This is a genomic window from Bradyrhizobium sp. AUGA SZCCT0182 (assembly GCF_018130185.1).
In the GTDB taxonomy this organism is placed as follows: Bacteria; Pseudomonadota; Alphaproteobacteria; order Rhizobiales; family Xanthobacteraceae; genus Bradyrhizobium.
In genome coordinates, this window is sequence record NZ_JAFCLY010000013.1 from 1 (window position 1) to 57,671 (window position 57,671).

Below are 57,671 nucleotides of genomic sequence, written 5' to 3' on the forward strand. Positions count from 1 at the left end.
TCTCGCGTGCGGTTTGCACAAAACAAAGTGCACACGAGCATACAGGGCAGCGGAGAACACCCGGCCTTCCCTGCGCAATGGCTTTACGGCTTATGCCGTGCTCTCCCCGGAGACGAGTTCTGGGTTGACTCCGTCGCTGCCATTTCCGCTTGCGCTTCTCCGACAGCTTGACGCCTGCAACGGGCGCCAGGACCACACGGTTTTGCCGTACGCTAGGTCCACGCCATCGTCAGACGTAGACCAGCGTCCACCGCAACCCGCCCAACGTCCGTGACGACGGCCGACGCCCTCTGAGTGGGACGGGATGGCGATAGATGCGCACTGATTTGGGTCGGCCGACAACGGAAATATTTTTGATTTACAGAAATTTTGCACACTTGACACGATTTCTGTAAGTCAGAAGTGATTTGCCCGTCGGGCTAGATGTTGTGGTCCGTAGCCCGGATGGGCAACGCGATATCCGGGTCTTGTGTCGCACTGCCCCGCCGCTCCGCCGTTTCCAGTCCTGCGTCATCATGAAGCTGCCGTAGCCGCAGACTGCGAGCACCCGCCGGTTCGGATGAATCAATCCCGCCATGATCGCATACGGCGCTGCGAAAGACGCGATTTTGGCGGCAGGCCTGCGAACCTTTGACAAAGTCGGGTTCGACCAGGCCACTGTGATGTCGGTCTGTGAATTGGCCGGCGCCTCAAACGGCAGCTTCTTCCATTTCTTCGGATCGAAGCGTGGTCTCGCAGCGGAACTGTTCCTGCGGGCGCTTCGCTCCTACCACGCAGCAATGCTCGCGCCTTTGAGCCAGGATCCGGACGCCGCCACCGGGGTTGCTGAACTGGTCGCAGCCCATCTTCGATGGGTCGTGGAAAGTCGCCGCGAAGCCAATTTCCTGTTCGAGCAATCGCGAGCAGAATGGCTGACCGAAATTCGGAAGGATCAGCAGGAAGTCAATTCTGCTTTCCGGGCCGGCATGGCGCGCTGGTTCGATCCGCATGTCGCATCCGGCGCGATACGCGGTATGCCGATCTCGATTTTCACCAGCCAGATCATCGGCCCCGCCCAGATACATTGTCGCGCCTGGTTATCCGGACGCGAGCGCAGCGATCCGCGCGAGCACACAGCTTTTCTTGCGGAATGCGCGATCCGATCCGTCGTAAACCTGGAGAGTTAGTATGATTGTCGATGCGTGGATGCAGCATCCAACCGAACGCCATTCCGCCAACGAAATGTTCGCCTCGCTTCGCCGCTGGACACGCGCGACACCCCGGCCTGCGGTGATCACGCCGGAAATGACTATCTCGGCCATGGACGAAGGCCATGTTACCGCGGGGCTCGCTGCAGCATGGTGTGCCCCCGACGGATGGATGATTTCCAACGACGAGGTTGCCGCCGTTGCAGCCGCGTATCCCGACCGCATCATCGGCGTTGCAAGCGCATCCCTGCACAAACCGATGGACGCGGTCCGCGAACTGCGCAGGGCCGTGAAGCAGCTTGGCTTTCGGGCTTTGCGGGTCGTGCCGTGGCTTTGGAATCTTCCTCCGACCGACCGGCGCTACTATCCGCTCTACGCCGAATGCATCGAACTCGATATTCCGTTTTGCACGCAGGTCGGCCATACCGGCCCGCTGCGGCCGTCGGAAACGGGGCGCCCGATTCCCTACATCGACGAGGTCGCGCTCGAATTTCCGGAGCTTCGGATCGTCGCCGGTCACATCGGCTATCCCTGGACTCAGGAGATGATCGCGGTCGCGACCAAGCACGAAAACGTCTTCATCGACACATCGGCCTATACCACGAAGCGATATCCGGCGGAGCTGGTGCAGTACATGCGTGGCCACGGCCGGGAGAAGGTCCTGTTCGGCACCAACTATCCGATGATCAGGGCCGCCAAGGCGCTGGAGGGACTGGGCGAACTCGCACTTGACGACGAAGCAAAAGCTCTCTTCCTCGGCGGCAATGCCGTGCGGGTGTTCAAGCTGGAACAATTCATTGCCCAACGGAGGGCCGCGTGAGCGACTGGGAACCGTTCGTCAAACCCAGTCCATTTCTCGACAGCATTGGCCCATTTTGGCAACGCGAACGCGACGGGGTGATTGAGATCGGGCTTGCCATCGAGGAACGACATTGCAATGCGCGCGGCCGCGCCCATGGCGGCCTGATCGCAACGCTTTGTGACATGGCGCTTGGCCACAATGTGGCTAGCCGCCCTGAGGCGACCTCGCGCTACCTGACCACGTCGCTCAACATCGATTACCTGGCCGCGGCAGTCGCCGGTCAACACGTCACGGTCGTCGTGGATCGCGTACGGGCCGGCAATACGCTCGGCTTCGCACAGGCGGCGGTGATGGCCGACGACCGGTGGATCGCACGCGCCAGCGGAATCTTCACGGCTCAAAACAAAGCGCCAAAAGGCTGATGCGGAGGGCGGCGGCGCAGGTTGCGTCGACCATGTCGTGAATCAACCGGGAAACTCAAAATGCAGCATGGCCTGACGACGTTGCTGTCCACACTCCGTCGCGAGAATCGCCAGCAAAGCGGGCTTGATCCCTCCCTCGTCCCTCCGGATGTGGGCACGGCCTACACGATCGCGGCAGACATCGGCCGGGAACTCGGTTGGAGCGTCGGCGGCTGGAAAATCGCCGCGATGAAAGCGGAGATGCAACGGGCGCTGCGCACCGACCGCCCCATCTACGGTCGCGTCTTCAAACAGTTCATTCTCGCCAGTCGGACGAATTTTGCAGGGCGCAGGCTGCTGCATCCGCTTTCGGAGATCGAATACGCAGCTTTGCTGGGAAAGGATATGCCGCCGCGCGAGCAGCCCTATTCTGAAAGCGAAGTTGCCGACGCGATTTTGTCGCTTCACCCCGGGCTCGAGCTTGCCGAATGCCGTTTCGTGCACGACGCGTCGTTCCCGCCCCTGACGGCCATTCTGGCCGATGGCAGCGGATCAGGCTTCATCATCTACGGGGAGCCAATCGCAGATTGGCGCAGCAAGGACATCGCCGGGCAGGAAGCCGTGCTGTGGGTGAACGGCGTCGTGAAACGCCGTGGGCGCGCGGCGGACGCCATCGACCATCCGCTGGTGCCACTCACATGGCTCGCCAACGAACTCTCGCGTACCGGTATCGGCCTCAAAGCCGGAGCGATGGTCAGCACCGGCACGTTGACCGGCATGGCACTGGCGCGGCCAGGCGATGAGCATGTGGCCGATTATGGTCCTCTCGGCGAGGTTCGCATTAAATTTTCCGCCTAGGGCAGTTTGAGATGCACCGGGCGAACCAGGGCAGGAATGCTTTGCGCGGAGACGATCTGCGTCGCCATTTGGTGAGTGGTCACAAGCCCGGCGCTGAAATTTTCAACCACCCGGGACGCCGGCGTGCAGCTCCTCGACCAGCACGCGCATGTTCTCGCTGTAGTCGACGGGCACCACGACGAGATGCACGCCGCCTGCACTGAAAGCGGCCTCCAGCATCGTCGAGAGTTCCGAGACCTTGCCGACGCGCGCGCCCTTGGCGCCATATGATTTGGCATAAGCGACGAAATCAGGGTTGCCGAACTCCAGGCCGAAGTCGGGAAACTCGTCGACTTCCTGTTTCCAGCGGATCATGCCGTAGGCGCGATCCTCCAGTATCAGCACGACGAGGTTCAGCTTGAGCCGCACCGCCGTTTCCAGCTCCTGCGAATTCATCATGAAGCCGCCGTCGCCGCAGACCGCGAGCACGCGCCGCTTGGGATGGAGCAGCGCCGCTGCGATCGCCGAAGGCAGCCCCGCCCCCATGGTCGCCAGCGCGTTGTCGAGCAGCAGCGTGTTGGCGACGCTGGTGCGATAGTTGCGGGCGAACCAGATCTTGTACATGCCGTTGTCGAGGGCCACGATGCCGTCAGGCGGGATGACGGCGCGGACGTCGTGCACGATGCGCTGCGGCGTCAGCGGAAACCGGTCCTCGGTCGAGCGCTCGGCGAGATGGGCGAGAATGCCTTCGCGCAGGCCCAGCAATGCCTGACCGTTGGGGAGCTTGCCTTCGAGGCGATCGGCGAGCGCGGCAAGGCCCGCGCCGACGTCGCCGACGATCTCGGCCTGCGGGAAGTAGACCTGCTCCACCGTCGCCGGCGTGACGCCGACATGGATCACCTGCGGGCCGTCATGGCCCATCAGGAACGGCGGCTTCTCGACGGTGTCATGGCCGATCGAAATGATCAGGTCGGCCTGGTCGATGGCCTCGTGCACCCAATCCCGTTCCGACAGCGCCGCCGTGCCCATGTAGAGATTGGAGCCGGCATTGACGGCCCCCTTGCCCATCTGGGTATTGAAGAACGGAATCTTGCATCGCCGCACGAACGCCGACAGCGGCTCGGCGAGCAGCGTCCGGCTCGCCGCGGCGCCCAGCATCACGAGCGGCTTTTTGGCGGCCATGATCATGGCAGCGGCGCGATCGATCGCCGCTGATGGCGCCACCGGCAGCTCGACGGTGTGCGGCGGAATCATATCGGCGGTGGCTTCATCGGCCGCGATGTCCTCGGGAAGTTCGAGATGCACCGGACCCGGCCGCTCCTGCTGCGCCACGCGGAAGGCGTCGCGAACCAGGGTCGGAATACTCTGCGCTGACACGATCTGCGTCGCCATCTTGGTCAGCGGCCGCATGGTCGCGACGATGTCGACGATCTGGAAGCGCGCCTGACGGCTGCTCCGGATCGCCTTCTGTCCTGTGATCATCACCATCGGCATCGCGCCGAGATGCGCGTAGGCCGCTGATGTCGTCAGGTTGAGCGCGCCGGGCCCCAGCGTCGTCAGGCAGACGCCGGCGCGTCCGGTAAGCCGCCCGTAAGTGGCCGCCATGAAGCCGGCGGCCTGCTCGTGCCGCGTCAGCACGAGCTTGATCTTCGAGCGCCGCAGCGACTCCAGCACGTCGAGGTTCTCCTCGCCGGGAATGGCGAAGATGTATTCGACGCCCTCGTTTTCGAGGGCCGCCACCAGGAGATCGGAGGCTTTGGTCACGCGGCTCCCCTCACACCCGGCTCCGCTTTCTCCGCCCGGTGCGGCAGCGTCCAGTCCGGCCGGATGAAGTGGCAGGTGTAACCGTCAGGATATTTCTCAAGGTAATCCTGATGCTCGGGCTCCGCCTCCCAGAACGGCCCGACGGGCGCCACCTCGGTAACGACCTTGCCGGGCCACAAGCCGGAGGCATCGACGTCGGCGATGGTGTCTTCCGCGACCCGCTTCTGCTCATCATTGGTATAGAAGATGGCCGACCGGTAGCTCGGGCCCAGATCGTTGCCCTGGCGGTTCAAGGTCGAGGGATCATGGATCTGGAAAAAGAACTCCAGCAGCTTGCGATAACTGATCACTTTCGGATCGAAGATGATCTCGATGCCTTCGGCGTGATTGCCGTGATTGCGATAAGTCGCATTCGGCACCTCGCCGCCGGTATAGCCCACCCGCGTTGAAATCACGCCGGGATAGCGGCGCAGCAAATCCTGCACACCCCAGAAGCAGCCACCGGCAAGGACTGCGCGTTCCGTCGAAACCGTCATGTCGGTCCTCCCTTCGCTTCGCTGCGGGCGTCATTCCCCGCAAGCCATCAAGCGCGCATAATGCGGCCGAACGATGCCAAATTGCAAACAGCAACAAGCGGCTGCTTGCGTCGGAAACGGCCGTTCGCTCGAGTTGCATTAGCGATCCGGCAGCCCACGCTCGGCTGACGAAGCAGCAGCGGGCACGCCTATTGCCCACGACCCTGCTGGCTCCGTCATGTCGGCGGCAGCGCAGATCCCGGAATTTGGCATTCAAGCCTCGCCGATCTCACGGCCCGAATCGATCCCTACTCCGTAGTAATCAGCACGGCCCGCCGATCTGAATTTCAGAGTAAGCTCGCCTGCCCGCTGGAAGGCCTTTGCCGTATCACTCGCCGTGAGCGCCACGGTAGTGGTTATGTCTGAAAGGCTTCCACCCGCCGCGGCTGCAAGCACCGCTGAAATCATCGTGGGTTCATCCGGCGCTTCCGCTATGATCAGCCAATCGTAGGGTCCCAAAGTCAGATACCAACTGATCAGTCGAGCACCGGCGGCGGCGAACAACTCCGCGACCGCCTCGGAACGGTCCTCCGGCTTCGCAGTCATCCCCTTGATGGCCGCTGCGGTGTAACGACCTTGAGAAATGTAAATCGTCATGCTGGCCTCCTCTGCATTCGCTAGTGGTCCATTTCCGAAGTAACGTCGTGTCGCGGTGATGTTCGCATTAGCATTGCAATCGAATGTCCGAAATGGGGGGTGGGCTCAATTGGTCAGCGCAACACTCTAATCTTTTAGCAAAGATGGAGTGTGGACATGAAGCAGCGACGTCGCCTTTACTACTCGGCGGCCCAGCGATCCGAGATCTGGGATCGCTGGCAGGCCGGCGGCATTCGTCCTCCGGATCGGCACCGTGCCAAACAGGCGCTCAGCCTTTCTGAACGAGAGGAGATCTCTCGATGGCTCAGCATGCGCTGCTCGTTGCGGTCGCTTGCGCGTCAAAAAACCGGACGTTTCCTGAAAATCAGGTGTCGGACCCAATCCCGATGCCTGACCGCATTCTGACCCCGATTGGCTGATTCCCCCTCGCCTCTTCGCCGCAAAGTGCTAGAATTTAGATATGTCCTGAATGACCGAATGACACTGCGCGAGCTCATCGCTTTCGTCGGCGCCTCGGCTTCAGTTCGCCGGAACGAGAAAAGAGCGCAGCTCTGCCATCGGCACAAGGGAGGACATCATGCTCGACAAGGCCCCGGACGGAAAAATGTCTGATCTGCTCAACGCGCTCGACAAAGCGCTGTCCGCTGGCGAGGTGGAACGCGCCGTCGATCTCTTTCAGGCTGACTGCTACTGGCGCGACCTCGTTACCTTCACCTGGAATATCAAGACAATGGAGGGCAAGGAACAGGTTCACGACATGCTCAAGGCGCGGCTCGCCGATACGAAGCCGTCGAACTGGAAAATTGCGGACGGAGAGGACGCTTCCGAAACAGACGGAATAATAGAAAGCTGGATACAATTCGAAACGGAGGTCGCGCGTGGCTTTGGCCACATCCGCCTGAAAGACGGCCGGATCTGGACGTTGCTGACGACCATGAGCGAACTCAAGGGACACGAAGAGGCCGTGGGCTTCGACCGTCCGATGGGGGCAAAACACGGCGCCGAACGCAACCGAAAAACGTGGAAGGAAGAACGCGAGGCCGAAGCGGCCGAACTCGGCTACACGCGCCAACCCTATTGCGTCATTGTTGGTGGCGGTCAGGGCGGCATCGCACTCGGAGCCCGGCTGCGCCAGCTCAATGTGCCGACAATCATCATCGAAAAGAACGAACGACCTGGCGACAGCTGGCGCAAACGCTACAAGTCACTCTGCCTGCATGATCCTGTTTGGTATGATCATCTGCCCTATCTGCCGTTTCCCCGGAACTGGCCGGTCTTCTCACCGAAGGACAAGATCGGGGACTGGCTCGAAATGTATGCAAAGGTGATGGAGCTCAATTACTGGGGCTCAACCGAATGCAAGAAGGCATCCTACGACGAGAAGAGCCGCGAGTGGACCGTCATCGTGCAGCGCGACGGCAAGGAAATCGTCCTCAAGCCAAAACAGCTCGTACTAGCGACGGGAATGTCAGCCAAGCCCAACACGCCGAAATTCGAAGGCATGGAGATTTTCAAGGGCGATCACCACCATTCGTCGCAGCATCCGGGGCCGGACAAGTACAAGAACAAGAAAGCCGTGGTGATCGGCTCGAACAATTCCGCCCACGATATTTGTGCCGCGCTTTGGGAAGCCGGAGCGGACGTTACCATGGTTCAGCGCTCGACGACCCACGTTGTGAAGTCGGACTCGCTGATGGAACTCGGATTGGCCTCGCTTTACTCCGAACAGGCGGTCCAGTCTGGAATGACGACGGCCAAGGCCGACCTGATCTTTGCGTCACTGCCCTACAAGATTCTGCACGAGTTCCAGATCCCGGTTTATAACGCGATCAGGGAACGCGATGCCGATTACTACAAACGCCTCGAGAAGGCAGGCTTCCTGCTCGATTATGGTGACGACGATTCCGGTTTGTTCATGAAATACCTGCGGCGTGGATCCGGATACTACATCGACGTCGGCGCTTCGGAATTGGTAGCCAATGGCAGCATCAAGCTGAAGAGCGGCGTCGATGTCAAAAAGCTCACGGAACATTTCGTCATCTTGACCGACGGGACCGAGCTGCCGGCTGATCTCGTCGTTTACGCCACCGGCTACGGTTCGATGAACGGCTTCGCCGCGGACCTGATCTCCAGGGAAGTTGCCGACAAGGTCGGTAAGGTCTGGGGACTAGGCTCGAATACGACCAAAGACCCCGGCCCATGGGAAGGCGAACAGCGAAATATGTGGAAGCCGACGCAGCAGGAGGGGCTTTGGTTCCATGGCGGTAACCTGCACCAGTCACGTCACTACTCCCAGTTTCTGTCCCTCCAGTTGAAGGCACGAATGGAAGGCATTCCAACATCGGTTTACGGCCTCCAGAAGGCCCACCATCTGAGCTGATTGCCTGTTTCGATTGCTTTGAGCAGGCCTGGAGACGACACCTATAGGCCGGCCCGGCTGGTCTGCTGATGTCCGACCAGCATAGGAGCATTCTCTCCATCATGCGGCCATTCTTTGAACAAGACTGAACGCAGTGTCGGCGGCTGGTCGACCCGACGAATAGTCGACCTCAACCTTGGGATGACGTTGGACGGAAAAGGGAAGCGCCAATGAACTCCACACCCACTTCGAAGGCAAATGCCTCCCCCGATGCCCCGGTCCCGCGCACCGATGAACGACTCGCGCACGCCTACGGACAGATCACACGCGCGAGTGAAGAGCTTGCGCGCGTGAGTGAACAGGTTGCAAAAATGGAGCACGATGCCGAGCGCCCACCTTCGGCCGGACCTCCTTCGGCCGGACCTCGCCCGCAATCACCGCCTGGAAAGCCGGCGCGCCGGGCGCTCGTCGGCCTGGTGCTGGCGGCGTGCATCGTTGTCGCTGCCCTGGTTTTGCAGTCCTCCTATGGAGCCGGGGCCAAGCTGGTTGTCGCCCGTTGGGCCCCCCAGCTGGTTTCAACATTGCCGTCGGAAAATCCGCCGGTACCCGCCCTGCAGGCGCCATCTACCGTTCAAGTGGCCGCGGCGGAGCCAGCACCACCGCAAGCATCGCCCTTGCCTCAGACCGCACCGCAAGACGCCGCGCCGACAACCACTGCAGCGCTTCCTGATCACACAGAGTTGCTGCAAACGATGGCGCGCGATCTCGCGAATCTCGAGCGAAACATCGAACAGCTCAAGGCGAACCAGCAACAAATAGTCCGCGACAGTTCAAAGGCCATTGAGGAGCTCAAGGCGAACCAGGAAGAGATGAAACGCGTACTGGCGAGAGTTTCCGAGCAGAACCCGCCCAAGACGTCACCGCCTCCGGCGCAGCCGACTCCGACCTTGCGCAAGCCCGAGCGCACGCTTCAGTCGCCGCACGTAAGGGCGCGGCCTCGAATCCAAAGAGAGTGGATCTATGACGAGGACTGGTAACCTTCGATGCAACGTCCATCAAAGTCTTGTGCTGAAACAGCGCTTTGATCCGATACAGCGCGCTATGCGTCGCGCGATGTCGTCGTCGTTTGTAGCCACCGATCGATTCGCGTTTGACGTAAGGCACTGACATCTGCATTTGGCCGAATGACCGCTTCGCGCCAGAAGCGGCCGTTTGCGCCCGATGGTCCGTTGCACTTTGCTATCAGGCTACCAACTCCATTTGGCGCGACGAACATTCGTGCCGAGCCGCCAAAGTTCCACTGATCGTTCATTTTGCATGCTCTTGTGATCTCGTTCACACGAGCGTTTTCAGGGCTCTGCTAATCGTTCCAAGCCACTAGCCGCTGGATGCCGGACCTGCTGCATTTGGGGATCTTTATGGACGACGCGTTTTATAAAGACCGAGCCCGGTATATCAGGCAACTTGCCAACGAAGCCGACCCCTTCATCAAGAAACGACTGTTGCGTCTTGCGAGCAACTACGACGCCATGACGACGCCCTTCGCGAGGGGGCCTGCTCCGTCCAACGTGACCGAAGGCCCCGAAGATAACCTAGCAGAAACCGGAAGAGGTCACGGGGAGTGAAGTCCACCACCTCATAGCGCTTCAATCCCTTTCCGCCCTTTACAGCGCCAGATCCCGGATCAGACAGTCGCGCCTGATGCTCATTGGAGCCAGTCGGCAATATTTGAAGTACGCCATCGCGCGATTTCGTCAAATCTTGAGAGAGGCGTTTCAAACCCTGCGCATCGATGCATCGGCATGCACAACGACATTGGTCCTCTTCATTCGCAATCAGCCACAAGCTCAAATGCATTTGTTTGCGCATTAACGTCTCCTTTGCGGCCAGAAGCGGCCGTTCGAAAGAGGGCGGCGGCTATTTCCGGTAAGTAACGGTGAGATGCCCGCCATGGCCGCACGCGCTCGAACAAGACGACAGAATGCACATGGGCATGGACGAGCGTTTCATCTTCGCCTTGCGCAATCGCGCGAGCGGCCTCATTCTCGTCGCAGGCTATGCTGGCCATACCCGGGGGGCGATCCACGCCGTGACGACAATATGCGCCGCGCCGCCTCCCCCTACGCGCTTTGGATGGAGTACGAGATGTTTCGGCGTTGCCTTTTCCTAACCCTTTTCCTTGCTCCGGCGCTCCTGCCCCTGCTCGCGTCGCCAGCCCGCGCGGCGGACAAGGCGTGGGAGGATTGCGGTCAAATCGCCGATCAGGAACGCAAGATCGCCGGATGCACGGAGGTGTTGGGACGCGGCGCGGCCGAGAGCGAGACAAGCCGCGCCAACGCCTATGTCAATCGCGGCTATGCCTACGGCACCGTCGATAACGACCGCGCCATCAAGGACTACGACGAGGCGATCCGCCTCGATCCGAAAGTTGAACGTGCCTATAACGCCCGCGGTCGAGCCTACTTCTTGAAAGGCGATTACGACCGCGCCATCAAGGATTACGACGAGGCGATCCGCCTCAATCCGAAATATGCGCTTGCTTATACCGGTCGCGGCAAGGCCTACCACAGCAAGGGCGATAACGATCGTGCCATCAGGGATCACGACGAGGCGATCCGCCTCGATCCGAAATATGCGCTTGCCTATGAGATCCGCGGGCGGGCCCATGAAAACAGGGGAGACGCCGCCCGGGCCAGGAAGGATTTCGACGAGGCGGCGCGGCTGCGGCCGAGAGCGGGACAAACGGCGTTGGTCCCAAAGAATGCCGACGACTATAATGATCGCGGACACGCCTACTCCGAAAAGGGCGATCACGACCGCGCCATCAAGGATTTCGCCGAGGCGATCCGCCTCGATCCGAAAAATGCGACGTCCTACAGCAATCGGGGCGGCGCCTACTCCAACAAGGGCGACAACGAACGTGCCATCAAGGATCTCAACGAGGCGATCCGCCTCGATCCGAAATTTGTGGTTGCCTATTTCAATCGCGGCAGCGCCTACAGGGACAAGGGCGATCACGACCTCGCCATCAAGGACTACAACGAGGCGATCCGCCTCGACCCGAAATATGCGGCGGCCTATTTCAATCGCGGGGTGGTTTACGTCACCAAGGGCGATTACGACAGCGCCATCAAGGAATACGACGAGGCGATCAGTCTCGATCCGAAAGATGCGAAGGCCTATTACAATCGCGGCGTCGTCTACACCAGCAAACGCGATAACGATCGCGCCATCAAGGATTTCGACGAGGCCATCCGCCTCGATCCGAAATATGTGATTGCCTATTACAATCGCGGCAATCTCCACAGGGAGAAGGGCGATAACGACCGCGCCATCGCTGACTACAGCGAGGCGATCCGCCTCGACCCGACATATGTGTCCGCCTATTTCAATCGCGCGGCTGTTTTCGTCGCCAAGGGCGATTCTGACCGCGCCATCAAGGAGTACGACGAGGCGATCCGCCTCAGGCCGAAAGATACGGCGGCCTATTCCAATCGCGGCAGCGTCTACGCCAGCAAGGGCGACAACGACCGCGCCATCAAGGATTACAGCGAGGCGATCCGCCTCGATCCGAAAAATCTGCGGGCGTATAGCGGTCGCGGCGATGCCTGGCGCGGCAAGAGCGATTTCGATCGCGCCGCCAGGGATTACGGCAAGGTGATCGAACTGGCCGGCAAGCCGGAGAAGGCGCACTGGACCTACTGGCTTTATCGCGGCGTGAGCTTTGAGCGGCTCGGCAAATGGCCTCAGGCCGAGGTGAATTTTCTCAAGGCGATGGAGCTCGATCCCGATCAACCCGACGTGCTCAATCAACTCGGCTATAACTGGGTCGAGCGGAGCCTCAAGCTCAGGGAAGGCCTGGCGCTGCTCGAGAAGGCCGTCAAGCTCAGGCCGGACGACGGCAATATGCTCGACAGTCTCGGCTGGGCGCACTACCGCCTCGGCGACTACCCGGAGGCGATCAAGGTCCTGGAGCGCGCGGCCGCTCTAGAACCAACGTATAGCGAAATAAGAGACCATCTCGGCGATGTGCACTGGCGGGCGGGACGCCAGGACGAGGCACGCAAATCCTGGGAACAGGCGTTGTCGCTCAAGCCCGATCCAGCCGAAGCGAAGAAGATCAAGGGCAAGATCGCCCGAGGGCTGGAAAAATGAGGCGCCCGGCGGCGCAAGCGGCGACACGACCGTCCGTGTCCGCGCCTGCACTGCTTTGAAGCAGTGCCTTCGGGAACCTAAAAAGAAAGATAAAACGGAGCGAAATCCAAAACGGTTCGCAACCTATTTAAATTGAGTGTTCCTCAACTTCGCGGGCTGATGCTGGGTGCAATCGATGGGGCGCATCAGGAGCCGATCATGCCGACCAAAGCTCGAGCAACCGCATCCGCCGGCCCCGCGCAAGCGCGCGAAGATATCATCAGCGCGCAAGCCCTCAGTACTCTGAGCGCGGGTGCGGTAAGTGCGATGAGCGCCGTTGGGGCCGCAGTCCTCAAGAGGCATAAGCATGCGATGGCTAAAAAGCCGGAATGGTTTTGGCACATTTTCGCGAAGTGCGAGGCGAAGGCCGCTCGCATCGCCGAGCAGGCCGCCCGCGCCCCTCAAGCGTGCGGCGATGCGGCATTCATTGAGTCCTATGCCAGGAGCCTGCCGAAGCTGATGGCTGCCGCGCTAAAAGCTCACGAGAAAGCTCTAAGAGACTGAGCCTGAGGCATCAGAGACTGAGCCTGAGGCATCAGAGACTGAGCCCGAGGCATCAGAGACTGAGCCTGAGGGCATCGCCTGGAGCAGCCTACGGAGACCGACCTCTCGTTGTGGGTTCGACCAGCACGCTGCGAAGTTCGTCGATCCGTTGCGCAAGATCTATCGCATTTGCCTTCAACACGTTCATCGCATGACCGCGGTGGCCTTCATCTTCCAATTCTGCGATCCGGTCGTTGAAGGCATTCAGTTCTTCTTCCAGTTTCTGAATTCCATGTTGGATTGGAAATCGCCGGGCAGGATATTTATCGACGGTTGGTCGCTTCGCTGGACCCGCACCCTGCAAGCCTCGCCGGCGCTGTGTTGACATGGCTCCTCCGAATCGCGAGCACGTGGCGACTTCAATCTAGCGTGTTTTTCGTCGGAGGCACCATGTTGTTTGCTGCGGTGCAGGGTCTGCTTTGGCACCCAACCGACGTCGATAGTTGCGTCTGCTTCGCGCTATCTTAGCGTGCTTCTGCAATTCCGTTGCAGCACAATCTGGATTACCTCGCCCGGATGGCAGATCGTCTCAGGCACGTTGTCATGCCTTGAACCGCTCGGACGGGACCCGCATACTCTCTATCCTGGGGTGCCGTTTTCCAGAGCACCCGCTCTTGGGAGGAATAGGGATGAAAGCATTCACTTTGGGTGCGGCGATCACGCTTGCGTTTTCCGCCGCCGCCTATGCGCAAGCACCAAGCTGGACCGTTCCGGCGGAAAGCCAGCGCTGCCCTTCGAAATGGGGCGCCGCCGACGAGCGCGGTTCGGCCAATCACCAGAAACCCGCGGCCGTGATGAACGCCGCGAAGCTGATCAAGAGCGGCGAGGTCATCGAGCTCGCATACGTGCTCGGTCCCAGCATGCCGTTTTTCGGGACACGGCGCTTCGACGTGCACACCAAGCGCACCTTCATGAACCAGTTCTCCAACATGCGCGGTTCGAACGAAGAGCTCGTCGTCACCGAACTCGGCCAGGTCGGCACGCAGTTCGACGGCTTTGCACACCAGACCCATCTCAACAGCTGGTACAATTGCCAGAAGGTCGACGAGAACGCCGAGCGCAACGGCTTCAAGAAGTTCGGCATCCACAATGTCGGCACGCTGTTCACCCGCGGCGTCCTGATCGACGTCGCGGGCTTCAAGGGCGTCGAGATGCTGGGTGACAATTACGAAATCACCGTGGAGGATCTCGAAGGCGCGCTGAAGAAGCAGAACCTGACGCTGCAGCCCGGCGACGCGGTGCTCATCCACACCGGCTGGGGCAAGATCTATGGCAAGGACAATCCGCGCTACGTGAAATCCTGCCCCGGCATCGGCGTGCCGGCCGCGCTCTGGCTCGCCACCAAAGACCCGATGCTGCTCGGCGCCGACAACTGGCCAGTCGAAGTCTCGCCCAACCCCGACAAGCAATTGTCGCTTCCGGTGCACCAGATCGCCCTCGTGGTGAACGGCATCCACCTGCTGGAGAACCTCAAGCTTGACGAACTCGCGCAAAAGGGCGTCGGAGAATTCGCCCTTCGTGATGCAGCCGCTCAAGATTCAGGGCGGCTCCGGCTCGACGGTGTCACCGGTCGCGGTGAGGTAGCGGCGGTTCTCGATATCCGAGAGCCTCGGTGCTTCGACGATCGTAAACCATGATCACGTCCAAGTGCCGTGCGATGTCTGCTCTGGAAGTGGAGCGGACGTCGCACGACCGGACCTCAAGGATTCCACCCGCCGCTGCCATACGGGCGGGTGATAAGTTCAAGCAGGTGGCCGTTCGGGTCCTGGAAATAGACACCGCGTCCGCCGTCGTGACGATTGATCTCCCCTGATTGGCTCCGCCCGGGATCGGCCCAGTAGGACAGCTTTCGATCCGTAACCCGGCCGAGAATCTCGTCGAATTCGGCTTCGCTAACCAGGAAGGCGTAGTGCTGCGGCGTGATTTCGCCGTCGGTGTCCATGTAATCGAGATTGGCTCCGTTTTCGGTGGCGACCATCTGAAATGGCCCCCACCGCGTCGGGGCCGGAAGATTCAGCATCTCGGCCAGGAAATTAGCCGAGGCCTTGCTGTCGCGGGTCGACAAGATCGTGTGGTTGAAATGGATGGCCATCTCGCTCCTCCTGAAAGCAGCCGGGGCTTTTTGCCGCTCCGTTGCAAGCATCGGGTGCCAATCGCCGACCGTGCTGCATCTCTAAGATGCTCGTGATCTCATAAACAGCTGATATGGCCGATCGTTCCCGCAACGCCGACCGCTATCCCAACTCAAAGGTCGTAACGCCGAATACCCGCTCCAGCCGCAACGGCGGAATTGCCAGCATCGCGGCGTCAGGACCACACGACTTCCCGGTCCGCTTCAGCCACGCTCGTCAGTCGCAACATCAGCGGCCACCGCATCCCACCGCACGTGCGATTGCCAAAGTATTGCCCGCGCTAGCCCGCATTTGCGTTGTTGGTCTGCACACGTCAGTTGCGGCCACCCGTAAACGGAACTGCTCAATCTGGAGCAATTCTAGTAACCACCCATCGCGCTGCGAAGGTGCCTGCGTTAGAGCGAGGCCTCAAAAAATCGTACCGGCCAAGCCGGCAGGCTTCAGGATACACGCAGCGTGAGACCAAAAGAGTTCCACTCGCCTTCCGCCACTCGACTTCAGCTGACACGGATGATCTGCCTCGGGGCAGTCAGCGGATTTGCCCTCGTCCTGCCGACCGGCGCCGCGCTGGCGCAGTCGTCACTCCCGGCAATCACAGTGGAATCGCCGCAGCAGCGCGCGCGCCCGGCCGCGGCCCAACCATCCCGCCGCGCGGCAACCACGCGCGGCGCACGCGCCAATCGCGCAGCCCGGGCGCCGCAAGCGGTGCCGGCTGCGATCCCATCCGGCCCCGGCGCCGGCGAGCGCGCCAATGGTCCGGTGCAGGGCTTCGTCGCGACTCGCTCCGGCACCGCGACCAAGACCGACACGCCGCTCATCGAAACGCCACAGTCGATTTCCGTCGTCACCACCGATCAGGTCAGAAACCAGGGTGCGGTGTCGATCGGTGAGGCGTTGCGCTACACCGCCGGCGTCAGCGGCGATGTCAACGGCGGTTCAGACACGCGCTTCGGTGGCCTGCAGATCCGCGGCTTCGACATGACCATGCCGGGACTCTACATCGACGGCCTGCGGGTGCCATCCAGCAACTACGTACATTTCAACGGTCTCGATCCATACGGTGCCGAGCGCCTGGAGGTCCTCAAGGGGCCGTCGTCGGCGATGTATGGCGGTAGCGGCACCGGCGGCATCCTCAATTACGTTACCAAGCTGCCGACCGCGCAGCAGTTCGGTGAAGCCTCGATCTCGGGCGGCAGCTTCAACCGCTATCAGGGCCAGTTCGACATGGGCGGCCCCGCCAACAAGGAAGGCAGCGTGCTGTGGCGGCTGACCGGCGTCGTTCGCGATGGCGAGACCCAGGTCGACTTCACCAAGGACAACCGCGTCTTTATCGCGCCGGCCGTCACCTTCAAGCCGAACGAGGATACGACCATCACCTTCCTGGCCAACTATCAGAGGGACAGGGCAGGATGGGGACTGCAGTTCCTGCCGGCTTCGGGCACGGTGTGGCCCAATAACGGCCGTACCATCCCGGTCTCGTTTTTCGCGGGCGTGCCCAGTTTCGACGCTTTCAACACCGAGATCGCGACCGTCGGCTACCAGCTCTCGCACGACTTCAGCGACGCCGTCACCTTCCGGCAGAATCTGCGCTACGCCTACCAGCACAACGAAGAAAAAGTGTTCTATGGCGGCGGCTACACCAACGAGGCTGCGGGTCTGCTTGCGCGTTACGGCAGCACCAGCAACTCGTACATCAATTCCTTCGCGGTCGACAATCAGCTGCAGGGCAGGTTCACCACCGGCTTCCTCAGCCACACGACGCTGGTGGGCATAGACTACCGCAACACCTCATTCCGCGACACCGCCTATAGCGTGACGACCTCGGCCCCCGAGATCAACGTGTTCACCCCGGTCTACAGCTACGACTGGACCATTGGGGCCATGAGCGACAACACCGGCATCAAGCAATCGCAGGTCGGTCTCTACGCGCAGGACCAGATCAAGCTCGGCCGGCTCTCGTTCCAGCTCGGCGGCCGCCAGGATTTCGTCACCACGAAGGTCGACAGCGGTCTCTTCAACACCTCGGCCACGACCGACGCCTCGGCGTTCACCGGCCGCGCAGCGGTCATGTACAATTTCGACAATGGAATCGCGCCATATTTCAGCTATTCCGAATCTTTCCTGCCGGTGCTGGCGACCAACGCGGCGGGCCAGTTGCTCAACCCGGAGACCGGCGTTCAGTATGAGGTAGGCGTCAAGTACCAGCCGGTCGGCCTGAACGCCCTGTTCACGTTCGCGGCGTTCGACCTGACGCGCTCCAACGTCGTTACATACCCGCCACCGCTCTATACCGCTGAACAGACCGGCCAGGTGAAGTCCCGCGGCATCGAGCTCGAAGGCACGGTGTCGCTGGCCGACGGCTGGAACCTGCGCGCGGCCTACGCCTATGTCGACGCCGTGATCACGCAGGACCCGGTAAATGTCGGCAAGGCGCCCCCCACGGTGCCGCTCAACCGCACCTCGCTGTGGAGCGACTACACGCTGCGGAGCGGGCCGCTTGCCGGGGTCCAGTTCGGCGGCGGCATCCGCTATGTCGGCGCGACCTGGGGCGATAACGAAAACACCTTCAAGGTCGAAGCGGCCACCGTGCTGGATGCGCTGCTCGCCTACAACAAGGACAATTGGCGCCTGTCGCTGAACGTCACCAATCTCGCCGACACGCGCTATGTCGCTGCCTGCTACAGCCTCTCGGGATGCTTCTACGCGGAGGGGCGCAAGGCGATCGGCAAGGTAACCTATCGATGGTGAGGCAACCCCAACAGAACGGGCGAACGCCATGAGATCGATCTTCGGGCGACTACATCGCTGGGCCGGCCTTCTCACGGCCGGCTTTCTGTTTTTTTCGGGCATTACCGGCGCGATCATCTCGTGGGATCACGAGATCGACGACGCGCTCAACAAGCATCTGTTCGACGTGACCAGCAGCGGTCCGGCGATTCCCTCCATCGATCTCGTCAAGCTGATCGAGCAGCGCGATCCCCGCGCGCGCGTCATCCACATGTTCATGACGCCGGAAAAGGACCACTCGCTGTGGTTCTTCGTGTTGCCTCGGATCGATCCCGCCACCGGCAAGCGATTCAGCCTCGACTACAACCAGATATTCCTCGATCCCAACACCGGCGCAGAGCTCGGCCGGCGCTACTGGGGCGCGGTGTGGCCGGTGACGCGCGAGAACTTCGTCTCGTTCCTCTACAAGCTGCACTACACCATGCACATTCCGGAGTTCTGGGGCAGTGACCGCTGGGGCATGCGCGTGCTCGGCGTCATTGCCATCATATGGACCATCGATTGCTTCGTCGGTTTCTATCTGACGCTGCCGTCGCGTCGCCGCGCCCGGGCGGGCCGCGCACCTGCCGTCGAGCGCGAGCTCGGCCGTGGCTTTTGGGTGCGCTGGGCGCCGGCCTGGAAGATCAAAACCTCGGGCAACACCTACCGGATCAATTTCGACATCCACCGCGCCTTCAGCCTGTGGACCTGGGCGCTGCTGTTCGTGATCGCCTTCACGGCGTTCTCGCTCAATTTGTATTTCGAGGTGTTCTCGCCGTTGATGAAGACGGTGTCGGATTATACCCCGACGCCCTATGAGCAGCGTCCGTACCGGCATCTCGACGATCCGATCGAACCCAAGGTCAGCTTTGCCGACATCGCCGCACGTGCGGCGGCCGACGGCAAGAGCCGCGGCTGGACCACGCCGGTCGGCTCGATCAATTACGGTCCGGCGCACGGCGTGTATGCCGCGGGCTTCTTCCACCCCGGCGACGATCACGGCAGCGGCGGCGTCGGACCGGCGCAGCTTTACTACGACAGCGAGGACGGACGCCCGATCGGCGCGCGGCTGCCGTGGGTCGGCACCGCCGCCGACATCTTCGTGCAGGCGCAGTTCCCCCTGCATTCCGGCCGTATCGTCGGGCTGCCCGGCCGCATCCTGATCTCAATCATGGGGCTGGTGGTTGCGGCGCTGTCGGTGACCGGCGTCGTGATCTGGTGGCGCAAGCGCCGTGCCCGGGTCCGGGTGCGCGAGACCGCGGCGACACGACCTGGCGGACAGCTCGCGCCCGCAGAATAGCGCCGCTACCCGAGCTCAAACGTCGTAACGCCGAACACCCGTTCCAGCCGCAACGGCGGGATCGTGCCGGTATACATCCGCGCCGTCTCGAACACCGGCGCCAGCCCCAGATCCTGCGCCAACGCGACGGCGTCGCGGCTGATGCCGGGAACGTCGAGGAATATCTCGCCGCCGCCCACGCTGGCCAGCAAAGCCGATAGAACGACCTCGGCCGTGGCGCGATCGTCGGCCACCAGCGGGCCGATCTTGTGGCCCTTCCGGCATGCGCGGATCACGCCCCATCCGGCAAGCGCGCCATCGCGCACGAGGGCGCGACCGCTATGCCCGGGCGCGTTGATCCAGGCGCGCAGGAACGCGGTGCGCGGCGCCGGAAACACGGTCGCGTCGTAGGCCGCCACGGCCGCCAATGGAAGTTCGGTCAGCGCGACGACGCCAGATGGCACGGCCGGGGCCGCGACGGTGCCGCCATAACGGACGTTGGCGTAGGCCAGTTCGAATCCGGACCGCCGATAGTTTTGCTGCTGCGCGACCACGCCGTCGAGCCCGATCACGCGCGGGCCCGCATGCGCGATGGCCGCGTTCCATATCCCCAACCCGTAGCCGCGGCCGCGCAGATCCGCGCGCACGATATAGAAACCGAGGAAGGAAAAATGATCGCTGTAATTGACGCAGGAGACCGTCGCCGCCGGAGCGCCATCGAGCTCGCCGATGAAAAAGCCCTGGGGATCAACGGTTGCGAAACAGGCGGCGTCGGCGAAGCCCGGGTTCCAGCCTTCGGCCGCCGCCCAGTCGACGGCTATCGAGATGTCGTCCGGCCGCATCGGCCGGATGCGCAAATCATTCATGGCGGCGATCGCACAGTTGGAATTATCAACCGATATCACAAATTATCATGAGAAAACGCGATGTCCGCAATAACCGGCAGATGGTCTGAACAACTCCTCGCCTCGTGATCGGTCCACGCCTTCACAATCGTCCCGCTCGGGGTGGCGTAGACGCGGTCGAGGCGCAGGACGGGGAATCGCGACGGGAACGTCCGCAGGCGCGTTCGAACCGGACATCGCGCTGCCAGGGCCCGGCGCACGGACTTGAACCAGAACCAGTCGTTGAAGTCACCGAGGACGATGGTCCATGGCGCATTCACCAGCGCGGCGAGCGCCTGCGCCTGCGCGTAACGTTCGTGCATGCTCAGACCAAGATGGGTCGCCACCACATTCACCTCGCCGATCGGCGCGAGGATGCGCGCGGAAATCGCCCGGCGCGGTTCCCTCTCCTGATAGGAGACGTCGGTCACTGTGGGTTCGCAGGCGAAGGGCCATCGGCTCAGCAGGACCTGGCCATAGTGACCATCCTGCGTGACGATCGAGTGGGCTTCCACGCGGTGCTCGCCTACGGCGTCCGCCAGCCGTCCGAACACATCGTCGAGGCGTCCGCGCGAGTCGACTTCCTGCAGGGCCACGACGTCAGGCGACCATTTCTCAATGACCGAACAGACACCTTCAAGGTCGAAGTCGGGATTGAGATTGAACGTGCCGTGCACGTTCCATGTCATCACGCGCAGCGTACCCGTCACGTTCGCCGACCGCTCAGCCAGGTCACCAGGAACTGGACCGCGAGACAAACGGCGATCCACAGCACGATGGTCAGGCCGAGCGGCACGATGTTCGACCATGAGGCATTCCTGGCGAAGTCCGCGATCTGCGCGCCCAGCGCGGCCATCGTGATGATGCCCGGCGCCATTCCAAGCAGGGTTCCGATCAGAAAGTCGCTCAGTCGGAGCTGGCTCGCGCCAGCCAGAAGGTTGACCAGCGTAAAGGGAGCGATCGGGACCATCCGGATCATCGCCACCGCGACAACGCCGCGGCCGGTGATGCGGTTCTGAACGCGCAAGGCGCGGGCGCCGAGTACCGCCTGAAGGCGTTTGTGACCCATTAGACGGCCGATCATGAACAGCAGCAGTGAGCTCAAGAGGACCCCAACCGTGGCGCTCAGGGCGCCGATCCAGGGCCCCAGCGCCGCCGCCGTCGCGGCAATCAGGACGATCACTGGAAATACCACCAGCCCGCCCAGCACGAACAGCGCAACCGCATACAGCGGCGCGAATGCCGATTGCGCGTGCTGCGAAATCAGCGAGGCTACGTATCCGAGATCGGTGTAGTTGCTCAGCGGCGTATAGCGCCAGGCAAGGGCCAGTCCCGCCAGCGCGGCCGCGGTGCCGGCCGCCGCCATCACGGTACGCCCGTTCCACATCCGCCGCGCGGCGCGCTGGAGGTTGAGCGGATGCCTTGGATCCGCGAGCGGCTGGACGATGCCGATCAGCGCCGGCGCATGTTCGAAATCGATCGGCACCAGCGCCCTGCCCGCGCCACTCGCCGCATGGCGGTCGATAAATCCAAACAGGTCGTCCTCATTGTCCGCGATGACAGCTTCGTCAAGCCCGCAAAAATGCCCGATCAAGCGGCGCCGCTGGCTGCGGATGAAATCACGGTGACGTTCGGACGTCGCCTCGAACGCCAGGTCGCATTCGGTATCCGCCCCCATGGAGCGGTTGTTGATATTGGCGGAGCCGACGCGGAGAAAGCCGTCGTCGACGATCATGACTTTGCTGTGCACCATCACCGCTGCGGATGATTTCTCATCGGCGACCGACGGATAAAGGATACGAAGGCGATCGGTAACCCCGGCGGCAACGAACGGATCGAGGAAGCCTTCCCGGCCGCCCTGCATCGCCTGGGATTCGAACCATGACGAATGCCCCTTCGGGGTCACGATGAGAACACGCAGCGCGGGAACGTCCAGCATCCGCCGCGCCAGCGAGCGCGCGATCTCGTTGGCGCTGGTGAACTGGTTCTCGATATAGATGAAGCTGTTCGCCGCGTTGATCGAGGCCTCGAACAACCGCGCGACCTCATCTATTTCCTCGCAGGTCTCGGTTTTCGGTTCGGTTCTCGCGATGCCGGCCGTAATCGCTTGCGCCTGCGCCGGTACGGATGCCGGCCAATGATCGCCTGCGACGGGCAGCAGCGGTTCACTGGTGCAGCCGGCCGCCGTCCACCTCGCCATTGCGATTTCGCCGAGCGCGGCTGCCGCCGGGCCCTCGACCATGCACTGGACATCATGGAATGGCGGGTAAGGCTTGCCGTCGGGATCGCGGCGCAACGGATGGTCGAGACGGTGCTCGCTGGTGTCCCACCTGCGGATCGTGAGGTCGAGGCCACCGACGAAGGCGATCGCATTGTCGGCCACGACGATCTTCTGATGCTGGGCGGAGCCCAGGGGCAGACAGGCATCCAGGCAGAAGCAAAGTCGTCCGTCACAGCCCGCGGTGAATTTTGCAGCGGAATTCCATTCGCGCTCCGCGGCATACAGCGCCGCGAAATCCCAGGTCAGGATGTTGATGCGCAGCGCCGGCTTGCTCTGCAGCAAGGCCTTCAGGAAGGCGCCGAGCTTGACCGGCAATCCATCTTCGGCACGGCCTGACGGCCCCACCAGGTCGGTCTCGCTGTGAATATCCCAGCCGACGATATAGACCTGCCGCTCCGCGCGGAGCAGCACGTCCCGCAGGGCCGCGAAATATTCGGCCGCGTCGTTCAGCACAGCCACCCGGCTTGCTTCGCCCTTTTTCCAGATGGTCTGGCCAGGGACGAGAATGGATGCACGTTGAAGCAGTTATCACCTCTGCTGAATGAGAACGCATATCCCATTCAAACGCCCTGGAACTTGCTGAGTTCCCTGCCCGGCAGTGGCGCGGGATCATTGCGAACAAAGCGAGAATCAGTGACCGTTGATTCGCTCCTGGGGACGAACCATTCGTGTCAATTGCCGCTGCCTATCTCGACAATCTCAATCCGGAACAGCGCCGCGCGGTCGAGCATGGCGCGATCGGACCGGGCCCTGTTGCGCCGCTCCTGGTGATTGCCGGAGCTGGATCCGGCAAGACCAACACGCTTGCGCATCGCGTGGCCCACCTGATCGTCAGCGGTGCCGACCCCCGCCGCATTCTTCTCATGACGTTTTCACGCCGTGCTGCATCCGAAATGACCAGGCGCGTCGAACGGATCGCGCGGAAGGTCATGGGTGACAACGCCGGCGTGATGACCGATGCCCTGGCCTGGGCCGGCACCTTCCACGGTATCGGTGCGCGTCTGCTTCGTGAATACGCAGACCAGATCGGCCTCAACCCCGCCTTCACGATCCACGACCGCGAGGACTCAGCCGACCTCATGAATCTGGTCCGGCATGATCTCGGCTTCTCCAAGACCGAAAGCCGTTTCCCAACCAAGGGCACTTGCCTTTCGATCTACTCGCGATGCGTCAACGCCGAGGCGCCGATCGAGCAGGTTTTGGGGGCATCATTCCCGTGGTGCGCCGGATGGGCAGCCGAATTGAAAGAATTGTTCGCCGGCTATGTCGAGGCCAAGCAGCGCCAGAACGTGCTCGATTATGACGACCTGCTGCTCTACTGGGCGCAGACCATGAAAGATGCTGAAATCGCCGACGATATCGGCGGCCGCTTCGACCATGTCCTGGTCGATGAATACCAGGACACCAACCGCCTGCAGTCGTCCATTCTGCTGGCACTCAAGCCCGGCGGCCACGGCCTCACCGTCGTCGGCGACGATGCGCAGGCGATCTATTCATTCCGCGCTGCGACGGTGCGCAACATCCTCGACTTCCCGACACAATTCTCGCCACCGGCCAGCATCATCACGCTTGATCGAAACTATCGGTCGACACAGGCCATTCTGGCCGCAGCCAATGGCGTGATCGATCTGGCCCGCGAGCGCTTCACCAAGAATCTCTGGACCGACCGGAGTTCGGGGACAAAACCCCAGCTTGTCACGGTGCGCGACGAAGGCGACCAGGCGCGCTGCATCGTGGAACGCGTTCTGGAGAACCGGGAGTCCGGCGCGCGGTTGAAGGAGCAGGCCGTTCTGTTCCGGACATCCAGCCATAGCGGTTCGCTGGAAGTCGAGTTGACCCGGCGCAACATCCCCTTCGTCAAGTTTGGCGGCCTCAAATTCCTCGACGCCGCCCACGTCAAGGACATGCTGGCGTTGCTGCGCTTCGTCGAGAACCCGCGAGATCGTGTGGCCGGCTTTCGGCTGATGCACCTGATCCCGGGCGTCGGCCCCGCCTCGGCGCAGCGCGTGCTTGATCACATGGCCAACGATCCCGATCCGATTGCAGCGCTTGCCCGGGCGCCAATCCCGCCGCGCGCCGGCGAGGACTGGAAAACATTCACCGCCGTCATTGCGGACCTGCGCCGTTCAACCTGGCCTGCCGATCTCGAACGCGCGCGTTTGTGGTACGAACCGCATCTGGATCGAATTCACGAGGATGCCGAAACCCGCCGGGCCGATCTTGTCCAGCTTGAACAAATCGCGAGCGGATATGCCTCCCGTGAACGCTTCCTCACCGAACTGACGCTCGATCCGCCCGACGCCACCAGCGACCAGGCCGGGGTTCCCCTGCTCGACGAGGACTATTTGATCCTGTCGACGATTCACTCTGCCAAGGGCCAGGAGTGGAAGTCGGTGTTCGTGCTCAATGTGGTCGACGGCTGCATGCCCTCGGACCTCGGTACCGGAACGACGGCCGAGATCGAAGAAGAACGACGGCTGCTCTACGTCGCCATGACCAGGGCCAAGGATGATCTGCATCTTCTCGTCCCACAGCGTTTCTTCACGCACGGGCAGCACGCGAAGGGCGACCGCCACGTCTATGCGTCGAGAACCCGTTTCATTCCCGATCGCCTGCTCGCCTTGTTCGACAAGACGACCTGGCCGCTCGCGGTGACGGGAGCCGCTTCCCGGCCCGCAAGCAACGGTCCGCGCATTGACGTCGGTGCTCGCATGCGCGGGATGTGGCGGTAGAGCGTTTTCCAGCCAAGTGGACACCGGGTCGCGTCAAGAAAACGCGTCAAAGCAGAATCTAGAGCCCCGTTCCGATTCCATCGGAACGGAAAAGGCTCTAGTCCGCTGAACAACACTCAGGCATCTGCCAATGAGATGGGCAGTTCGCAGAGCTGTGCTGGTTCCAATTGTCTTATGTTTGCAACAGGTGCGGCGAAAATTTCCGGCGACACAATCGCGCCGCACGAAAATCCAAATTGAAAACGCAACTGGTCTCCGATCGACGCAAATCAGGGGACACTGAATGCGACAACAACGAAATCAGATGAATGGCGATGGGGAACCGGGTGGCTACAGTTTCTTCTTCCAGATCGCGAATGACGGTGAACGTCGGGCCTGCTGCGTCAAGGTCGACGCGCCAAGCATGCAGGAGGCATCGGTTCTGTTCCGCGAGAAATGGCCTGTCATCGAAGAGATGGCGCGCGACGGCATCAAGGGCGGCACCGTCGACGACGGTGTCATTACGCTCGTGATGCCGTAATCACAGACATCGTAGGGTGGGCAAAGGCGCCCTTGCGCCGTGCCCACCATCACCTGCACGAAGCGAAATGGTGGGCACGCTTGCGCTTTGCCCACCCTACGAAGCAACGCTACAGCACCTTCCGCTTGGCCAGGTTCCGCATCAGTTCGCCGATGCCGAACGTCCAGGGCTCGCATTCGTCGCTGGTGCGCATGCGGTTGACAAGCTTGCCAAGCTGCGGCGCCGAGATCGTGACGATGTCGTCGCGCTTGTGGGTAAAGCCCTCGCCCGGCGCATCGCGGTCTTTCACGGGCGCGAACATGGTGCCGAGGAACAGCGCAAAGCCGTCGGGATATTGATGCACCGGCCCGATGGTCTGGGCGACGAGGTCGGTGGGATCGCGGCTGATCTTGCTGATCGAGGAATGGCCGTCGAGGACAAAACCGTCCTGTCCCTTCACGGTCAGCCCGACATCCATTTTGCGCACGTCATCGAGCGAAAAACCATTGTCGAACAGCCGCAGCAGCGGGCCGACGGCGCAGGAGGCGTTGTTGTCCTTGGCTTTCGACAACAGCAGCGCCGAGCGCCCCTCGAAGTCGCGAAGATTGACGTCGTTGCCGAGCATCGCGCCGACGATCGCGCCGCGGCTCGACACGACCAGCACGACTTCCGGCTCCGGATTGTTCCAGGTCGATTTCGGATGCAGGCCGGCATCCATGCCCGTGCCGACGGAAGACATCGTCGGCGCCTTGGTGAACACTTCGGCGTCCGGACCGATGCCGACTTCCAGGTACTGGCTCCAGGCGTTCTGCTCGATCAGCACCGCCTTCAGCTTCATCGCTTCGCCCGAGCCAGGCTTGAGCTTTGAAAGGTCGTCGCCGACCAGCCGCACCACTTCCTTGCGGATCGCTTCCGCCGAGGCCGGATTGCCGCGCGCCCGCTCCTCGATCACGCGCTCCAGCATCGAGATCGCAAAGGTGACGCCGGCGGCTTTGAGGACCTGCAGGTCGAGCGGCGCCAGCAGCCAGGGCTTTGCCCTGTCGCGGCGATCGGGCGGCGTGTTGGCGACGATGCTTTCGAGATCGCCGACCCGCGTCCCCGCGGTGTCGCGCAGCGCGTTCGCGGGGTTGGCCTCCTCGCACAGGGCACTGACGGTGGAGAACCGCGCGCTGACATCGAAGACGCCGTCGTTGCGGACTGCGACCACGGCCGGGCCTGCGAGATCAGGCATCCAGACCCGCCCCACCAGCGTGCCATCAGCGCCGTCTTCCGGCAGGACGTCTTTTGCGGTCAGTGTGATCATTTACTCGTCTCCCCTTGCGACTGGTTTTTTATCACTCTACACGCGCGCCGGCTTTGGTGCTAACGCGCCGATCGAAGCGCGGTCAGCGTTGCCAGCATTTTTGCCCGATCGGCCGAGTCCTGATACGCCTTCACCAGCGCTATGGCCTCATCCAGTTCGGGCCCCGCGGCGCAGCCATGCCGCGACAGCCATATCAGATTGGGCAGTTGCTCGCTGGTCCCCAGCCGTTGCAGCAGTTCGGAATAGGGCCGCGGCTCGTCGGCCGGCGCCGGGCGGTAGATTTTTGCAAACTGGGCGTGCAGCTCGCTCAGCGCGTTCATGCACAGAGGCTGCGTCGCCTCGAGGTCGAGCCTGACGAGGAAGCGCTGCAGTTTCCAGCGGCTTTCCTCGTCGTATTTGTCGCGCAGGATTTCGACGGCGTCGGCGGTGCGGCTGCCCACCTGGCGGGCGCCGGCCAGCGCCTGCGCCTGCAGGCCCGCCTCATCGACAAACCTGAGCCATCCCCGCAAATGCGACTGCGCGTTCAACATCGAGAAGCGCTCCGGACGCTCCCGCGCAGTTCGTCCCAATTGTTTGGGGTCACGAAGCTCGGCCAGGCGATGAACGTCGTAGAGGGGGTCGGTATACGCCTTCGCCATGGTTTCCCACGCCGTCGATTCCGCATCGCAGGAACAGCCATATCCGACCAGCCAGCCCATCGCGGCGAGCGCAGCGGATACCTGGTCGGCGATCGCGGCATAGGGTTGGCGCTTGGCGCTATCAAGCATCAGCGATTCAGCGCGCTTGCCGAGCAACGCGCGAGCTTTCGCACACAGCGCCGGCGTCGGATCGAGATCGAAGAAGGCGAGGTAGCGAAGCGGAAAGTCACCACGCTTAAGCATCGCTTCGGCCTGGACCTGACGCTGATCGAGCTTGCGAATATCGTCGAGCACCTTCTGTTGCTTGGTCCCGTCACGCGTGTCGAGGAACGGCGTCCATTCCCATAGCGGCGCATTGGCGGCCACGCGCGCGAGATCGGTATCGTATTGCTGCAGCCGGGCGGCCTCCTGATCGTCCACCGCCTTGCGCATGTGCGACAACGGCCAGATCGAGACGCAAACCGCAACGGCCATCGCCAGCAGGGCGCCGCCCACAATCCGGATGGTGCCTGCGCGCAACCGCGCAGCCGACAGCGCGAACAGACACCACATAACGATCAGCGGCGGAACCAGCGCCGGAATAACGATTGGCCACAAAAACGGCGAGACGAAAGGCCGCGAAAGCAAACCGGCGGCCGCGGACGTAACGAGACCCGAAGCCGGAACGATGACAAGCGCGGCAATTTTGGCGGCCCGGGGTGCTACACCTCTGGCGCCGGCGAGAATCGTCAGGACCATCAGCAGCAGCCACAGCACGATCATCTGGATCGCGGCATAGGCCTGCGCCAGGCCGTTGCCCGCCGGATCGCTCTGGCCGAGGCTGGCCACGGTCACCAGCTGCAGGGCCCATAGCAGGAGAATGACGACGCTGAGGACGATACCGGCCGCGATCGCACCGACGGGAGGTTTTGGCTGGGCTGGTGTGCTGTTCATCGGCCCTGCCTAGCACACGGATCACGCCGTCGTCCCGGCGAACGCCAGGACCCATAATCCCGGTCTGTTGTTGAAAGAAACCGTCGACCATTGCGCTCAACAACTACTGCCGCGGCGTATGGGTCCCGGATCGCGCTTCGCTTGTCCGGGACGACGGAATCACCGCCACGGCTCCACGATGATCTTGGTATGCCGCTCCGGATTGGCCAGATCCGCAAAGGCCTGCGCGACGCCGTCGATGCCGACGCTTGCGGTCACCAGCGAGGCCGCATCGACCTCGCCTTCCGCGATCAGGCGCAGGGAATAGGCGAATTCATCCGGCGTGTAGCCGAGCACATATTGGACGTTGAGCTCTTTGAGGATGCCGAGCATCGGCTCGGAGCGGTCGGTCTCCATGCAGACGCCGACCACGACGATGCGCGCATCGCGCGGCGCGCCTTCGAACACCTGCTGGATCACGCCGGGGATGCCGACGCATTCGAAGATCAGCGCGGGTTTCAGCGCCGGCAACAGGGCCTGCAGCGGCGGCCGCGCGGCTTTTTCCTCCGGCGACATCGCGGCGTGCTCGGCCCAGGTCGTGTAAGGTTGGGTGCGCGCAGGGTCCACGACGATGTCAGCGCCGAGCTTTTCGGCCAGCGCCCGGCGCGCCGGCGAATAATCCGCGGCCACGATCGGGTGCAATCCCCTGATCTTGAGTGCGGCGATCACGGCGAGCCCGACCGGGCCGCAGCCGATCACCAGCGGCACTTCGCCTCCTTTGATATTGGCTTTCGCAACCGCGTGAACGCCGACCGCCAGCGGCTCGGTCAGCGCCGCATGCTCGGCCGCCAATCCGTTCGGAACTTCCAGCAGCAGCGCTTCGCTGAGCAGCATGCGCTCGGCATAGGCGCCGACATTGTCGTTGGAATAGCCGATGCCCTGCGGGCCTTCCGCGGTCAGCAGCGCCGGCAGCGAGCATACCCTGGTGCTGGCCTTGAGTTTTCGCGTGGTGCCCGGACCATAGTCGAGAATTTCGCAGCAGAATTCGTGGCCGAACACGACGTCACGCGAAAGGTCCATCGGCTTTCGGCCGGGAAAATGTTTTGCAAGTTCGACCATGCGGTGGGCGTGCTTGCGCGCGTGCAGATCGGAGCCGCAAATGCCGCAGGCCAATGATTTGACGAGCACCATGCCGGCGCCCGGCTTGGGCTCCGGCATCTGGTCGACGACGATCTCACCGTTCCGGAAGATTGCAGCCCGCATCGGCGTTCTCTCCTGTTATTCGTTGTCTTTTCCTCTCCCACAGCTGGTTGCAGAAGGAAAGAACGAAAACAGGCGGCGGTTTACCCCGGAAGACGGCGTTACCAAGTGTAGCGGATGACGCCCTTGCCGGCATAGGAGCGGGTGATGTCGGAGAACTCGCCTTCGAAGGTAGCGGCGGCGGACCAGCCGTTCAGCCATTTCATTTCGGCGGAGGCCGTAGTCAGCGCGGTGTTCGGAGCCTGCGCCGCGCCGCTCACGAGGAAGGTGGCGCCGGGCACCGACTGGAACAGCGCCGTGATGCTGCGATCGGTGTTGAAATTATGCGCCCAGGCAGCGCGGCCGCGCAGCGTGAGGACCGCGCTCTGCATCGCAAAGGAGCGGTCGAGCCGGACGCCGAGTTCGCTGCGCCCTGTCGTGACATCCTTGGCCGCATAGTTCAGCGCAAAGGCATTCGAACCCGACAGCACCTGTTCGGCATAGGCCGGCAATTGATAGGTGGTGAACTGGCCGGCGGCATAGGGCGTGATGCCCATCCAGGGCGTGACGTAGCGGTAGCCGCCTTCGACGCGTCCGGACCAGGCATTGGCGTTGAACTCGGCGCGCAAGCGGTCGACGCCGGCCACGGTGACGGTGCGATCCGTCGTCACATCCTGCCAGCCATAAACCGCCGCGGCGGTGACATAGGCCGCACCGACATTGTGGCGCACGAAGGCGCCGGCCTGGAACAGGTCCGACCGCCCGTAGCCCGAGCCATTGACGTTGAAATTGGTGCCGCCGCCGGCCAAGGCGAAGCCGACCAGCGTCGATGGCGAGATCCGGTAGTCCGCGCCGGCGGCGAGACCGAACGCGCGCACCGCGGCGTTGTTCGATCCGAGATTGGCGTTGCCATCGCTGTTGCTGCCGCCGCCAAAGGCCGAACCCCACACGCTCCAGCGCTGATCGAACAGATCGTTTCGCGCGACATCGGCCTTGGTCGGGAATTTGGCGAAGGCGTCGCGCGCAGTGCCCTGCCGCTTCGCCGCATAGGCGTATGAACCGCTCTCTTCCGTGAAGGGCGTCGCGCCGCTGCCGCCCACGCTCGCGCCGCCACTGCGGCCGGCGATGAAGGGATCGGTCAACAGGCCGAGGAAGATGTTCATCGCGTCGAAGGTCGACTGCTGCGATCCGGTCGCCAGCTCGCCCGATATTTGCGTCAGGCCGGCGGATGTCAGGGAGCCGACCGCGACCGGAACACCGCTACCCGCATTGAAAGCATTCGTCAGCGCGTTGCCGACGTTCTGCTGGTTGGGGGTGAGGCCAGGGCCAAAGCTCAGTGCGAGATTGAGATAAACATTGTTGAGGTCGTAGCTCAGGGTGGGTTTGAAGTTCGGCGCGTTGATGCCGACCACCGGATTGAACGTGCCGCCAACGCCGCCTGCAGCGTTGAGGATGGTGTATTGCTTGACCACGTTGCCGGGTCCGAAGCTCGCATTGACGGTCGCGCCGCCGAGCGTCGCGGCTCCCGTCACATTGGTGCGGTCGGCGGTGGCTCCCGAGACCTCGACCAGATAACTGGCCGCGGCGGTGAATGCCAGACTGCCCTGCACCGTGAGCAGGCCGACCGAGTTGCCCGGCGCCAGCGTGCCACCGTTGATGGTGGTGCTGCTGACGATGCCGTTGCCGCCGAGCGTGCCGCCGGCGTTGACGGTCACACCGCTCGACGAGGCGATCGAACCGTTGACGGTGAGTATGCCGCCGTTCACCGTCGTGCTGCCGGTGTAGGCGCTGATGCCGGACAGGATCAGATTTCCGGTGCCGACCTTCTCCAGCGAACCGGGACCCGGGAAGCAACCGCAATCATCGGCAATCACGCCGGTCACCTCGGTGGAGAGGTTGTTTCCACCGACGAGCAGGGTATTGCCGCCACCGATATAGTAAGTGCCGGAACCGGCAAGCGAGCCTACCGTGATGCGTCCATCACTACCCGGACCAATGCTGCCGCCGAAGTTGACCTCGCCGGTGCCATTGGTGATGAACTGCGCGGTTCCGCCGTTGGCATTGTCCAGGAATCTGGTTATGCCGCCGTCGTTGGTCACGATTTTGGCGTTGCCGGCGGTGCTGTTGTCCCAGAAATTGGTGACGCCGCCGTTGTTGGTCGTGATGGTCGCATTGCCGGCGGTGGAGAATGCGTTGAACTCCGTAAACCCGAAATTATTGTTGGTGATCGTGGCGCTGCCGGCGGTCGAAGTATCCGTACCTACGGCCAGACCAAACGACGTCCTGCCGCCGAGTTCGTTGACGATGCTCGCGTTGCCGGCACTGGTGCTGGCAAAGAAAGTGGTCTCGCCACCGAGATTGTTCTGGATCGTTGCGTTGCCGGCTGTGCTGGTTTCGATGCCGCCGGCCTGACCGAACACCGTGGTGCCAGCCGTGGTATTGATGATGGTGGCGCTGCCGGCGCTGCTGGTCTCGAGGAACACCGTGGAGCCAAAGGCCTGGTTGGTGATCGCAACGGTGCCGGCGGTATTGCTGCCCATGAACGTCGTGACGCCGAACCCGAACGAGGCGTCGTTGGTGATCGACGTAACGCCCGCCATGTTGGCGTTGACGATGAACAGCCGGCCCTCGTTGAAGACGGTTCCGACGATCGACGCCGTGTGGGTGGCGTCGCCGAGTTGCAGCGTCGCGCAATCGCAGATGGTCGTGCCGCCGGTGTAGGTGTTGGTACCGAGCAGAACGACGGTGCCGTTGCCGAGGCCCGCACTGTCCAGCACCGTCAGCTGACCGGCGCCGACACCGTCGGAGATGTTGCCGGCGATGGTCAGCGTGACGTTGTTGGCGTCGATCGCACCGCCGCCGGCGGAGTTGTTGATCCTGAAATTATTGGTGAAGGTGATGTCGCCGAAACCATCGGCCTGGAACTGGCCGCCATCGAGCGTCACCGTTCCGGTGCCGACCGAGCTGCTGTTGGTGACCTGCAGCGTGGTGCCGATCACGGTGGTACCACCGGTATAGGTATTGGTGCCGGCCAGACTGACGACGCCGGAGCTGCCGCCGGTGGTGTCGACGATCTGCAGCGCGCCCGCGCCGTTGCCGTTGCTGATGGTGCCCGCCATGAACAGCGTGTTGCCGTTGGCATCGATGATGCCGCCGCCGGTGTTGATCTTGACGTCGTTGAAGAAGGTCAGGGCGGCGGCACCGGCCTGGAACGCACCATTGTCGAGCGTCACCGTCGCATTGCCGATCGAATTGGCGTTGGTCGCCTGCACCCTGGCGCCGATCACATTCAGGGCGCCGGCAAAGGTATTGTTGCCGGAAAGCACTGCGGTGCCGAAACTGAAGCTGGAATCGGTGATGTTCAACACAGCGCCCGCGCCAATGTCGTTGATGACACCCGAGAGCGTCAGGACCGTGCTGTTGACGTCGATGGTGCCACCGCCGCTGGCGACGGAAAAGTCGTTGGTGAAGGTCAGGTTGCCGGCACCGTTGCTCTGGAACGTGCCACCGTTCATAAACACAGGGCCAGTGCCGACCGAATTGGCGTTGGTGACCTGCACCGTGCCGCCGAAGATCATCGTGCCGCCGGTATAGGTGTTGACACCGGAGAGGATCAGCGTGCTCGCTCCCAGCTGCCACACCCCGACGCCCGCAACCGATTCCCCGATATTGTTGGAAATGCCGATGAACTGGCCGGCATTGGCGTTGTTCATGATGCCGCCGCCTGGTCCCGCCGAGCTGAAGTTGACGTCTCCGCCGCTGATCGAGAATGATTGCGAGTTGGCATTGAACGTCCAGGAATCGGGCGCAATGGCTCCTGTCACGATAATGGCGTCCGACCCCGTCGCCTCGAAAACAGCCGGCTGCCCCGCAGCGACCGGCGCGGTAGCCGGAGTCCAGTTGGTGCCGAGGTTATAGTCGGACGTGGTCGTGGTGCCGCCCCAGATGGATTGGGCGTGAGCCGCCGGCACCGCCGCGACCGCCAGGCCACAGCCAAACAACAGCCCAGCCGCGCGTTGCCGCAGCCGCTTTTCCACGCCCGATGCCGATCGAAAAAGCACGCCCAAACCCCATTACCCCCAGCGCTCTCTGGCGCTGTCCGGGCACAACCTAGCATGGGGTTCCCTCGTACAATGACGGTTTGGCGGGAATCCCTTGTTCTGGCATCGGAAAATGGATGTTTTCCGGACACACTGTGGTACCCGGGCAACGCTTAGAGCGCGATCCTTCTCATCCAGCGCAAGGTCGCCGGCCGGGACCGCTCAGGCGTTCGGAGACGACTCGGCCGCTACCGTCAGAAGCTGCGAGCGGCGCACCCGTTCGCGATGGGCGGTGTAGAGGCCGCTGGCGACGATGAAGCCGGCACCGGTCACGGTGTAGACGTCAGGCACCTCGCCGAAGATCAGGAAGCCGAGGATGCTGACCCAGAGCAATTGCGTGTAGGAGAACGGCGCCAGCACCGAGGCGTCGGCGTAACGGAACGCCAGCACCACGATCCACTGTCCCGCGGTCGAGGCGACGCCGATGAAGACGCCGAAAGCGATGTCGTGCCAGCTCGGCGTCACCCAGACGAACGGCACCAATGCAGAGAGGATGCAGACGCCCGCGATCGACGAATAGGTCATCACGGTGATGGCGCGCTCGGTGCCGCTCATCATCCGCGTCATGATCAGCGTGCAGGCCCAGGCCAGCGCCGAGACCAGCGGAAAGAACGCGGCGGGGTGAAACGCACCGGTGCCCGGCCGCAGGATGATAATGACGCCGATCAGGCCGACGCCGGTCGCGATCCAGCGCCGCATGCCGACCTTCTCGTTGAGGAAAACGATCGACAACGCGGTGACGAGCAGCGGCGCGACGAAGCCGGTGGCGGAGGCTTCCGCAATGGGGAGAAACCGTAGGCCGGAGATGAAGAACAGCGAAGAGGCCAGCACGGTCAGGCCACGCATCAACTGCAGGCCGGGCCGTTTGGTTTGCAGCGCGAACAGCGGCGAGCCCGGCAGCATCGCCGGCGTCATGATCATGGCGAACACCACGAACCGGATCCACGCGATCTCGATCGAAGGCAGCGTCGCGGACAGATATTTCGCCGTCACGTCCGAGATGCCGAGGAAGACCGTCGACGCCAGGATCAGCGCGATGCCCTTGAACGGACGATCGGCACGAGCGGGCGCTTTCGGGGTCGAGTACTTCTTCTCGGGCAACGGCAATGGCGCGCTGTCCAGCCTGGCGGCTGCGGCGGGGGGCGGTGTCACGGCAATCTCGAAAGCAATAATGATCGAATCGGGCGAGGCTCTAAAAAACGCCATTTGAGGGGGAACAACAAGGTCCGATAACGGGATGCGGATATGCGCTGAGGGCGCGATTGCAACACTTTGTTAAGAACCGTGCCCCGCTACAAGATGCCTGTCATGGCCGGGCATGACGCAAGGTGAGATGTGTTCACTACAGCATAGGCAGACCGCGCGGCTTCGGGCCACGCGGAAAAGCGTTGTCGAGGGCTTCGATCTCGCTGGCGCTCAGCGTCAACTTTCCCGCCGCCGCATTATCCGCGGCATGCTCCGCGCTCGCGGCTTTCGGAATTGCAAACACCGCTGGAATGCGCGTCAGAAATGCGAGCGCGATCTGCCGCGCGGTGACGCGGCGCGCATCGGCAATCGCCTGCAACACCTCGCCTTCCCTGCTGTGCGGCGAGGGAAAATCATTGTGACCGAACGGTGAATAGGCGACGACGGCAACGCCGTGCCGTTCGCACCACGGGATGACAGCATGCTCGATCGCGCGCTCCTGCAAATGATAGAGCACCTGGTTGCAGGCGATCCTGCCCTCACCGGCGACCGCCAGCAGTTCGTGGAGATCGTCGGTGTCGAAATTGCTGACACCCCATGAGCGGATTTTTCCGGCTGATATCAACTGATCGAAACCAGCCACGGTATCTTCAAGCTCATGGGATCCGCGCCAGTGCAGCAGATAGCAATCGAGGTGATCGGTCTTCAGCCGCTTCAGCGATCGCTCGCAGGCGGCAATGGTGCCGCGACGCGACGCGTTGCTCGGCAGCACCTTGGAGACGAGATAGAGATCCTCGCGCTTGCCTGCCGTAATCGCCTCGGCGATCACCAGCTCCGCGTCACCGTACATTTCGGCGGTGTCGACATGGGTCATGCCGAGCTCGATGCCGCGGCATAGTGCTGCGACCGCGCTCTTGCGGTCGCCGCGATCGATGTACCACGTGCCCTGCCCGATGACGGACACTTCCGGGCCTTTGACGCCGAATTTTTTCTGCTTCACGATCGCCTCAACTTCTGATGTTGCCGACCAGACGAGGGCGGCGATGGACTTCGAGCGGGTTCTCGACCGGCAGAGCGCGCAGCCAATCGCGGAAGCTGACGATTTCGGGACAATCCGCGGTGCCTTCAGGCGCAATCAGCCAATCGCCCAAACCGGATCCCTCATTGACGCGGTCGCAGCGATAGCCCGGATGGTGGCCAAGACCGCGGGCTATCAGCAGGTCGACTTTGCCCTCGACCAGTTCGTGCAGGCCAGCGGGCTGCAGCACCCGCAAGCCGATTTCCGCATACGCGCTGCGAAACGCCGCCAACTCCAGCCGGCGCAGGTCGAAACTGCCGTGGACCCCCAACTGCAGCAGCACCGCGCCCGCCGGTTTCAATTGCGAGGTCGCGTCCGCAATGCGACGAAAGCCGTCGGATATCTCGGGCAGATAGGCCTGGCCGGCCACGGTCAGGATGAGCTGCTTATGCAGCCGCTCGAACAGGCGTACGCCGAGGCGCGCCTCCAGCGCTTTCACCTGCTGCCCGACGGCGGCAGGTGTCACATGCAGCTCGTGCGCAGCCAGTTTGAAGCTGAGATGTCGCGCGGCGGCTTCGAACGCGCGGAGCGCGTTGAGTGGCGGAAGGGTGTAGGTCATCGCGTCGTAGTTTGACACCGATAGGTGACAGCCTTGCAATAGATTTTCTAGGGCTTGAGCGAAGGAACTATGCTTTGCGCTGACTTGATCTCCCCGGTTACGGTCGCCGCAACATCCGGAGATCCCATGCCCCGCCGACTAGATCCAGCGGCTCCTGCATGGGGCTGGAACCAGAGAGGATGTCCAATGGCTGAGATCATCCATCCCTTTTACGAACAGCATCGCGGTGCAATGGAGGCCGCCATGCGCCATCGCCTCGACCTTGCCGAAGCGATGTTGTGCGAGAGCGCGCATCTATCCAATATTGATGGGATCAGGCAGGAGGTGATGGACGAATTCGAAATCGTGCTCACCCAAATGCCCTATGTCGGAGGCGCGGCAAGTCGTATGAGCGACTTCTTCATGCGTCTCATGGGCTTTATGGCCATCAGCCGGGTGCTCCGGCGACACGGCGTGTCGCTGTCCGTGATCGGCGAAATAGAGCGCGAAACCTACAAGGCGCAATTGCTGACCGTGCCCGAAGCGGAACGTCTCGCCTCGGGGCGTCAATTCATGTCGTCAGAGAATCAGACTTTACTGCGCGAGCAGGCTGCAAAAAGCCATCGACAAGAATTTACGGAAGATTTCGTCTACGATTTCGTCGAGCCTGATACGGGTGACAAGTTTGAATTCGGCATCAACTACAAGGCTTGCGGCTTCTGCAAATTCGCGGCTCGCCATGGAGATAAGGAAATCTTGCCGAACATTTGCGGGCTTGATTTCGACGCCTATGCAACACGCGGCATCTACCTCGAAAGGACACAAACGTTGGCTGGCGGCGCGAACCACTGCGATTTCCGATTCTCGCGGCTCCCGTCGGAGTAGGATGACGTACGTGTGTGCTTGGACCGTTCGCGTCGCCTCCTCCGTCATTGCGAGCGAAGCGATGCAATCCATCGGGCGGCAAAAAAGAAGAAAGAATGGATTGCTTCGCTACGCTCGCAATGACGTTGAGGGACCGGTTTTAGTTCGCCACGGCCAATTGCTGCGGCACGGCGTTCGGCGCGGTCTGCGCGATCAGCCGCTTCAACTCCGGAATGCAGGAGCCGCAATTGGTGCCGGCCTTCAGCTTGGCGCCGATGTCGGCAGCGGAACGCGCGCCGGCTGCGATTGTCTCGCAGATGGTGGTGCGGCCGACGCCAAAACAGGCGCAGACGATCGGGCCGGCATTGGCCAGGCCATCGATCGATTTGCCCGACAGCAGCATGCGGCGCTGGTCGTTGCTGAGCGTGTCGGCGGCAAACAGGCCCTTGACCACATTCCAGTCGCCGGCGTCCCGTGCCGGCCCGATGAACAGGCAGGTCTCGATACGGTCGGCGGCAAAGGACGCCGCGCGATAGACGCCGCCGCCAAAGTCCTTGTATTCGGCGAGGTCATCGCCGGCGATGGCGCCGAGCCAGGACTGCCAGCCCCTGAGATCGGCATTGTCGGCGAGCAGATAGCCATAGCCGCCATTGACGGCGACGCGCGCCCACCAAGCATGATCGGGCAGTTCGAGCGGCGTGCGCGACAATGCAAAGCCGCGGAACACATATTCGTAAGGGGTGATCGAGGCCGGCGTCGCCTTGTTCTCGGGCTGGCCGGAAAACGGATCGGTGAGCGGTGCGACAAGCGATCCCACGCGTGCGCCGGTCGCCGTGACCGCGCTCCAGTGGATCGGCGCGAACAGCATGCCGCGCTGCTGGCGCTCGCTGACGATAACCCGCAGCGTGCATTGTCCGTAATCGGTCGTGACCCGCGCAAAGTCACCATCGGCGACACCGTGCCGTGCGGCATCGTCCGGGTGCACCTCGACGAACGGCTCCGGCAGATGCTGGCCAAGCCGCGGGCTCATCCCGGTGCGGGTCATGGTGTGCCATTGGTCGCGGACACGGCCGGTGTTCAGCCGCAGCGGGCGCGCGGCCGTGGTCTCGGTCCGCAGCGCGGGAGTCTCGGGTGCGATGAAACGGGCCTTCTGTTCGTTGGCAAAGAATCCGCCTTCGGCAAAGAACCGCGCCTGCGGTTGCGCATCGAGCCGGATCGGCCATTGCACCGGCGCCATCGCGTCGAACGCTTCGTCCGACAGCGCCTGCAAGCCGCCGATGTCGAAATCGCGGCCACCATCGTTCTCGAACGCCGACAGTGCGGCGTGCTCGCGAAAAATGTCGGCGGCTGATGCAAAATTGAATGCCGCGCCAAAGCCGAGCCGTTTTGCGATCTCGCCGATGATCCACCAATCCGGTCGCGCCTCGCCCGGCGCGGACAGGAATGCGCGCTGCCGCGAGATGCGCCGTTCCGAATTGGTCACGGTGCCGGATTTCTCGCCCCACGCCTGCGCCGGAAACAGCACCTGCGCCCCCGCATCGACGGTGTCGTTGGAGATCACGTTTTCGGAGACGACGAACAATTCGAGCTTCTTCAGCGCCGCGCTGATGGCATCCGCGTTGGGCAGCGACACCGCCGGATTGGTGCCGATCACCCACAGCGCCTTGATCTCGCCGCGTGCGATGGCCTCGAACATCTGGACTGCTTTCAGCCCTTCATAGGTGGCGATCCGCGGCGCCTTCCAGAACCGGCGCACGCGGTCGATGTCCGGCGGCGTAAAACCCATATGGGCCGCCAGCTGGTTGGCGAGCCCGCCGACCTCGCGGCCGCCCATCGCATTGGGCTGTCCGGTCAGCGAGAACGGCGACGCGCCCGGCTTGCCGATCCGACCCGTCGCAAGATGGCAGTTGAGGATCGCATTGACCTTGTCGGTGCCCTGCGCAGACTGGTTGACGCCTTGCGAATACATCGTGACCACGCGCGGCGTACTGGCAAACATCTGGAAGAACGCCGCGACATCAGGCTCGGACAGGCCGGTTGCCAGCGCGGTGGCGGCGACGCTGCCGGCCATGCTGCGCGCCCGCGCCATCGCGTCGTCGAAGCCTGACGTGTGGCGTTCGATGTAATCGCGGTCGAGCGCGCCATTGTCGGCGAGGTGCACCAGCAAGCCGCTGAACAGCGCGGTGTCGGTGCCCGGCTTCAACCCCAGAAACAGATCGTCATCGCCGACCGTATCGGTCCGGCGCGGATCGATCACCACGATGCGGGCGCCGCGGCTCTGCTTGTTGACCAGCATGCGCTGGTACAGCACCGGATGGCACCAGGCCGCATTGGAGCCGACCAGCACCAGCAAATCGGCCTCGTCGAGATCCTCGTAACAGCCCGGCACCGTATCCGCGCCGAACGCGCGGCGATGGCCGGCGACCGATGACGCCATGCACAGCCGTGAATTGGTGTCGACATTGGCGCTGCCGACGAATCCCTTCATCAGCTTGTTGGCGACGTAATAGTCTTCGGTCAGCAACTGCCCCGAGAGATAGAACGCGACGGCGCCGGGGCCGTCGCGTGCGATGATGTGCTGGAACCGGTGCGCGACATGGTCGAGCGCGTCGCTCCAGGCCACGCGCTCCATGGTCCCATTGTCGCAGCGGATCATTGGATGCAGCAGGCGATTTTCCAGGCCCAGCGTCTCGCCGAGCGCCGAGCCCTTCGAGCACAGCCGGCCGAAATTCGCCGGGTGCTCGGGATCGCCCGAGATCGCCGCCCCACCCCGGCCGTCGGGCGTCGCCAGAACACCGCAACCGACGCCGCAATAGGCGCAGGTGGTCTTGGTGGCGCGCAGATGGGGATCGACGGCGGTCATGCGAGCAACCGACTCATGCTGCCTCTGAACGGATCGCGAGCGAACGGCCGAACATCATGTCGGCGCGAATGCGCGCGGTGGGCTGACGGGTGCGGATCAGTTCGAGATACCAGAGCGCGTCGCTGACATCGCCGATCAGCACCGCGCCGGTCAGCCGTCCGTCCGCGACCACGAGCTTCTTGTAGGTGCCGCAGTTGAGATCGCTGAGCACGATGGTCTCGGAGCCCTCAGTGCCCACGAAATCACCCGCAGAGAACACGCTGACGCCAGAGACCTTCAGATTGGTCGCCACGATGCTGCCGCTATAAGAGGCGTCGCTGCCGGCGAGATGCCGCGCCAGCACGCGCGCCTGCTCATAGGCCGGCTCGACCAGGCCGTAGCAGATGCCGCGGTGTTCGGCGCATTCGCCGATCGCAAAGATGTCAGGCGAGGCGGTTTGCAGATGGTCATCGACGACGACGCCCCGGTTGACGGCGATGCCGGCTTCTTTTGCCAACGCGATGTTCGGCCTGATGCCCGCCGCGAAGATCACGGCATCGGCATCGATACGGCGGCCGTCCGTCAGTTCGACGCCCTCGACCCGGGTTTCGCCATGGATGCGCGCAGTATTGGCGTTGAGCAGGATCTCGATGCCCTTGCGCTCGACCAGCGATTTCAACAGTTCCGCGGCGGGCGCATCGAGCTGGCGCTCCATCAGCCGGTCCATCAAATGAACCAGCGTCACCGGCGCGCCGGCCTTGGCGAGCCCGTAAGCCGCTTCCAGTCCGAGCAAACCGCCACCCACCACCACGACGCGCTTCTTCTGCGCGGCCAGCGTCAGCAGGAGATCGACGTCGCGGCTGTCGCGAAACGTGTGGACGCCGGCAAGATCGGCGCCGGGCACGTTGAGCCGCAACGGCGACGAGCCCGTGGTCAGGATCAGTTTTGAAAACGGGATGCTTTCCTCGTTCGCGATCTTGACTTCGCGCCGACCGACATCGACCTCGGTGGCCCGGCAGCCATATTTCAGGGTGACGCCGCGGTCGCGCCACCATGAAGCGGGCCTGAGCTCGATATCGTGCGAGGCGGTCTCGCCGGCGAGAACCGACGACAGCAGCACGCGATTATACGCTAGCCGCGGTTCGTCCCCGATCACGGCAATGGCGTAGCGCCCGAGCGCAACCTTGGCCAGCTCGTCGACCAGACGCGCGGCAGCCATTCCGTTGCCCACAATGACCAGCGGCTCGCTCATGGCGTATCCTCACTCGGCGGCTTGAGCGCTGCCGTAGGCTTCCGAAATCATGTAACCGGACAGCGTGCCGTAGGCGGCGGTCCAGGCGGATGCCGTTTCCGGCGTCCAGGCGTCGCCGAGCCCCTTTTCCAGGGTCCACAGCAGGGCGCCGCCAACGACGGGATAGTGCTCGGCCTTTGCGCCGTAATTGACATGGCGCTTGGCGAGCGCGCTCGCGGCGGGGAGCACGGCTTCGAGGTTGGTCAGTCCGCCCACGACGACGGCGAGCGTCGCCATCAATTTCTTGCGCTGTTCGGTCATGTCGTCCGGAAACATCGCCCGGACGCCGGGGGCCACTTCAAACAGGCGGCCGTAGAACAAAACCGCCGCCTGCTCGGAAATCGGCGCGACCTTGGCGAAGCTTTGTTGCACGAGTTTGACTTGCTCTGGCGTCATGTCGTTCTCCTGCCTCATCCAAAGCTTTGCCCCGTTCGGGAGCGAAATCCTTCGCCCCGGCGGGAGCGAAGTCCTTCGCCCCGGGGAGCAAAGCAAGAACTACGCCGCTTCGACGAAGCGATGCCGCTCGTAAAGGAATTCGAGCACGCGCTGCCGGCACTTGAGGTAACCGGGGTTGGTTGCGAGCTCGAGCCGCTTGCGCGGACGCGCCAGCGGCACTTCCAGCACTTCGCCGATCCGCGCGCTCGGCCCGTTGGTCATCATCACGATGCGGTCCGACAGCAGCACGGCCTCGTCGACGTCATGGGTGATCATCAGGATGGTGTTGCCGAGCTTCTGATGCAGCGCCATCACCGAGTCCTGCAGATGCGCGCGGGTCAGCGCGTCGAGCGCGCCAAAGGGCTCGTCGAGCAGCAAAACCTTCGGCTCCATCGCCAGCGCCCGCGCGATACCGACGCGTTGCTTCATGCCGCCGGAGATTTCCGACGGGCGCTTGTCCTTGGCGTGGGCCATCTGCACGAGGTTGAGATTGTGCATCACCCAGGCATCGCGCTCGCTGCGGGTCTTGCTCGAAGCGAACACCTTGTCGACGCCGAGGCGGACGTTTTCATAGACGGTCAGCCAGGGCAGCAGGCTGTGGTTCTGGAACACCACTGCGCGATCCGGTCCCGGCGAATTGACTTCGCGGTTTTCCAGCAGCACGCAGCCATTGGTGCAGTCGGTAAGGCCGGCCACGATATTGAGCAGCGTGGACTTGCCGCATCCGGAATGGCCGATGATCGAGACGTATTCGCCCTTGTCGATCGTCAGGTTGATTTCCTTCAGCACCTCGGTCGTGGCATTGCCGCGGGTGAAGGTCTTGTCGATGTGGTCGAGCTTCAGATAAGCGTGCATGATTATGTATCCTTCAGCCTGCGGAAGTGCCGCGGGTCACGATCTTGCCCAGTCCTGCGATCAAGCGATCGAGCACGAAGCCGATGATGCCGACATAGAACAGCGCCAGGATGATTTCGCTGATGTGCGAGGAGTTCCAGGCGTCCCAGATGAAGAAGCCGATGCCGACGCCGCCGATCAGCATCTCGGCCGCGACGATCGCGAGCCAGGACAGGCCGATGCCGATGCGCAGGCCCGTGAAGATGTAGGGCGCCGCGGCCGGGATCATGATCTTGCCGAAGAACTCCAGCGGATTGAGCTGCACCACGGCGGCGACGTTGCGATAGTCCTGCGGGATGTTGCGGATGCCGACCGCGGTGTTGATGATGATCGGCCACACCGAGGTGATGAAGATGACGAAGATCGCCGAGGGCTGGCCGTCGCGGAACGCGGCGAGCGACAGCGGCAGCCACGCCAGCGGCGGGATGGTGCGCAGCACCTGGAACAAGGGATCGAGCCCGCGCATCGCCCAGACCGACTGGCCGACCAGCGTGCCGAGCGCGACGCCGACGATCGCAGCGATCGAATAGCCGAGCGCGACGCGCTGCAGACTTGCGGAAAGATGCCAGAACAGGCCCTTGTCGATGCCGCCACGATCGAAGAACGGATCGAAGATCAGCTCCTTGGTGTCCTTGAACACGCGCGAGGGCGGCGGCAGGGTCGAACCGGTGCGGCGGCAGACCAGCTCCCAGAACAGCATCAGGAGCGCGATCACGATCAGCGGCGGCACGACGCGTACCGCGGTGTCCTTTGCCATCTTGGCGTATTTTTCGGCGCGCGGCGGACGCTTCGGCGTCATCGACACGACCGGGGTGACAGCCGAGGCAGCCGCAGGCGCAACAATCGCGGTGGCGGGCTCGGTCTTGATCGCTGGCATATTCATGGGAAATGCGTCTCCGTATTTAAATGGCCGGCCGCACGCCAAGGCGTGCGGCCTCACCTGGATCAGACATCAGCACGCTTGATGGACAGGGACTTCAGGTACGCAGCCGGATCTTCCGGATCGAACACTTTGCCGTCGAAGAAGGTCTCCTTGCCGCGCGACTTCGAGGTCGGAATATCCGCAGCCGCCACGCCGAGCGCCTTCGCGGCATCGCGCCAGATGTCTTCGCGGTTGACCTTGGCGATCAGCGCCTTGGAATCGTACCCGGGCTCGAACTTGCCCCAGCGGATGTCCTCGGTCATGAACCACAGATCGTGGCTCTGGAACGGATAGGAGGCGTGGTCGCGCCAGTACTTCATGATGTGCGGTGAGTTCTCGACCACCTTGCCGGTGCCGTAGTCGAACTTGCCCTTGGCGCGATCGAGAATGTCCTCGACCGGGCAGTTGATCCACTGCCGCTTGCCCATGATGGTGGCGAGTTCTTCCTTGTTCTCCATCTTGTCGCACCATTGCTGCGCCTCCAGCACCGCCATGGTGATGGCTTTCGCGGCGTTCGGGTTCTTGTCGACCCAGGCCGAGCGCATCGCGAACGACTTCTCGGGGTGCTTGTTCCAGATCTCGCCGGTGTTGACCGCGGTGTAGCCGATCTTCTGATGCACGAGTTGGCCGGGCCAGGGCTCGCCGACGCAGAAGCAGTCCATGGTGCCGACCTTCATGTTGGCGACCATTTGCGGCGGCGGCACCGTAATGGTTTCGATGTCCTTGTCGGGGTCGATGCCGCCGGCGGCGAGCCAATAACGAAGCCACAGATCGTGGGTGCCGCCCGGGAACGTCATCGCCGCCTTGATCGGCTTGCCGGCAGCCTTCTTCTTTTCCAACGCTTCCTTGAACGACTTAACGTCGATCCCGACCTTGAGATCGGCATATTCGGCGGCGACCGAGATGCACTGCGCGTCGAGATTGAGCCGCGCCAGGATGTACATCGGCGTCGGCTGGTTGTTCTGCGTCACCTTGCCGGCCGAGATCAGGTACGGCATCGGCGTCAGGATGTGTGCGCCATCGATGCCGTTGCCTTCCGATCCCAGTACGAGGTTGTCGCGCGTGGTGCCCCAGGAGGCCTGCTTCTGCACGTCGACATCGGGCATGCCGTGTTTGGCGAACAGGCCCTTGTCCTTGGCCACGAACAGCGCGCCGGCATCGCTGAGCGCGATGAAGCCGAGCTTGGCTCCCTTCACTTCGGGCCCCGCCCCTTGCGCAAAGGCGCCGGCCGGGAAGTTCAGCTTGGCCGCGGCCAGCAACGCCGCCGTGCCGGCGGTCGCTTTCAGAAGCCGGCGGCGGCTGAGGCCGCGTGAGGTCGGATGGGTGGGCTTCGTCATGGGTATAGCGCTCCTTTGCGTCTGAACGGGCCGTCCGATTGGTGCCGCCGCGCGAGGCGCAAAAAGGCGCGTTCCGGGGAGGCCCCGGAATGGCGGCGATACAATTCGGATGAGTGGTCTCAAGGGACGGCATCAATGGCGTCAGCACTAACTATTCAAGCTTCGTGCCAAGCCCTTTTCAGCGAAAAAAGCCTAATTATTTCAATTAATTGATGATTTGGCGAGGTGACGCCGAAGGATAGCTAGTCGCATTCTAAATTTGCGATTCGCTCAATTCTTGTGCGGCGCACAAGAATTGAGCAGATGCAAAAACAGTGGTTTCAGGCGTGCTCGGTGGCCTTGTCAGTTGTCTTGTCAGTCGTCTTCGCCATCATCGGTTTTGGGGCGGCGCCATCGCCCGCTTTCATCCTGAACTCGTAGGTCATCAGGTGCCACGGTGCGGCCGCGGGCTTGCCGTCCGGCATGACCGCGTCGGTGCGCTTTTCGATCTTCGCGACCAGCTCGTCCTTGACGCCGAACACCACGTCGGAATCCAGATATTTGTCGCCTTCCATGAACACATGGGTGATCAGCGGCTGATAGCCGGGCGCATCGACCAGGAAGTGCACATGCGCCGGCCGCATCGCGTGCCGCCGGGTCTGGATGATCATCTCGCCGACCGGACCGTCGGTCGGGATCGGATAGCTGCACGGCAAAATGGTGCGGAAGAAGAACCGGCCATCGGCATCGGTGACGAAGCGCGCCCGCGACGAGGGGCCCTCCGTCGCATAAGACGCCTTCTGTGAATCGTAATAGCCCTCGTCGTCGGCGTGCCAGATATCGACGGGAACATTCGCCAGCGGCTTGCCGGCGAGGTCGGTGACACGGCTTTGCACGAACATCCGCTCGCCCGGCAAATTGGCCGAGACATCGGTGCCGTGCGGCATCACCTTGTGTTCGCCGACATAGAACGGCCCGAGCACGGTGGTCTCGGTGGCGCCTTCGCGTTCGCGATGATTGACGGCGTCGACCAGCATCGAGACCCCGAGCACGTCGGAGAGCAGGATGAACTCCTGGCGGATCGGGGTGCACTTCTGACCGGTCCGGGTCAGGAAATCGATCGCGTATTCCCATTCCTCGAAGGTGAGATCGGTCCGGCTGACATAATCGTGCAGCGATTTCACCAGTTCCTGCAGCAGGAATTTCGCCCGCGGATCCGGCGTGTCTTCGAAGCTGCGGATCACGGCGGCGGTCAGTTCGGTCTCGTTGAATTGGGGCATTTGGCTGTCCTGCGGGGTGCATGGTGGCTGGGTCAAGCCTACACCACCGTACCGCACGGGGTAAGCGCAGGCGGTTGGAACGGGGCACACTTTTCGGCTATCAAGGCTCCCTCGCCAGCCGGAGATCAGCCCTGATGTTAGCCCCTACCCCCGCCACGCCCGAGTCTGCCGGAATGTCGAAGCCGGCGCTTGACCGTCTCGAGAACCATCTGAAGCAGCGCTACATCGACGCCGGCCGCTTCCCGGGAACGCAGGTCCTGATCTACCGCCGCGGCAAGGTCGTGCACTCGACCGTGCAGGGCTTTGCCAATATCGAGCGCAAGGTCCCGGTCAAGGACGACACCATCTTCCGCATCTATTCGATGACCAAGCCGATCACGAGCGTGGCGTTCATGATGCTGCTCGAAGAGGGCCGCGTCGCGCTCGACGAGCCCGTCCATAAATACATTCCGGAATGGAAGAACCTCGGCGTGTTCCAGGCCGGCACCTTCCCGGCCTTCCTGACCCGGCCACCGTCGCGGCCGATGCTGATCGTGGACCTGTTGCGCCACACCTCGGGTCTTACTTATGGCTTCCAGCAGCGCTCCAATGTCGACGCCGCCTATCGCGAAAACAAGATCGGCGAGGTCATCAAGGCCGGCACGCTGCAAAGCATGATCGAGGACCTCGCCAAGATCCCGCTGGAATTTTCGCCGGGCGAAGGCTGGAACTATTCGGTTGCCACCGACGTGGTCGGCTATCTGATCGGCAAAATCAGCGGCATGCCGTTCGAGCAGTTCCTGAAGGAACGCATCTTCAATCCGCTCGGCATGAACGACACCGACTTCTTCGTGCCGGCGGACAAGGCGCACCGGTTCGCAGCGTGCTATTCCGCCGGCGTACAGATCGGCATGACGGCCGGCGAGGCCACATTGAAGCTGCAGGATGACCCGGCTACGAGTTCGTTCCTTACCCCCCCCTCCCTCGTCTCCGGCGGCGGCGGCCTGTGCTCGACGGCGGCCGACTATCTCACCTTCTGCCGGGCGCTCCTCAATGGCGGCGAGCTTGGCGGCGTCAGGCTCATCGGGCCTAAGACGCTCCACTTGATGACGTCGAACCATCTGCCCGGCGGGTTGGATCTGCCCGGCATGTCGCGTTCGCTGTTCAGCGAAGCCGCCTATAACGGAATCGGGTTCGGTCTCGGCTTTGCTGTCACCATGCACCCGGCGCAGACGCTGATTCCCGGCAGCCCCGGCGAATACAACTGGGGCGGTGCGGCAACGACGTCGTTCTTCATCGATCCTGCGGAAGAACTGATCACGATCTTCATGACGCAGGTGCTGCCGTCGAGCGCCTATCCGCTGCGTCGCGAGCTGCGCACCCTGGTGTATTCGGCGATCACCGACAGCAATCTTTGAAGCACAGCGTTCCGTCCCGCGGCGCGCACGATCGCCGCGGGGATTTCCGATTACTTCAGCATCTCCGGCACGATCAGGCGCGGCAGGAACAGCGATACGCTGGGCCAGATGATCAGCGCCGCCAGCACCAGCAGCATCGGTATCAGCATGATGACCGTGTCCTTGAGCGCATAGCGCAGCCGCACCCCCGCAATCGAGCACGCGATCATGAGGCACAGGCCGTAAGGCGGTGTCACCAGCCCGAACGCCAGCGAGACGATCGAAATGATCGCGAACTGCACCGGGTGCAGATCGACCGATCGCGCCAGCGGCTCCAGCACGGTACCGACGATCACGATCGCCGGAATGGCGTCGAGGAAGCAGCCGACGACCAGGAAGCAGAAGGCGATGAAGAAGCCCGCCGCGATCGGTCCCATACCCCAGGTCGAGACGTTGGCGAGCAACCCCTCCGGAATCTTGTAATAGGCCAGCAGCCAGCCGAATGCGCTCGCCGTGCCAATGCAGAACAGCGCGACCCCGGCCAGCCGTCCGGTGTCGAGCAAAGCCTTGTAGAGCTCCTTGGCGCCGGTTTCCCGGTAAAAGAAGGTCGACAGCGCCACCGAATACAGCACCGCGACGCAGGCGGATTCGGTCGCCGTGAACCAGCCGAGGAGAATACCGCCGACGATGATGAACGGCGTTACCAGCGCTGGAATCGAACGCCAGAGCGAGCAGCGCATCTCCACCCAGCTGGACTTTGGATAGGTCGGATAACCACGCCGGACTGCATAAATATGCACGGTTGCCATCTGCGCGCCCGCGATCAGCAATCCCGGCACGATGCCGGCCAGGTACATCGCCGCGATCGATGTCGAGATCAGCCCGCCCCACACGATCATCAGGATCGACGGCGGGATGATGACCGCGAGCACCGCCGACACCGCGGTGATGGCGATCGAGAACGAGAGGTCGTAACCCTCCTTGGTCTGGGCATCGATGAAGATCTTCGACTGGCTCGCCGCATCCGCGGTCGAGGAGCCGGAGATGCCAGCGAAGAACACCGACAGCACCACGTTGATCTGCGCCAGCGAGCCCGGCCAGTGCCCGACCATCGCGCGCGACAGCGCCACCAGCCGGTCGGTAATGCCGCCGATGCTCATCAGGTTCGCCGTCAGCAGGAAGAACGGCACCGACAGCAGGATGAAAGAATTGTAGGCGTTGAAGGTTTCCTGCGCGAGCATCATCATCGACAGCCGCGGCTCGATCAGCAGGATCGGCAGGCAGGCGAGCCCGAGCGCGAAGGCGACCGGTACGCGGATGATCAGCAGCCCGATGAAGGTGCCAAACAATACCAGCGCGGCCTCGCCGGAGGAGAGAACACTGCCGCTCATCGCTGAGCCCCCATCAGGATTCGCATTTCATCGACGATCTGTTCGCCCGCGAACGCGATCCATGTGAAGCCTGCCACCGGCCATGCGACGTGAATTAGCCAGAGCGGCAGATCGGCCAGCTCCGAAGTCCTGTTCCAGGCAAAGCGCGTGAACTCGATGCCCGCCCACACGAACACCAGCGCCAACGCCAGGATGCCGAGGCGCGCCAATATCCGCACCGCGGCCTCGGAGCGCCGCGACAAATCGGGCCACACATCGACTTCGAAATGCTGCGCCTCCCTGACGCCGACCATGGCCCCGATCATGATGGTCCATATGAACAGGAACCGCGCCATTTCCTCGGTCCAGATGTAGGACGGGATGAAGGGCGTATAGCGCGAGATGATCTGCAGCGTGACGGGAATGACCAGGATGCCGACGCAAGCCGCCAGCAGGATTTCCAGCAATTTGCCATAGGCGCGCGTCAGTCGCCGCCACAGAGACGGGTTGAAATCGATCGGCAGTTCGGTCATTGGCGCCCCCGCGCGGTAATACTCATCGAACGGGGCAAGCGGTGAAGCTTGCCCCCGAAACTCCGGTCTGCGACGCGCAGCCGTCTTATTTGGGCATGATCTTTTCGGAAAACCGGTACCCACTTTTCCGGATCATGCCCTAGGCGATGTTGATTTTTTCGAAGATGCCCTCGGCGCCGATTTCCTTGGCGTAGGTGGCCATCACAGGATCGGCGAGCTTCTTCATGGCGTCGCGCTCCTGGAACGGAACGCGCTTGAGCTTGCCCGCCTTCTCCAGCGCGTCGAGCTTGATGACTTCCTCGCTGGACTCGAGCTTGCGGCCGAAATCACCGGCCTCCTTGCCCGCTTTCATGATGGCGTCCTGCAGATCCTTGGGCAGGGTCTTGAGCGTCTTCACCGAGAAGCAGATCGGCCGGATCGAGACCGCGTGCTCGGTCAGATTGAGGTGCGGCGCCACTTCGTAGAACTTCATCGCCTCGACGCCGGCGGCTTCGTTCTCGCCCGCGGCGATCACGCCATTCTGGATGGCGTTGTAGACTTCGTTATAGGCGATCACCGTCGGGCTCATGCCGACGGCTGCGAACGTCTTCGACCAGATCGGCGCACCCTGCACGCGCACCTTGAGGCCCTTGAGGTCGGCCAGATTCTTGCACGGCTTGTTGGCGAAGATGTTGCGGATGCCGCCGCCGGAATAGCCGACCAGCACCACCTCGGCCTTCGCGGCGACTTCGTCGGCGATCGGCGCCAGGATATTCGCTTCAACGACCTTGTTCATGTGGTCGATGCCCTTGAACACAAAGGGCGCATCGATGAACGGCGCCGCCTTGGCGAAGGTCGACATGTGGGCCGGCGAGACGATGCCGTAATCGACCGCCTTGCCCTGCGACATGTACTCGAAATACTGCTTCTCGAGACCGAGGGACGAGTTCTTGTGCAGCGTGAAATTGACGGGCTTGCCGTAATACTTCTTCACCAGCTCTTCGAACCGAACCAGCGCCTTGGTAAACGCGTGGTCGTCGTTGAACTGCACGGCGCCGTTCAGCGTGACAGGCGCCTGCGCCTTCAGGATGGATGGCATTCCAAGAACGCCCGCGGCCGCTGTCGCACCGAGCCCAGCCAATACTGTTCTGCGATTCATGTTGTCCCCTCCCTGAGCCCCGCCCTTGTACCGGGTCGTGGGCTTTGCCGACGTTGCGGCTTGCAATTTTCGGAGCGTATTCAAAAGAACGCTGCGATGGAAGCTAATTCCAATGCGCGGATTGAACAGCATAATGCTGCAGCGTACGGAATGATGCGGCGCACCAAGCAGGCCACCGCTCCGCCGGTCACGAACGCGAAATCGGACTAAAATCCTTGGCGGATGCCGGCTGCTTCTCCTATGCTCGCGGCGGTTGGGGGCCGATCCGGGACGAGCATTGCCAAAGCTTTCACTGCCGATGCGTCTCGTCCTTCTGGTGGCGGGAACCACGCTGCCGCTGATCATTTTCGCGGCCGGCATCGTTTTCAATAATTACGGCCAGGACCGCAAGGACGCCACGCAGCGCGTGCTCGAAACCGTACGCGGCATCCGCCTCGTGCTCGATGCCGAAATGCAGCGCATGACCGGCGGGCTCCAGGTGCTGTCGCTGACCAACGCGCTGCGGGACCGCGACTTCGACGGTTTCCGTCGCATCGCTACCGGTTTCCTCGAACAATACGGCAGGGACGGCGTGGTGCTGGTGGCGGACCGCGAAGGTCGCCAGCTGTTCTCCTCGGTCACGCCTGACACCGCCACCCTTCCGCTGCGCAACAACCTTGACCTTGTCGAGAAGGTGTTCGCGACCAAGCGTCCATACTACTCGAACCTGTTCACCGGCGTGGTCAAGAAGGGGCTGATCGTGACGGTCGAAGTGCCGGTCATTCGCGACGGCGAGGTGATCTACGACATCTCGTTCAGCCCGCCGATCGAGATTTTCCAAGAGATGATCGAAAAGCAGCTTCCGGGCAAGGACTGGACGATTTCGATCTTCGACGGCGAAGGCACCAATTTCGCGCGTGTACCGAACCCGCAGAACACCATCGGCCAGCGGGCATCGCCGTCGCTCTATGCGGAGCTGTTCCGCAAACCCGAGGGGACCTTTGCGACCGTGTCGCTCGAAGGCGTGCCGCTGATCACCGGCGTTGCGCGCTCCTCGCTCACCGGCTGGACGGTCGCCGGCGGGATTGCGGAAAGCTCGCTGGTCGCGCCCCTGTGGCGCAGTCTCGCGATCACCAGCGTGATCGGGGGCGTGCTGCTGCTGGTCGGCCTTGCCTTTGCGGTGCGGATGGCGACGGCGATTGCCCGCGGCGAGATGCTGCACGATCTCCTGATCGACGAGCTCAACCACCGCGTCAAGAATACGCTCGCGATCCTGCAGTCGATCACCACCCAGACCTTCCGCAGCGCCAGCCGGGCCGAGCGCGAGAAATTCGAGGGCCGGCTGGGTGCGCTCGCCGAAGCGCATAATCTGTTAAGCCAGGAGAAATGGCAGGGCTCCGAGTTGCAGGACGTCATCGCACGGGTTCTCAAGCCCTATCTGCTCAACAATCCGGATCGGGTGCGGATGTTCGGACCGATGGTGCCGCTATCGCCGCGGCTCGCCGTGGTGTTGTCGATGATCGTGCACGAGATAGCGACCAATGCCGCAAAATACGGTGCGCTGTCGAACGACAGTGGAACCGTTGCGCTGGATTGGGAGATCATCGCGCAAAGCGATGGCCGCAAACTTCGGATGATCTGGACCGAATCCGGCGGGCCGCACGTTTCTGCGCCGGTGCAGCGCGGTTTCGGCTCGCGCCTGATCGAGCGCAGCGCGCGCGACCAGCTCGGCGGCGAAGCCACCGTCGACTTTCTGCCGCGCGGCGTCGTCTGCACGGTGACCGCAGCGCTCGAGCAGGAGACTTGAGCGGACGGCGATTTCGACCGCGACGAGCCGCGGCGCGTGTTCGAAGGGCGGAACCGGTGGATGTCACCGCAGGTGGAGCCGGGATGGGGTTGCCCGCAACCAAAGAGCGACAACGAGTCGCACCGGCAAAGGCGCCGTGCAGGTCGACCGGTCGAGGAGTTTTTGCGCAGGCCTATCGGGCCGAAGGCAGCGCTTATTTGATGAGCTTCAAATAAGGCGGCAACCGCGGGCCCGGTGCGGCCTTGGTGGTCTGCGCAGCCTGAGCATCCGTCACCATCAGGTCGCACAATGCCTTGAGTTCGGAATCCGTCACCCGATGCAGTTCCATCCGAAGCTCGAGAATGGCCAGTGACAGCAATCTCGCGGTCTCCGGGCTGGCCTTATCCATCAGAAACGCCCGGCATTCCTCCAGCGTTGCGAGGAGCGACAGCAATCGTTCTTCTGAATGGGCCGCCGGCATTTTGTCAGTTCCCGAGCTTGCAAGGTAGATTGGAGGCGGTCCGGATCGTCGCTTCATGAGCCTCTCCACGAAAAGGCACCAAAATAATTCGGCCGCTGTCACGCAATGGATCGTGTGAGAGCCTGACCTGATGATCCCGAAGTTTTACTCAATTGTCCAGCGCGCTATCGATTTGAAAATCGTATCGACCGTGCTGTATTTTTCTAAATATCACGGTTGAGGCATGCGCGCGATACAAGCCACGGGAAGTCTTCGCGTACACCTAAAGCGGTATTTCATCAGCCCACAACCCGCCACAAATATCCGTAGAAGTACCGGGTACACAGGCGCTACACGGTAAGTATGCTCCCAAAATCTGTGGCAAGTGAACTCGCGGTGGTTGTAGTTTGTCGAATAGTTTGCCAAATGTACGGGTGCGGGGTTTTGCTAAATTATGCCCCGGGCGCCAATGGCTGGAGGCAGTCGACGGCGCCGGTATCAGGGTGTTTCCAATGCGCAAATGCGTTTGGCTACCATCCCGCAATCACTCGATATCCCGTGGTTCTAACGACGAACTCACGATCCTGACGAACTTAACGCGGTAAATGCGGATGAACCCCTGGCTTGATCGCTCAGGGTTTCCCGATCGAAGGACGGTAAAACCAGAATGAAAACATCAGCAGCAAAGAAGATGAAGCAGCGCAGTGCCGGCAAACCCGACATTGAATTGGGCAAGCGGATTCGCCTGCGGCGTGTTGAGCAGAAAATCTCGCAAGCAGAGCTTGGCGACAAGCTCGGCGTCAGCTTCCAGCAGGTCCAGAAGTACGAGAAGGGCGTCAACCGTGTCGGCGCAGCTCGTCTTCAGCAGATCGCTACCGCGCTCGATGTGCCCGTCACCTTCTTCTACGACGGCGACGGCAAGGCGCGTGAGGTCGAGAGCCTGCTGTTCCTCGACAGCGCTTTCAGCCTGCGGTTGTTGCGAGCCTACAGCAAGATCAAGGACCAGACCGTACAACGTCAGCTGGTGTCCTTGATGGAATCGATCGCAGCGAACGAAGGCTGATCGGTCGCCTGGTGTTTTCGCGCGGACCGGGGGCCGGTTCGCGCGAAGAACACGCGTGAAAAAAAGTATGCGTCAAAAAAATACGCCGCGAACAACCACGCCTCCAACAAATCGCCTTGAACAAATCGACGTCTTCGACAAATAGACCCCGCTGCAACAAATAGAGCCCGGTTGTGACTCCGTCAGAACGGCTCTAGCTTCCGGCGCCGCGCGCACGATCGCTCAACCCAAGCGGATCGTCCGGCACCCGAACGCCCCGCCAGGCCACGTGCTGGTCCGGCCGCGACAACACCAGACCCGACAGCACCAGACCGTTGCCATCATCGGTGGCAATGTCCGCTCCCTCGACATCGAGCACCCCAAGCGGCACACCTCTCAAACGAGCCGCCGCCTCGAGCGCCGCTACATCAGCGGCGGAATCGAACCTCAACAGCGTAAACCCCTCGCCCATGGCGTCGTAAATCGAACTGCCGTCGGCGCGCCGGAAATGCGGCGTGCGGCAGCCCGGGACCGTCGAGGGCGTATGGCGTATAGAGGCTCGTCGTGTAGGCCGGATGGAGTCATTCTTCTTGTCTGTTGCGAACCACCATGGCACGCCACAGCGAAAACGCATGGCAGGATTGGTCTTGATTCCGGACCTTGCCCGGGGTCGCTGAACCATGGCACGACAGCCGGAAGCTTCCTGAACCCGGACTGGAGTCCGAGCGATGCTAGATGTTCCCAGCAACACCGAAAATTCCTACGCCGACGGCAAGATCCTGCAGAGCGTCAGCGACGGCGTCGGGGTCATCACCTTCAACAATCCCGAGAAGCGCAACGCCATGTCGCTCGAGATGTGGGAAGGGCTCGGCAGCGCGCTGATCGAATTGCGCGACAATCCCGACATCCGCGTCGTGATCATGGCCGGCGCCGGCGACAAGGCGTTTGTCTCGGGCGCCGATATCAGCCAGTTCGAAAAGACCCGCCACAACGCCGAAGCCTCCGAAGAGTATTCCAGGCGCAGCGCCGCGCAGCGTGCGTTGCTGGCGGACTACCCCAAGCCGACGATTGCCTGCATCCGGGGCTTCTGCCTCGGCGGCGGCATGCAGGTCGCGATGCTGGCGGACATCCGTCTTGCGGCCGACAACAGCCAGTTCGGCATTCCCGCCGCCAAACTCGGCATCGCCTATGGCTATGACGGCCTCAAGCATCTGGTCTCGTTGGTCGGGCCGTCCTGGGCGCGGCTCATCATGTATACGGGCATGCGGATCGACTCCGCCGAAGCATTGAGGATCGGGCTCGTCGATCGCGTCTTGCCCGGGCCCGATTTGTGGGACGCGACCATGGAGATCGCACGCACGATTTCCGGCAACGCGCCGCTCGCGATCAAGGCCGCCAAGATCACCATCGCCGAGGTGCTGAAAGACGAAAGCCGTCGTGACATGGAATCGATCAAGCAGATCGGCACCGCCTGCATGGACTCTGAGGATTTTCGCGAGGGCCGCACCGCGTTCATGGAAAAGCGCAAGCCGAAGTTCAAGGGTAAGTAACGGGAGCGCAGCGCCCTGTTCCATCATTGCGAGCGAAGCGAAGCAATCCATGTCGCAGCAAAAAGAAGAATGGATTGCTTCGTCGCGGAGCCTGTCATCGGGCGCGCATTCGCGCGACCCGTTGGCTCCTCACAAATTGGCTCCTCGCAAAGACGAAATCCCCTACAACGCCGCCAATACCGCCTTGGTAATATCCGCGGTGCCGTTGCCGCCGCCGAATTCCATCGGCTTGATTCCGTCCGCATAGGCCTTGTCGACCGCGCGCTCGATGCGCTCGCCGGCTTCGGCGACGTTTTCGAGACCGTGCTTGTCGGCGAGCCAGTCCAGCATCATCGCCGCCGAAAGGATCATGGCCGTTGGATTGGCCTTGCCCTGCCCCATGATATCGGGCGCCGTGCCATGGCAGGGCTGGAACACCGCATGGCGGTCGCCGATATCCGCCGATGGCGCCATGCCGAGGCCACCGATCAGGCCGGCGGCGAGGTCGGAAAGAATATCGCCGAACATGTTCTCCGTCACCATGACGTCGAAATCCCAGGGTCGCTTGACCATCATGAGTGAACAGGCATCGACGTAAACCCGTTCGGCCCTGACATCAGGGTGGCGCTTGGCGGCCTCGTCGAACATCGCGCGGAAGAACGCGAACGCCCTGAACACATTTGCCTTGTCGACACAGGTTAGCCCGCCATTCGCCCGCCCGCGCGCCTTGCGGCGTTCGGCGAGACGGAACGAAAACTCGAACAGCCGCTCCGAGGTCTTGCGGGTGATGACGAGCGTCTCGCGCGCTTCGGTGTCGGTCACGACGCCCTTGCCCATCGACGCGAACAGGCCTTCAGTGGATTCCCTGATCAGAACAAGATCGATGCCCTTCTGATCGGCGCCGACGATCGGGCTCGGCACGCCTGGAATCAGCCGTGCCGGGCGCACGCCGGCATAGAGATCGAAATGCATGCGCAGTTCGATCTGCGGCGCGATCTCGGTATTGTCGGGGTAGCGTACCGACGGCAGACCGCAGGCGCCGAGCAGGATGGCGTCGGCTTCTTCGCACAGCCGCACCGTACTGTCCGGCATCGATTTTCCCGTCGCCAGATAATTATTGGCGCCAGCCGGCGCGTCGGTGAAGCGAAACTTCAGATCCGTTGTCGCCTCGATCTTTCGCAAGACTTCGAGCGCCGGGGTCATCACTTCAGGGCCGATGCCATCGCCGCCGAGTACGGCGATGTGGAGTGCGTTATTGGCGGACATGGGAATTCCCGAATGGTTGAGGGAGTCGTTCCGGGGCGATGCAAAGCATCGAACTAAGATGCGCAATTGCGCATCTGAGAATCTCGAGATTCCGGGTCTGGTGCTTACGCACCACCCCGGAATGACGGAAGCCTACGGCGTCAGCACCGCGCGCCCGACCAGCTTGCCTTTTTGCAAATCGGTCAGCGCCTCGTTGGCTTTCGCGAGCGGCATTGTCGTTACCGGGATCGGCGCGATCTTCTTGGTGCGGACCAGATCGAGCAATTCCTGGGTTTCGCGCAAATTGCCGACATAGCTGCCCTGGATCGTGATGGCCTTGATCGGAATCAGCGGCAGCGCCCAGGTCGCCCCGCCGCCGAACAGGCCGACGATCACGAGCTTGCCGCCCTTGGTCAGGCAGTCGAATCCGAGCTGCGTGGTCTGGGCGTTGCCGACGAGGTCGATCACCGCGCGGATCGGCCCGCCCGCTTTTTTCTGCAGCTGCTCCAGAGCATCAGCGGCCTTGCCGTCGACGGTCGCAAGC

The 57,671-nt window shown here is 62.5% G+C and carries 48 protein-coding genes (1 of these 48 running past the window's edge); 19 read left to right on the forward strand and 29 right to left on the reverse strand.

Features of this window, described 5'->3' with window-relative positions; genetic code table 11:
* Positions 1-608 precede the first annotated feature (608 nt).
* Genes JQ611_RS15775 through JQ611_RS15790 form a run of 4 tightly spaced genes read left to right on the forward strand, consistent with a single transcriptional unit; the run spans position 609 to position 3,248 of the window.
* Positions 609-1,166, forward strand: a complete 558-nt coding sequence (locus JQ611_RS15775; protein WP_249133211.1) for a TetR/AcrR family transcriptional regulator — start codon at positions 609-611, stop codon at positions 1,164-1,166.
* A gap of 1 nt (position 1,167) precedes the next feature.
* Positions 1,168-2,007 carry an amidohydrolase family protein gene (locus JQ611_RS15780; protein ID WP_212389127.1) on the forward strand — a complete coding sequence of 280 codons (840 nt, stop codon included), beginning with the start codon at positions 1,168-1,170 and terminating at the stop codon, positions 2,005-2,007.
* Positions 2,004-2,411, forward strand: coding sequence for a PaaI family thioesterase (locus JQ611_RS15785; protein WP_212265016.1), 408 nt, complete (start codon positions 2,004-2,006; stop codon positions 2,409-2,411). Before JQ611_RS15780 ends, JQ611_RS15785 begins: the two co-directional genes overlap by 4 nt.
* Before the next feature lie 60 nt (positions 2,412-2,471).
* Complete coding sequence (locus tag JQ611_RS15790) at positions 2,472-3,248, forward strand: 2-keto-4-pentenoate hydratase (protein WP_212465942.1); 777 nt, start codon at positions 2,472-2,474, stop codon at positions 3,246-3,248.
* A 102-nt stretch (positions 3,249-3,350) separates the two neighbouring features.
* Here JQ611_RS15790 and JQ611_RS15795 read toward each other — a convergent pair whose 3' ends face one another.
* From JQ611_RS15795 to JQ611_RS15805, 3 genes are all read right to left on the reverse strand, one after another.
* The gene (locus JQ611_RS15795; protein WP_212465943.1) at positions 3,351-4,991 is read right to left on the reverse strand and encodes an acetolactate synthase large subunit; all 1,641 of its coding nucleotides are present in this window, start codon (positions 4,989-4,991) and stop codon (positions 3,351-3,353) included.
* Entirely contained in the window at positions 4,988-5,527 is a 540-nt protein-coding gene (gene msrA / locus JQ611_RS15800) for a peptide-methionine (S)-S-oxide reductase MsrA (protein ID WP_212465944.1), read from the reverse strand. The genes JQ611_RS15795 and msrA overlap by 4 nt, the downstream gene beginning before the upstream one ends.
* Before the next feature lie 252 nt (positions 5,528-5,779).
* A complete protein-coding gene (locus tag JQ611_RS15805) occupies positions 5,780-6,163 on the reverse strand; it encodes a GYD domain-containing protein (protein ID WP_212265020.1) in 384 nt (127 codons plus the stop codon).
* Between the two features lie 577 nt (positions 6,164-6,740).
* On the opposite strand from JQ611_RS15805, the gene JQ611_RS15810 reads away from it, so the two are divergent.
* The 5 genes from JQ611_RS15810 to JQ611_RS15830 all read left to right on the forward strand — a co-directional run bounded on the left by JQ611_RS15810 (position 6,741) and on the right by JQ611_RS15830 (position 13,220).
* The gene (locus tag JQ611_RS15810; protein WP_212465945.1) at positions 6,741-8,543 is read left to right on the forward strand and encodes an NAD(P)/FAD-dependent oxidoreductase; all 1,803 of its coding nucleotides are present in this window, start codon (positions 6,741-6,743) and stop codon (positions 8,541-8,543) included.
* Between the two features lie 209 nt (positions 8,544-8,752).
* Positions 8,753-9,559, forward strand: coding sequence for a hypothetical protein (locus JQ611_RS15815; RefSeq protein ID WP_212465946.1), 807 nt, complete (start codon positions 8,753-8,755; stop codon positions 9,557-9,559).
* Positions 9,560-9,940: 381 nt separating this feature from the next.
* Positions 9,941-10,147, forward strand: a complete 207-nt coding sequence (locus JQ611_RS15820; protein ID WP_212465947.1) for a hypothetical protein — start codon at positions 9,941-9,943, stop codon at positions 10,145-10,147.
* A gap of 520 nt (positions 10,148-10,667) precedes the next feature.
* Positions 10,668-12,677 (forward strand): tetratricopeptide repeat protein, encoded by a 2,010-nt coding sequence (locus tag JQ611_RS15825; RefSeq protein WP_212465948.1) that lies wholly within the window; start codon positions 10,668-10,670, stop codon positions 12,675-12,677.
* Between the two features lie 198 nt (positions 12,678-12,875).
* On the forward strand, positions 12,876-13,220 hold the full coding sequence (locus JQ611_RS15830; protein WP_212389121.1) for a hypothetical protein: 345 nt from the start codon (positions 12,876-12,878) through the stop codon (positions 13,218-13,220).
* A gap of 88 nt (positions 13,221-13,308) precedes the next feature.
* Here the strand turns inward: JQ611_RS15830 and JQ611_RS15835 are convergent, their stop codons facing one another.
* On the reverse strand, positions 13,309-13,587 hold the full coding sequence (locus JQ611_RS15835) for a hypothetical protein (RefSeq protein WP_212389120.1): 279 nt from the start codon (positions 13,585-13,587) through the stop codon (positions 13,309-13,311).
* A 301-nt stretch (positions 13,588-13,888) separates the two neighbouring features.
* Between JQ611_RS15835 and JQ611_RS15840 the strand changes: the two genes are divergently transcribed.
* Positions 13,889-14,896 carry a cyclase family protein gene (locus JQ611_RS15840; protein WP_212465949.1) on the forward strand — a complete coding sequence of 336 codons (1,008 nt, stop codon included), beginning with the start codon at positions 13,889-13,891 and terminating at the stop codon, positions 14,894-14,896.
* A gap of 62 nt (positions 14,897-14,958) precedes the next feature.
* On the opposite strand, the gene JQ611_RS15845 is transcribed toward JQ611_RS15840, so the two are convergent.
* Positions 14,959-15,351, reverse strand: coding sequence for a VOC family protein (locus JQ611_RS15845; protein ID WP_212465950.1), 393 nt, complete (start codon positions 15,349-15,351; stop codon positions 14,959-14,961).
* A gap of 799 nt (positions 15,352-16,150) precedes the next feature.
* Between JQ611_RS15845 and JQ611_RS15850 the strand changes: the two genes are divergently transcribed.
* Together JQ611_RS15850 and fsrB are read left to right on the forward strand one after the other, a co-directional pair.
* Positions 16,151-18,139 carry a TonB-dependent siderophore receptor gene (locus JQ611_RS15850; RefSeq protein WP_212466006.1) on the forward strand — a complete coding sequence of 663 codons (1,989 nt, stop codon included), beginning with the start codon at positions 16,151-16,153 and terminating at the stop codon, positions 18,137-18,139.
* 28 nt (positions 18,140-18,167) lie between these two features.
* Entirely contained in the window at positions 18,168-19,457 is a 1,290-nt protein-coding gene (fsrB, locus tag JQ611_RS15855; protein ID WP_212465951.1) for a siderophore utilization protein FsrB, read from the forward strand.
* A 5-nt stretch (positions 19,458-19,462) separates the two neighbouring features.
* Here the strand turns inward: fsrB and JQ611_RS15860 are convergent, their stop codons facing one another.
* Genes JQ611_RS15860 through JQ611_RS15870 form a run of 3 tightly spaced genes read right to left on the reverse strand, consistent with a single transcriptional unit; the run spans position 19,463 to position 23,060 of the window.
* Complete coding sequence (locus JQ611_RS15860; protein ID WP_212465952.1) at positions 19,463-20,302, reverse strand: GNAT family N-acetyltransferase; 840 nt, start codon at positions 20,300-20,302, stop codon at positions 19,463-19,465.
* A 35-nt stretch (positions 20,303-20,337) separates the two neighbouring features.
* Positions 20,338-21,030 (reverse strand): endonuclease/exonuclease/phosphatase family protein, encoded by a 693-nt coding sequence (locus JQ611_RS15865; RefSeq protein ID WP_312010979.1) that lies wholly within the window; start codon positions 21,028-21,030, stop codon positions 20,338-20,340.
* A complete protein-coding gene (locus JQ611_RS15870; protein ID WP_212465953.1) occupies positions 21,027-23,060 on the reverse strand; it encodes a VTT domain-containing protein in 2,034 nt (677 codons plus the stop codon). Before JQ611_RS15870 ends, JQ611_RS15865 begins: the two co-directional genes overlap by 4 nt.
* Before the next feature lie 209 nt (positions 23,061-23,269).
* On the opposite strand from JQ611_RS15870, the gene JQ611_RS15875 reads away from it, so the two are divergent.
* Both JQ611_RS15875 and JQ611_RS15880 read left to right on the forward strand, forming a co-directional pair.
* A complete protein-coding gene (locus JQ611_RS15875) occupies positions 23,270-25,333 on the forward strand; it encodes an ATP-dependent helicase (RefSeq protein WP_212465954.1) in 2,064 nt (687 codons plus the stop codon).
* 283 nt (positions 25,334-25,616) lie between these two features.
* Entirely contained in the window at positions 25,617-25,853 is a 237-nt protein-coding gene (locus JQ611_RS15880) for a hypothetical protein (protein ID WP_212265033.1), read from the forward strand.
* Between the two features lie 109 nt (positions 25,854-25,962).
* Here JQ611_RS15880 and JQ611_RS15885 read toward each other — a convergent pair whose 3' ends face one another.
* From JQ611_RS15885 to JQ611_RS15915, 7 genes are all read right to left on the reverse strand, one after another.
* A complete protein-coding gene (locus JQ611_RS15885; RefSeq protein WP_212389114.1) occupies positions 25,963-27,135 on the reverse strand; it encodes a fumarylacetoacetate hydrolase family protein in 1,173 nt (390 codons plus the stop codon).
* Between the two features lie 59 nt (positions 27,136-27,194).
* The gene (locus JQ611_RS15890) at positions 27,195-28,706 is read right to left on the reverse strand and encodes a hypothetical protein (protein ID WP_212465955.1); all 1,512 of its coding nucleotides are present in this window, start codon (positions 28,704-28,706) and stop codon (positions 27,195-27,197) included.
* A gap of 159 nt (positions 28,707-28,865) precedes the next feature.
* On the reverse strand, positions 28,866-29,948 hold the full coding sequence (locus tag JQ611_RS15895) for a zinc-binding dehydrogenase (RefSeq protein ID WP_212465956.1): 1,083 nt from the start codon (positions 29,946-29,948) through the stop codon (positions 28,866-28,868).
* Between the two features lie 98 nt (positions 29,949-30,046).
* Entirely contained in the window at positions 30,047-33,985 is a 3,939-nt protein-coding gene (locus JQ611_RS15900; RefSeq protein WP_312011999.1) for an autotransporter domain-containing protein, read from the reverse strand.
* A 201-nt stretch (positions 33,986-34,186) separates the two neighbouring features.
* Complete coding sequence (locus JQ611_RS15905) at positions 34,187-35,131, reverse strand: DMT family transporter (protein ID WP_249133223.1); 945 nt, start codon at positions 35,129-35,131, stop codon at positions 34,187-34,189.
* A 235-nt stretch (positions 35,132-35,366) separates the two neighbouring features.
* Positions 35,367-36,209 carry an aldo/keto reductase gene (locus tag JQ611_RS15910; RefSeq protein ID WP_212265043.1) on the reverse strand — a complete coding sequence of 281 codons (843 nt, stop codon included), beginning with the start codon at positions 36,207-36,209 and terminating at the stop codon, positions 35,367-35,369.
* A gap of 7 nt (positions 36,210-36,216) precedes the next feature.
* Entirely contained in the window at positions 36,217-36,846 is a 630-nt protein-coding gene (locus JQ611_RS15915) for a LysR family transcriptional regulator (protein WP_212389184.1), read from the reverse strand.
* 186 nt (positions 36,847-37,032) lie between these two features.
* On the opposite strand from JQ611_RS15915, the gene JQ611_RS15920 reads away from it, so the two are divergent.
* Positions 37,033-37,710, forward strand: a complete 678-nt coding sequence (locus JQ611_RS15920) for an L-2-amino-thiazoline-4-carboxylic acid hydrolase (protein WP_212465957.1) — start codon at positions 37,033-37,035, stop codon at positions 37,708-37,710.
* A gap of 139 nt (positions 37,711-37,849) precedes the next feature.
* Here JQ611_RS15920 and JQ611_RS15925 read toward each other — a convergent pair whose 3' ends face one another.
* The 7 genes from JQ611_RS15925 to JQ611_RS15955 all read right to left on the reverse strand — a co-directional run bounded on the left by JQ611_RS15925 (position 37,850) and on the right by JQ611_RS15955 (position 46,669).
* A complete protein-coding gene (locus JQ611_RS15925) occupies positions 37,850-40,552 on the reverse strand; it encodes a nitrate reductase (RefSeq protein ID WP_212465958.1) in 2,703 nt (900 codons plus the stop codon).
* 13 nt (positions 40,553-40,565) lie between these two features.
* Positions 40,566-41,783, reverse strand: a complete 1,218-nt coding sequence (locus JQ611_RS15930; RefSeq protein WP_212465959.1) for an NAD(P)/FAD-dependent oxidoreductase — start codon at positions 41,781-41,783, stop codon at positions 40,566-40,568.
* A 9-nt stretch (positions 41,784-41,792) separates the two neighbouring features.
* On the reverse strand, positions 41,793-42,218 hold the full coding sequence (locus tag JQ611_RS15935; protein ID WP_212265047.1) for a globin family protein: 426 nt from the start codon (positions 42,216-42,218) through the stop codon (positions 41,793-41,795).
* A 99-nt stretch (positions 42,219-42,317) separates the two neighbouring features.
* Positions 42,318-43,112: an ABC transporter ATP-binding protein gene (locus JQ611_RS15940; protein ID WP_212265048.1), complete on the reverse strand. Its 795-nt coding sequence runs from the start codon at positions 43,110-43,112 to the stop codon at positions 42,318-42,320.
* A 13-nt stretch (positions 43,113-43,125) separates the two neighbouring features.
* A complete protein-coding gene (gene ntrB, locus JQ611_RS15945) occupies positions 43,126-44,034 on the reverse strand; it encodes a nitrate ABC transporter permease (RefSeq protein WP_212265049.1) in 909 nt (302 codons plus the stop codon).
* Between the two features lie 62 nt (positions 44,035-44,096).
* Positions 44,097-45,410, reverse strand: a complete 1,314-nt coding sequence (locus tag JQ611_RS15950) for a CmpA/NrtA family ABC transporter substrate-binding protein (protein WP_212265050.1) — start codon at positions 45,408-45,410, stop codon at positions 44,097-44,099.
* Between the two features lie 320 nt (positions 45,411-45,730).
* The gene (locus tag JQ611_RS15955; protein WP_212265051.1) at positions 45,731-46,669 is read right to left on the reverse strand and encodes a dioxygenase; all 939 of its coding nucleotides are present in this window, start codon (positions 46,667-46,669) and stop codon (positions 45,731-45,733) included.
* 134 nt (positions 46,670-46,803) lie between these two features.
* Here JQ611_RS15955 and JQ611_RS15960 point away from each other — a divergent pair, with 134 nt between their 5' ends.
* Positions 46,804-48,066: a serine hydrolase gene (locus JQ611_RS15960; RefSeq protein WP_212465960.1), complete on the forward strand. Its 1,263-nt coding sequence runs from the start codon at positions 46,804-46,806 to the stop codon at positions 48,064-48,066.
* Positions 48,067-48,116: 50 nt separating this feature from the next.
* Here the strand turns inward: JQ611_RS15960 and JQ611_RS15965 are convergent, their stop codons facing one another.
* From JQ611_RS15965 to JQ611_RS15975, 3 genes are all read right to left on the reverse strand, one after another.
* Positions 48,117-49,436 carry a TRAP transporter large permease gene (locus JQ611_RS15965; RefSeq protein ID WP_212265053.1) on the reverse strand — a complete coding sequence of 440 codons (1,320 nt, stop codon included), beginning with the start codon at positions 49,434-49,436 and terminating at the stop codon, positions 48,117-48,119.
* Entirely contained in the window at positions 49,433-49,948 is a 516-nt protein-coding gene (locus JQ611_RS15970; RefSeq protein ID WP_212265054.1) for a TRAP transporter small permease, read from the reverse strand. Before JQ611_RS15970 ends, JQ611_RS15965 begins: the two co-directional genes overlap by 4 nt.
* 139 nt (positions 49,949-50,087) lie before the next feature.
* Entirely contained in the window at positions 50,088-51,086 is a 999-nt protein-coding gene (locus JQ611_RS15975; protein WP_212265055.1) for a TRAP transporter substrate-binding protein, read from the reverse strand.
* A gap of 277 nt (positions 51,087-51,363) precedes the next feature.
* Between JQ611_RS15975 and JQ611_RS15980 the strand changes: the two genes are divergently transcribed.
* Entirely contained in the window at positions 51,364-52,872 is a 1,509-nt protein-coding gene (locus JQ611_RS15980) for a sensor histidine kinase (RefSeq protein ID WP_212265056.1), read from the forward strand.
* A gap of 193 nt (positions 52,873-53,065) precedes the next feature.
* Here the strand turns inward: JQ611_RS15980 and JQ611_RS15985 are convergent, their stop codons facing one another.
* Positions 53,066-53,332 carry a hypothetical protein gene (locus JQ611_RS15985; RefSeq protein WP_212265057.1) on the reverse strand — a complete coding sequence of 89 codons (267 nt, stop codon included), beginning with the start codon at positions 53,330-53,332 and terminating at the stop codon, positions 53,066-53,068.
* Positions 53,333-53,978: 646 nt separating this feature from the next.
* Here JQ611_RS15985 and JQ611_RS15990 point away from each other — a divergent pair.
* Positions 53,979-54,374 (forward strand): helix-turn-helix domain-containing protein, encoded by a 396-nt coding sequence (locus JQ611_RS15990; protein WP_212265058.1) that lies wholly within the window; start codon positions 53,979-53,981, stop codon positions 54,372-54,374.
* Between the two features lie 193 nt (positions 54,375-54,567).
* Here the strand turns inward: JQ611_RS15990 and JQ611_RS15995 are convergent, their stop codons facing one another.
* Positions 54,568-54,987, reverse strand: a complete 420-nt coding sequence (locus JQ611_RS15995) for a hypothetical protein (protein ID WP_212465961.1) — start codon at positions 54,985-54,987, stop codon at positions 54,568-54,570.
* A 94-nt stretch (positions 54,988-55,081) separates the two neighbouring features.
* On the opposite strand from JQ611_RS15995, the gene JQ611_RS16000 reads away from it, so the two are divergent.
* Positions 55,082-55,903 carry an enoyl-CoA hydratase gene (locus tag JQ611_RS16000; protein WP_212465962.1) on the forward strand — a complete coding sequence of 274 codons (822 nt, stop codon included), beginning with the start codon at positions 55,082-55,084 and terminating at the stop codon, positions 55,901-55,903.
* A 162-nt stretch (positions 55,904-56,065) separates the two neighbouring features.
* On the opposite strand, the gene JQ611_RS16005 is transcribed toward JQ611_RS16000, so the two are convergent.
* Both JQ611_RS16005 and JQ611_RS16010 read right to left on the reverse strand, forming a co-directional pair.
* A complete protein-coding gene (locus tag JQ611_RS16005) occupies positions 56,066-57,148 on the reverse strand; it encodes an isocitrate/isopropylmalate dehydrogenase family protein (RefSeq protein WP_212465963.1) in 1,083 nt (360 codons plus the stop codon).
* 132 nt (positions 57,149-57,280) lie between these two features.
* Positions 57,281-57,671, reverse strand: the 3' end of a protein-coding gene (locus JQ611_RS16010; RefSeq protein WP_212265062.1) for an alcohol dehydrogenase. It continues 677 nt past the right edge of the window; only the last 391 of its 1,068 coding nucleotides appear in the window; its start codon lies beyond the right edge, outside the window — the gene reads right to left on this strand; it ends in the stop codon at positions 57,281-57,283.

Excerpts from the sequence above, each read along its gene's own strand:
- JQ611_RS15895 (WP_212465956.1), bottom strand. The coding sequence starts at position 29,948 with ATGCGGGCTGCAATCTTCCGGAACGGTGAGATCGTCGTCGACCAGATG.
- JQ611_RS15830 (WP_212389121.1), top strand. The coding sequence starts at position 12,876 with ATGCCGACCAAAGCTCGAGCAACCGCATCCGCCGGCCCCGCGCAAGCG.
- JQ611_RS16000 (WP_212465962.1), top strand. The coding sequence starts at position 55,082 with ATGCTAGATGTTCCCAGCAACACCGAAAATTCCTACGCCGACGGCAAG.
- JQ611_RS15810 (WP_212465945.1), top strand. The coding sequence starts at position 6,741 with ATGCTCGACAAGGCCCCGGACGGAAAAATGTCTGATCTGCTCAACGCG.
- JQ611_RS15845 (WP_212465950.1), bottom strand. The coding sequence starts at position 15,351 with ATGGCCATCCATTTCAACCACACGATCTTGTCGACCCGCGACAGCAAG.
- JQ611_RS15840 (WP_212465949.1), top strand. The coding sequence starts at position 13,889 with ATGAAAGCATTCACTTTGGGTGCGGCGATCACGCTTGCGTTTTCCGCC.
- JQ611_RS15985 (WP_212265057.1), bottom strand. The coding sequence starts at position 53,332 with ATGCCGGCGGCCCATTCAGAAGAACGATTGCTGTCGCTCCTCGCAACG.
- fsrB (WP_212465951.1), top strand. The coding sequence starts at position 18,168 with ATGAGATCGATCTTCGGGCGACTACATCGCTGGGCCGGCCTTCTCACG.
- JQ611_RS15815 (WP_212465946.1), top strand. The coding sequence starts at position 8,753 with ATGAACTCCACACCCACTTCGAAGGCAAATGCCTCCCCCGATGCCCCG.
- JQ611_RS15975 (WP_212265055.1), bottom strand. The coding sequence starts at position 51,086 with ATGAATCGCAGAACAGTATTGGCTGGGCTCGGTGCGACAGCGGCCGCG.
- JQ611_RS15950 (WP_212265050.1), bottom strand. The coding sequence starts at position 45,410 with ATGACGAAGCCCACCCATCCGACCTCACGCGGCCTCAGCCGCCGCCGG.
- JQ611_RS15990 (WP_212265058.1), top strand. The coding sequence starts at position 53,979 with ATGAAAACATCAGCAGCAAAGAAGATGAAGCAGCGCAGTGCCGGCAAA.
- JQ611_RS15820 (WP_212465947.1), top strand. The coding sequence starts at position 9,941 with ATGGACGACGCGTTTTATAAAGACCGAGCCCGGTATATCAGGCAACTT.
- JQ611_RS15925 (WP_212465958.1), bottom strand. The coding sequence starts at position 40,552 with ATGACCGCCGTCGATCCCCATCTGCGCGCCACCAAGACCACCTGCGCC.
- JQ611_RS15790 (WP_212465942.1), top strand. The coding sequence starts at position 2,472 with ATGCAGCATGGCCTGACGACGTTGCTGTCCACACTCCGTCGCGAGAAT.
- JQ611_RS15965 (WP_212265053.1), bottom strand. The coding sequence starts at position 49,436 with ATGAGCGGCAGTGTTCTCTCCTCCGGCGAGGCCGCGCTGGTATTGTTT.
- JQ611_RS15880 (WP_212265033.1), top strand. The coding sequence starts at position 25,617 with ATGCGACAACAACGAAATCAGATGAATGGCGATGGGGAACCGGGTGGC.
- JQ611_RS15970 (WP_212265054.1), bottom strand. The coding sequence starts at position 49,948 with ATGACCGAACTGCCGATCGATTTCAACCCGTCTCTGTGGCGGCGACTG.
- ntrB (WP_212265049.1), bottom strand. The coding sequence starts at position 44,034 with ATGAATATGCCAGCGATCAAGACCGAGCCCGCCACCGCGATTGTTGCG.
- msrA (WP_212465944.1), bottom strand. The coding sequence starts at position 5,527 with ATGACGGTTTCGACGGAACGCGCAGTCCTTGCCGGTGGCTGCTTCTGG.
- JQ611_RS15860 (WP_212465952.1), bottom strand. The coding sequence starts at position 20,302 with ATGAATGATTTGCGCATCCGGCCGATGCGGCCGGACGACATCTCGATA.
- JQ611_RS15915 (WP_212389184.1), bottom strand. The coding sequence starts at position 36,846 with ATGACCTACACCCTTCCGCCACTCAACGCGCTCCGCGCGTTCGAAGCC.
- JQ611_RS15805 (WP_212265020.1), bottom strand. The coding sequence starts at position 6,163 with ATGACGATTTACATTTCTCAAGGTCGTTACACCGCAGCGGCCATCAAG.
- JQ611_RS16005 (WP_212465963.1), bottom strand. The coding sequence starts at position 57,148 with ATGTCCGCCAATAACGCACTCCACATCGCCGTACTCGGCGGCGATGGC.
- JQ611_RS15955 (WP_212265051.1), bottom strand. The coding sequence starts at position 46,669 with ATGCCCCAATTCAACGAGACCGAACTGACCGCCGCCGTGATCCGCAGC.
- JQ611_RS15890 (WP_212465955.1), bottom strand. The coding sequence starts at position 28,706 with ATGAACAGCACACCAGCCCAGCCAAAACCTCCCGTCGGTGCGATCGCG.
- JQ611_RS15825 (WP_212465948.1), top strand. The coding sequence starts at position 10,668 with ATGTTTCGGCGTTGCCTTTTCCTAACCCTTTTCCTTGCTCCGGCGCTC.
- JQ611_RS15780 (WP_212389127.1), top strand. The coding sequence starts at position 1,168 with ATGATTGTCGATGCGTGGATGCAGCATCCAACCGAACGCCATTCCGCC.
- JQ611_RS15995 (WP_212465961.1), bottom strand. The coding sequence starts at position 54,987 with ATGCGTTTTCGCTGTGGCGTGCCATGGTGGTTCGCAACAGACAAGAAG.
- JQ611_RS15935 (WP_212265047.1), bottom strand. The coding sequence starts at position 42,218 with ATGACGCCAGAGCAAGTCAAACTCGTGCAACAAAGCTTCGCCAAGGTC.
- JQ611_RS15885 (WP_212389114.1), bottom strand. The coding sequence starts at position 27,135 with ATGATCACACTGACCGCAAAAGACGTCCTGCCGGAAGACGGCGCTGAT.
- JQ611_RS15920 (WP_212465957.1), top strand. The coding sequence starts at position 37,033 with ATGGCTGAGATCATCCATCCCTTTTACGAACAGCATCGCGGTGCAATG.
- JQ611_RS15960 (WP_212465960.1), top strand. The coding sequence starts at position 46,804 with ATGTTAGCCCCTACCCCCGCCACGCCCGAGTCTGCCGGAATGTCGAAG.
- JQ611_RS15835 (WP_212389120.1), bottom strand. The coding sequence starts at position 13,587 with ATGTCAACACAGCGCCGGCGAGGCTTGCAGGGTGCGGGTCCAGCGAAG.
- JQ611_RS15930 (WP_212465959.1), bottom strand. The coding sequence starts at position 41,783 with ATGAGCGAGCCGCTGGTCATTGTGGGCAACGGAATGGCTGCCGCGCGT.
- JQ611_RS15940 (WP_212265048.1), bottom strand. The coding sequence starts at position 43,112 with ATGCACGCTTATCTGAAGCTCGACCACATCGACAAGACCTTCACCCGC.